Source organism: Fodinibius salsisoli (assembly GCF_026229185.1).
In the GTDB taxonomy this organism is placed as follows: Bacteria; Bacteroidota; Rhodothermia; order Balneolales; family Balneolaceae; genus Fodinibius; species Fodinibius salsisoli.
On the sequence record NZ_JAGGJA010000004.1, the window covers coordinates 307852 to 365522 of the forward strand.

The 57671-nt window shown below is 42.7% G+C and carries 49 protein-coding genes and 1 pseudogene (1 of these 50 running past the window's edge); 37 read left to right on the forward strand and 13 right to left on the reverse strand.

The window, feature by feature from the left end:
• The 11 genes and pseudogenes from J6I44_RS07845 to J6I44_RS07895 all read left to right on the forward strand — a co-directional run.
• Positions 1 to 481: pseudogene (locus J6I44_RS07845) on the forward strand (hypothetical protein); the annotation flags it as partial.
• A 344-nt stretch (positions 482 to 825) separates the two neighbouring features.
• A complete protein-coding gene (locus J6I44_RS07850; protein WP_265765501.1) occupies positions 826 to 1503 on the forward strand; it encodes a hypothetical protein in 678 nt (225 codons plus the stop codon).
• A gap of 301 nt (positions 1504 to 1804) precedes the next feature.
• Positions 1805 to 2539, forward strand: coding sequence for a hypothetical protein (locus J6I44_RS07855; RefSeq protein ID WP_265765502.1), 735 nt, complete (start codon positions 1805 to 1807; stop codon positions 2537 to 2539).
• 15 nt (positions 2540 to 2554) lie between these two features.
• On the forward strand, positions 2555 to 3238 hold the full coding sequence (locus tag J6I44_RS07860) for a sulfotransferase family 2 domain-containing protein (RefSeq protein ID WP_265765503.1): 684 nt from the start codon (positions 2555 to 2557) through the stop codon (positions 3236 to 3238).
• 38 nt (positions 3239 to 3276) lie between these two features.
• Positions 3277 to 4428, forward strand: a complete 1152-nt coding sequence (locus J6I44_RS07865; protein WP_265765504.1) for a glycosyltransferase — start codon at positions 3277 to 3279, stop codon at positions 4426 to 4428.
• Positions 4418 to 5641 carry a glycosyltransferase gene (locus tag J6I44_RS07870; RefSeq protein ID WP_265765505.1) on the forward strand — a complete coding sequence of 408 codons (1224 nt, stop codon included), beginning with the start codon at positions 4418 to 4420 and terminating at the stop codon, positions 5639 to 5641. Before J6I44_RS07865 ends, J6I44_RS07870 begins: the two co-directional genes overlap by 11 nt.
• 13 nt (positions 5642 to 5654) lie before the next feature.
• Positions 5655 to 6767 carry a glycosyltransferase family 4 protein gene (locus J6I44_RS07875; RefSeq protein ID WP_265765506.1) on the forward strand — a complete coding sequence of 371 codons (1113 nt, stop codon included), beginning with the start codon at positions 5655 to 5657 and terminating at the stop codon, positions 6765 to 6767.
• 142 nt (positions 6768 to 6909) lie between these two features.
• Positions 6910 to 8055: a hypothetical protein gene (locus tag J6I44_RS07880; protein WP_265765507.1), complete on the forward strand. Its 1146-nt coding sequence runs from the start codon at positions 6910 to 6912 to the stop codon at positions 8053 to 8055.
• Positions 8056 to 8316: 261 nt separating this feature from the next.
• A complete protein-coding gene (locus J6I44_RS07885) occupies positions 8317 to 9321 on the forward strand; it encodes a sugar-transfer associated ATP-grasp domain-containing protein (protein WP_265765508.1) in 1005 nt (334 codons plus the stop codon).
• Entirely contained in the window at positions 9311 to 9943 is a 633-nt protein-coding gene (locus J6I44_RS07890) for a sugar transferase (RefSeq protein ID WP_286670493.1), read from the forward strand. Before J6I44_RS07885 ends, J6I44_RS07890 begins: the two co-directional genes overlap by 11 nt.
• Positions 9944 to 10573 carry an acetyltransferase gene (locus tag J6I44_RS07895; RefSeq protein ID WP_265765509.1) on the forward strand — a complete coding sequence of 210 codons (630 nt, stop codon included), beginning with the start codon at positions 9944 to 9946 and terminating at the stop codon, positions 10571 to 10573.
• Here the strand turns inward: J6I44_RS07895 and J6I44_RS07900 are convergent.
• The gene (locus J6I44_RS07900) at positions 10563 to 11288 is read right to left on the reverse strand and encodes an outer membrane beta-barrel protein (RefSeq protein WP_265765510.1); all 726 of its coding nucleotides are present in this window, start codon (positions 11286 to 11288) and stop codon (positions 10563 to 10565) included. The two genes, J6I44_RS07895 and J6I44_RS07900, sit on opposite strands and share 11 nt — an antisense overlap.
• Before the next feature lie 555 nt (positions 11289 to 11843).
• Here J6I44_RS07900 and J6I44_RS07905 point away from each other — a divergent pair.
• The 6 genes from J6I44_RS07905 to J6I44_RS07930 all read left to right on the forward strand — a co-directional run bounded on the left by J6I44_RS07905 (position 11844) and on the right by J6I44_RS07930 (position 21721).
• Entirely contained in the window at positions 11844 to 13070 is a 1227-nt protein-coding gene (locus J6I44_RS07905) for a DegT/DnrJ/EryC1/StrS family aminotransferase (RefSeq protein WP_265765511.1), read from the forward strand.
• A 692-nt stretch (positions 13071 to 13762) separates the two neighbouring features.
• Positions 13763 to 15421, forward strand: a complete 1659-nt coding sequence (locus tag J6I44_RS07910) for a polysaccharide biosynthesis protein (RefSeq protein WP_434084229.1) — start codon at positions 13763 to 13765, stop codon at positions 15419 to 15421.
• A gap of 166 nt (positions 15422 to 15587) precedes the next feature.
• Positions 15588 to 17924 (forward strand): GumC family protein, encoded by a 2337-nt coding sequence (locus tag J6I44_RS07915; protein ID WP_265765512.1) that lies wholly within the window; start codon positions 15588 to 15590, stop codon positions 17922 to 17924.
• Between the two features lie 49 nt (positions 17925 to 17973).
• Positions 17974 to 18498, forward strand: coding sequence for a hypothetical protein (locus J6I44_RS07920; protein ID WP_265765513.1), 525 nt, complete (start codon positions 17974 to 17976; stop codon positions 18496 to 18498).
• Between the two features lie 46 nt (positions 18499 to 18544).
• Positions 18545 to 20341 (forward strand): ABC transporter ATP-binding protein, encoded by a 1797-nt coding sequence (locus tag J6I44_RS07925; protein ID WP_265765514.1) that lies wholly within the window; start codon positions 18545 to 18547, stop codon positions 20339 to 20341.
• Between the two features lie 297 nt (positions 20342 to 20638).
• Positions 20639 to 21721 carry an NAD-dependent epimerase gene (locus J6I44_RS07930; RefSeq protein WP_265765515.1) on the forward strand — a complete coding sequence of 361 codons (1083 nt, stop codon included), beginning with the start codon at positions 20639 to 20641 and terminating at the stop codon, positions 21719 to 21721.
• A 209-nt stretch (positions 21722 to 21930) separates the two neighbouring features.
• Here the strand turns inward: J6I44_RS07930 and J6I44_RS07935 are convergent, their stop codons facing one another.
• From J6I44_RS07935 to J6I44_RS07985, 11 genes are all read right to left on the reverse strand, one after another.
• Positions 21931 to 22836, reverse strand: coding sequence for an alpha/beta fold hydrolase (locus J6I44_RS07935; RefSeq protein WP_265765516.1), 906 nt, complete (start codon positions 22834 to 22836; stop codon positions 21931 to 21933).
• Positions 22837 to 23066: 230 nt separating this feature from the next.
• Positions 23067 to 24701 (reverse strand): LuxR C-terminal-related transcriptional regulator, encoded by a 1635-nt coding sequence (locus J6I44_RS20620; RefSeq protein WP_286670494.1) that lies wholly within the window; start codon positions 24699 to 24701, stop codon positions 23067 to 23069.
• A 212-nt stretch (positions 24702 to 24913) separates the two neighbouring features.
• Entirely contained in the window at positions 24914 to 25924 is a 1011-nt protein-coding gene (nuoH, locus tag J6I44_RS07945; protein ID WP_265765517.1) for an NADH-quinone oxidoreductase subunit NuoH, read from the reverse strand.
• Between the two features lie 13 nt (positions 25925 to 25937).
• Positions 25938 to 27674 (reverse strand): NADH-quinone oxidoreductase subunit G, encoded by a 1737-nt coding sequence (locus J6I44_RS07950; RefSeq protein WP_265765518.1) that lies wholly within the window; start codon positions 27672 to 27674, stop codon positions 25938 to 25940.
• An 80-nt stretch (positions 27675 to 27754) separates the two neighbouring features.
• Positions 27755 to 29047 carry an NADH-quinone oxidoreductase subunit NuoF gene (gene nuoF / locus J6I44_RS07955; RefSeq protein ID WP_265765520.1) on the reverse strand — a complete coding sequence of 431 codons (1293 nt, stop codon included), beginning with the start codon at positions 29045 to 29047 and terminating at the stop codon, positions 27755 to 27757.
• Positions 29047 to 29604: an NADH-quinone oxidoreductase subunit NuoE family protein gene (locus tag J6I44_RS07960; RefSeq protein ID WP_265765521.1), complete on the reverse strand. Its 558-nt coding sequence runs from the start codon at positions 29602 to 29604 to the stop codon at positions 29047 to 29049. The genes nuoF and J6I44_RS07960 overlap by 1 nt, the downstream gene beginning before the upstream one ends.
• A 7-nt stretch (positions 29605 to 29611) precedes the next feature.
• The gene (gene nuoD, locus J6I44_RS07965) at positions 29612 to 30904 is read right to left on the reverse strand and encodes an NADH dehydrogenase (quinone) subunit D (protein WP_265765522.1); all 1293 of its coding nucleotides are present in this window, start codon (positions 30902 to 30904) and stop codon (positions 29612 to 29614) included.
• 8 nt (positions 30905 to 30912) lie between these two features.
• Positions 30913 to 31425 carry an NADH-quinone oxidoreductase subunit C gene (locus J6I44_RS07970; RefSeq protein ID WP_265765523.1) on the reverse strand — a complete coding sequence of 171 codons (513 nt, stop codon included), beginning with the start codon at positions 31423 to 31425 and terminating at the stop codon, positions 30913 to 30915.
• A gap of 1 nt (position 31426) precedes the next feature.
• Positions 31427 to 31909, reverse strand: a complete 483-nt coding sequence (locus tag J6I44_RS07975) for an NADH-quinone oxidoreductase subunit B (protein ID WP_265765524.1) — start codon at positions 31907 to 31909, stop codon at positions 31427 to 31429.
• Between the two features lie 21 nt (positions 31910 to 31930).
• Positions 31931 to 32308 (reverse strand): NADH-quinone oxidoreductase subunit A, encoded by a 378-nt coding sequence (locus J6I44_RS07980; RefSeq protein WP_265765525.1) that lies wholly within the window; start codon positions 32306 to 32308, stop codon positions 31931 to 31933.
• A gap of 186 nt (positions 32309 to 32494) precedes the next feature.
• Positions 32495 to 32869: an Mth938-like domain-containing protein gene (locus J6I44_RS07985; protein ID WP_265765526.1), complete on the reverse strand. Its 375-nt coding sequence runs from the start codon at positions 32867 to 32869 to the stop codon at positions 32495 to 32497.
• Between the two features lie 153 nt (positions 32870 to 33022).
• Between J6I44_RS07985 and J6I44_RS07990 the strand changes: the two genes are divergently transcribed.
• The 4 genes from J6I44_RS07990 (at position 33023) to J6I44_RS08005 (ending at position 36504) form a co-directional block, all read left to right on the forward strand.
• Entirely contained in the window at positions 33023 to 33595 is a 573-nt protein-coding gene (locus J6I44_RS07990) for a bifunctional nuclease family protein (RefSeq protein ID WP_265765527.1), read from the forward strand.
• Positions 33596 to 33600: 5 nt separating this feature from the next.
• The gene (bshC, locus tag J6I44_RS07995) at positions 33601 to 35226 is read left to right on the forward strand and encodes a bacillithiol biosynthesis cysteine-adding enzyme BshC (protein ID WP_265765528.1); all 1626 of its coding nucleotides are present in this window, start codon (positions 33601 to 33603) and stop codon (positions 35224 to 35226) included.
• Positions 35226 to 35807 carry a 5-formyltetrahydrofolate cyclo-ligase gene (locus J6I44_RS08000; protein ID WP_265765529.1) on the forward strand — a complete coding sequence of 194 codons (582 nt, stop codon included), beginning with the start codon at positions 35226 to 35228 and terminating at the stop codon, positions 35805 to 35807. Before bshC ends, J6I44_RS08000 begins: the two co-directional genes overlap by 1 nt.
• A gap of 172 nt (positions 35808 to 35979) precedes the next feature.
• Positions 35980 to 36504 carry a hypothetical protein gene (locus tag J6I44_RS08005; protein WP_265765530.1) on the forward strand — a complete coding sequence of 175 codons (525 nt, stop codon included), beginning with the start codon at positions 35980 to 35982 and terminating at the stop codon, positions 36502 to 36504.
• 298 nt (positions 36505 to 36802) lie between these two features.
• Here the strand turns inward: J6I44_RS08005 and J6I44_RS08010 are convergent, their stop codons facing one another.
• Positions 36803 to 37702: a ThuA domain-containing protein gene (locus J6I44_RS08010; RefSeq protein WP_265765531.1), complete on the reverse strand. Its 900-nt coding sequence runs from the start codon at positions 37700 to 37702 to the stop codon at positions 36803 to 36805.
• A 242-nt stretch (positions 37703 to 37944) separates the two neighbouring features.
• Here J6I44_RS08010 and J6I44_RS08015 point away from each other — a divergent pair, with 242 nt between their 5' ends.
• The 16 genes from J6I44_RS08015 to purB form a co-directional block, all read left to right on the forward strand.
• A complete protein-coding gene (locus J6I44_RS08015) occupies positions 37945 to 38397 on the forward strand; it encodes a single-stranded DNA-binding protein (RefSeq protein ID WP_265765532.1) in 453 nt (150 codons plus the stop codon).
• Positions 38398 to 38577: 180 nt separating this feature from the next.
• On the forward strand, positions 38578 to 39918 hold the full coding sequence (locus J6I44_RS08020; RefSeq protein WP_265765533.1) for a hemolysin family protein: 1341 nt from the start codon (positions 38578 to 38580) through the stop codon (positions 39916 to 39918).
• Positions 39919 to 39932: 14 nt separating this feature from the next.
• Entirely contained in the window at positions 39933 to 40967 is a 1035-nt protein-coding gene (murB, locus tag J6I44_RS08025; RefSeq protein ID WP_265765534.1) for a UDP-N-acetylmuramate dehydrogenase, read from the forward strand.
• On the forward strand, positions 40960 to 42873 hold the full coding sequence (locus J6I44_RS08030; protein WP_265765535.1) for a DUF2779 domain-containing protein: 1914 nt from the start codon (positions 40960 to 40962) through the stop codon (positions 42871 to 42873). Before murB ends, J6I44_RS08030 begins: the two co-directional genes overlap by 8 nt.
• A gap of 57 nt (positions 42874 to 42930) precedes the next feature.
• Positions 42931 to 44421, forward strand: coding sequence for a M48 family metalloprotease (locus J6I44_RS08035; RefSeq protein ID WP_265765536.1), 1491 nt, complete (start codon positions 42931 to 42933; stop codon positions 44419 to 44421).
• Between the two features lie 966 nt (positions 44422 to 45387).
• Positions 45388 to 45813 carry a hypothetical protein gene (locus tag J6I44_RS08040; RefSeq protein WP_265765537.1) on the forward strand — a complete coding sequence of 142 codons (426 nt, stop codon included), beginning with the start codon at positions 45388 to 45390 and terminating at the stop codon, positions 45811 to 45813.
• Between the two features lie 153 nt (positions 45814 to 45966).
• Positions 45967 to 47304, forward strand: a complete 1338-nt coding sequence (locus J6I44_RS08045; protein WP_265765539.1) for a type II secretion system F family protein — start codon at positions 45967 to 45969, stop codon at positions 47302 to 47304.
• 36 nt (positions 47305 to 47340) lie between these two features.
• Positions 47341 to 49122: a GspE/PulE family protein gene (locus J6I44_RS08050; protein ID WP_265765540.1), complete on the forward strand. Its 1782-nt coding sequence runs from the start codon at positions 47341 to 47343 to the stop codon at positions 49120 to 49122.
• Positions 49123 to 49144: 22 nt separating this feature from the next.
• The gene (locus tag J6I44_RS08055) at positions 49145 to 49618 is read left to right on the forward strand and encodes a hypothetical protein (RefSeq protein WP_265765541.1); all 474 of its coding nucleotides are present in this window, start codon (positions 49145 to 49147) and stop codon (positions 49616 to 49618) included.
• A gap of 73 nt (positions 49619 to 49691) precedes the next feature.
• Positions 49692 to 50240: a hypothetical protein gene (locus J6I44_RS08060; RefSeq protein WP_265765542.1), complete on the forward strand. Its 549-nt coding sequence runs from the start codon at positions 49692 to 49694 to the stop codon at positions 50238 to 50240.
• A 30-nt stretch (positions 50241 to 50270) separates the two neighbouring features.
• Entirely contained in the window at positions 50271 to 51347 is a 1077-nt protein-coding gene (locus J6I44_RS08065) for a hypothetical protein (RefSeq protein ID WP_265765543.1), read from the forward strand.
• A 56-nt stretch (positions 51348 to 51403) separates the two neighbouring features.
• A complete protein-coding gene (locus J6I44_RS08070; RefSeq protein WP_265765544.1) occupies positions 51404 to 52684 on the forward strand; it encodes a type IV pilus twitching motility protein PilT in 1281 nt (426 codons plus the stop codon).
• Positions 52685 to 52688: 4 nt separating this feature from the next.
• Positions 52689 to 54338, forward strand: coding sequence for a PilN domain-containing protein (locus tag J6I44_RS08075; RefSeq protein ID WP_265765545.1), 1650 nt, complete (start codon positions 52689 to 52691; stop codon positions 54336 to 54338).
• A 17-nt stretch (positions 54339 to 54355) separates the two neighbouring features.
• Positions 54356 to 55201: a type 4a pilus biogenesis protein PilO gene (locus tag J6I44_RS08080; protein WP_265765546.1), complete on the forward strand. Its 846-nt coding sequence runs from the start codon at positions 54356 to 54358 to the stop codon at positions 55199 to 55201.
• A gap of 59 nt (positions 55202 to 55260) precedes the next feature.
• A complete protein-coding gene (locus tag J6I44_RS08085) occupies positions 55261 to 56580 on the forward strand; it encodes a type II secretion system protein GspD (protein ID WP_265765547.1) in 1320 nt (439 codons plus the stop codon).
• 310 nt (positions 56581 to 56890) lie between these two features.
• Positions 56891 to 57671, forward strand: partial view of an adenylosuccinate lyase gene (purB, locus tag J6I44_RS08090; protein WP_265765548.1) — the 5' portion only. The gene runs 518 nt beyond the window's last position; only the first 781 of its 1299 coding nucleotides appear in the window; it begins with the start codon at positions 56891 to 56893; its stop codon lies off the right edge, out of view.

The window sequence follows — 57671 nt, forward strand, 5'->3', positions numbered from 1 at the left end:
TACGCAACTGAGGCGTATTTCTCTGCGCGGGCATGGCCTTACCGGGGAGTTTCCACAATATGTTAACAATGGGAACTTCCGGGATCTGAATATCCTGATTCTGGCCGGGAACGAGCTGACCGGAACGTTGCCGGACTTCAATAACCTGCAAAGCCTCTACTCCTTAGATGTGGGGTATAATAACCTGACGGGAGATATTGGTACGATTCCCGATTTGCCGGATCATATTCGGATCATACGAATAAGTGGCAATAACTTTAGCGGGCCATTCCCCCAAAGCGGCTGGCCGGAGTATTCTCAACTTAAAACTATTCAGATGGAGAGCAACGCCCTTACAGGTAGCATACCCTGTAGCTTTTGGTCAAAGATAGATAACCCCACCCTTGACTACGCCTGGTTCCAGGACAATAAGATCAGTGACCCCTGTTCAAGCGGGGCCGAGGCGATGCAGGGTAATGGAAAGCTCAAATTAGCCTATTAGGTTAGGCATAACGACCATTACACACAGATGGAATTAAGGCATGTGAACTTCAAAAGTATGAGTAGTTTTTACCCATTGTATAAAATGATGGAGAGTGTTTAATGGTTTTATAAAAATTAGGGGCAATGTTTCTAAAAGGACATTTCTAAAAATGCAACCTGCAACTCTAACATATGGGAGAAGTATATACTACTCTATGCATTATTCTAAAGGTCGTTTTAGCTATATAGGATCAAGATCACGGAGCCTAAATTATTTACTAATAACTTTCTGGTAGTAAATTGGCACCAATTTTGTAGGTATTATAGTGAGGCTAAAATCATCTATAATACGTTGGAGGCATTATGAAAGGTATATCATCTCATACTATCTATATATTAGTAGCTATTTTATTGTTTAATTTTTCATGTACAGAGGATCCAGTTAGTAATACTTCAGATTTGGAGGATTCACTTGATCCAGTAGAAAAGGTAGTTGCTATTGAAGGCGGAGAGAGCGCTACCATTACAGTTGAAAAAGATTCTAAAGCTTTTTTCACCATTAAATTTAGTGAAATAAAGCCAAATAATATTATCCAGAATGGGATTAAGGAGGGCTGGTGTATTGATTGGCAAAAACCCATTAATTCTAATAATGGGACTTATAATGAGATTAAGCTTTATTCCACCTACTTGGTAGAAAAATGGATGCCCGTCAATTATTTGCTCAATATTCAAGAGAATTTACAGGCTAATGACCCAGAAATAACCTATCGTGAAATACAGCTGGCCATTTGGTCGCTTCGTGCAAATCCAGAATTTAATTTGGATGAGGTGGATCTTAATGATTTACCAAACAGGTTTATGAAGGATGGACAGGCTGCTTTTAATGCTAAAAAAGTCAACGAAGTTTTAAATATGGTAGAAACCGGGTATCGGGATTACGACTTTTCTCCGTCTGGAACTAAGTTTGCAGTAATTGCTGAAACACCTGTTGATGTACAAACGGTATTTGGTGTGGTGGAAGTAGAAGATGGGAATTGAAAAATTCTACTGCATAGAGATTAAAGAAGCAGAAAAGTATACTGCTACACCTTTGTCAGAAATGATTCTATCAAGAGTTTCAGGGTTGTAACTTACAACATGGGCACAAAAGAGAGCTATAATTTTATAATGGTTTAAATCATATATCTATATTTAAAAGATGAAAAAAGACGCTTCCTTACAGGTTATTTATATTGCTGGAAATGCCTTTTCGGGTTCTACGCTGTTGGATATAATTCTGGGATCGAATGAGGGGTGTTTTAGCGCTGGTGAATTAATGTTTATCACGCGGGAAACGATCATGAAAGAATATTGTTCCTGTGAAAAAAAGATTCCTGAGTGTGAGATCTGGTCGGAGGTATTAAAAATATGGGAAGCCGAGCGTGAGATAACTTATGAAAAATTTCAAGAGCTACATTGGCATTTTGAGAGGAAGAAAACGTTTTTCCGAACACTTTTTAATCATTATTGGCCATCAGCGGCTTTCAAGGATTACCTTCAGGCAACCTTGCAGTTATTTCAGGCCATAAAGAAAGTAACGGGCTGTTCTTTAATTATAGATTCTTCCAAATCTCCTCAGCGCATCGCCATTTTATCAAAGATTGTAAATTTAAAAGTAGTCCACCTTTGTCGTGATTTCACCGGTGTTTTAAATTCATTTAAGGGATCTCCCCAAAAGGATCTAAAAGCAGGCATAGAGGAAAGTCGGCCTCCAGGCAGGACCTGGAAAGTAATGCTGGATTGGGTTTTTACAAATATGGCAATTGAAATTTTTTGTCTGGGGACGGATTCCCAAAAAGTATTCTATCAAAAATATGTCTCCGACCCCGCAGTCTTACAAAAAATCCATCCGATTTTGAAGCGGATAGATGCAGAACGATCATTTTCGGCCTCCCATATGATGGCAGGAAATAAATTGCGCTTAAAAGACAATATAAAAATAAATCCAAAGGTAGGTTTTAGGTACGATAAATTAGACACCAGGCTATTCAAATTTGGAAAGTTATTGGATAACCTATTTCCCTATTGGAGTTAGAAACTATTTTTAGGTATGAAATCAACGAAACTAAAAATTATACTCTATAAATTGTTTGAAAATGTATTGGGTCATAATACTATTCGCAGTTTATATTTAAGCTTGTGCTTACAAAGATACTACAGGGCAAACTGTATTTTTATTCATATACCTAAAGCGGGCGGAACATCTATAGCAAGCGCTGTTATTGGTAAGCGGGCAGGTCATTTTACGGCATCAGAGATTGTAAATCGGATAGGTGAAGATAAATTCAATCAGTTTTTTTCTTTTTCAGTTACAAGAGACCCATACCGGCGCATACTTTCTTCATATAATTTTGTGAAAAATGGAGGCGGGACGGAAGGATCTGTTCGGCAGGAGGACTATTTTAAACGTAAGGAATTTGATTCATTCGAATCATTTATTCTGGACTGGTTACCCAATCAGGATTTAGCGTCTACGAATCTATTATTCAGGCCACAGTATAAATTTATTTGTGATGATAAGGACAATATTTTAGTCGACTATGTGGGGAGATTAGAGGAGCTGGATATCGTCCGGGGTATTTTAAAAAAAAGACTAAGTAAAAAAATTAGCATTGGTAAAAAAAATACGACGGATAAGGTAAAGTCTACTCAAGAATCATTAACACCCGAAATAAGGGAAACCATTTTTAGGTTGTATCAGAAAGATTTTGAGATGTTTGGTTATGAGAAGTAGAGAGAAGTTATTTATGGTTTATAATTATTGACTTAAATATGATTGAGAGAAGAGGATATAGATTGAATCATTCAGATGATCATATAAAAAAGAAGGAAAAAGTTTGTTTCCTGATCCCGGGGATGGATGCAGGAGGGATAGAAAATTATCTATTGCGTTTTTTACAATTTCATGATGATAGAAACTGGAGTTGTACCGTTATTGCCAGAAATGAGAAAACGGGGGATTTGACGAAAGAATATGAGAAGTTAAATGTAAAAATCAGGTATCAGGGGGTTGGATATGCGAATCCTATTAAATGGTATAAGCTGTATCAACATTTTAAATCTGAATCGTACGATACAATCTGTGACTTTAATGGCAACTTTGGCGGTATACCAATGGTTCTCGGTAAATTAGCTGGCATAACCAATAGGATTGTTTTCTACAGGCGTTCATCGCGAGCATATGAATTAACTGTATTAAGAGTTTTTTATGACAACTGTCTTAATAAGTTGGTCAGTACATTTTCCACTAAAATTTTATCTAATTCACAACATGCTCTAAATGTTTTTTTTGAGAATGGGGCAACCTATAATGGCCAATTTAAAATTATTCCCAATGGAATAAACCTGGAAAGCTTTAGAACTAAATATTCAAAGGAAGAGGCGCGGCAAAAAATGGATATCCAACTTAATGCCTATGTATTAGGTCATGTTGGTCGCTTTGATCCAGCCAAAAATCATAAAATGATATTTGCTGTAGCTGCTGAATTAACTAAGGTAATACCCAATATCCGGTTTATCTTTTGTGGAAAGGGGACAGATGGTGATGAGTTTATAGAAGCTACACAGACGTATGGAATTAAGGACCGATGTCACTTTTTAGGGTTACAGGATGATATCCCAATGGTCTTGAAAACAATGGATCTCTTTTATTTTCCGTCCGTCACAGAAGGTCAGCCAAATGCATTGATAGAAGCAATGATTATGGGGATACCGATTTTAGCTTCACAAATTCCGTCCATTTGTGAAATTATTCCAGAAAAATTTCATGATGACATTTTAATTGATCCTAATGACGTCTCCGCTTCTGTCAAGAAAATAATGGATATATATACTATGAGGTTTGAGCAAGTAAGCCTGGAAGAATTTATGAAGCGTAAATTCAATGCAAATAAAAACTTTAAACTATTTGAAAATGAACTCTGATCCTCAAAAAGTACTATTCGCATTTGATGGGACTTTATTCTCTGATGATAAAGGGAACTATTATGGCGTCCACGTTAACGATTCCATTTTTGATAGGTATCTGAATTTAGGAGAGAGTTTATCACTGTTGGTAAGAACAAAGAAAATCAATGAAAAAGATAAAAATCGGATACCTAAGATAACAAATCCCTATTGTAATATAGTCCCCGTTCCAAACTTTAAATCGATAACGGATTTTATCGGTAACGGGGCAAAAGCAAAAGCAATCATTCGTGAAGCGGTTGAACAGAGCAGTGTTATAATAGCAAGACTTCCCAGTGCCATAGGGTCATATGCGGTTCAATTTGCGAATGAATTTAACAAGCCGGTTTTGGGAGAAGTTGTGGCTTGCAATTGGGACTCTTTCTGGTACTACAATTATAAAGGAAAGTTGGTGGCACCATACTTTTATTGGAAGCAAAGAAAGATTATTAAAAACATAGACTATGCCATTTACGTGACGCAACATTTTTTGCAGGATCGTTATCCCAACAATGGCGAATCTATAGGATGTTCAGATGTATCTTTGAAAGAGATTGATAATACAATACTGGATAAAAGGTTAAAGAAAATAGAGGCCCAAAAGTCACCTCTGAAATTGGGTACTGTTGCGGCGCTGAATGTACCTTATAAAAGCCAGGACAATGTTATAAATGTAGTTTCTAAATTGAAAAGTAAAGGTATACATTTTGAATATTCCCTTGTGGGGCAGGGAGACGATAGCCGCCTGAGAAATTTGGTTAAAAAGCTTGGATTGGAGAATGAGGTAAACTTTGTTGGGACGTTAAAACATGCCGAAGTATTTAATTTTTTAGATGAAATTGATATCTACATTCATCCAAGTAAACAGGAAGGGCTGCCCAGAGCCATGGTGGAAGCATTAAGCAGGGCTTTACCAACATTGGGCGCAAGAACTGCGGGCATACCTGAACTTCTTAATGAGGAAGATATTTTTGACAAAGGTGACGAGCAAGCGATTGAACAGATGCTGGCAAATTTGGATAAGGAAAAAATGAAAGAACAAGCCAGCAGAAATTTTGAAAAGTCTAAGAACTACATTGGAGAGAAGCTGAATCAAGAAAGACTCAACTTTTATCATAAATTTTTGAACGACCACAATCTGGAAATCCCCAATAAGCTGGAGTCCAAGGTAAAGGAATTCAGTAATATTTAGGTGAATATCATTCATGAGGAAAGTACTTTATACCGCCAATCTTGCGACTCACATTCTTGCGTTCCATTTACCGTATTTAAAATGGTTTAAAGAGCAGGGATTTGAAGTACACGTTGCTTTTTATGGCGATGAGGGAATCCCTCATGCAGATAAAGTCTGGAATATCCCATTTGGTAGAAATCCATTTTCAAAGTCTAATATTGTAGCGTTGAGGAAATTATGGGGTCTATTCAAAGAACACCGTTTTGATGTGGTACACTGCCACACTCCCATTGCCGGGCTTATCACACGGTTGACAGCAGTTATGTACAGAAGCAAAGGAACCAACGTCTTGTATACTGCTCATGGGTTTCACTTTTACAAGGGAGCTCCTTTAAAAAACTGGCTTACCTACCTGCCTGCAGAATGGATTTTGAGTTTGGTAACAGATGGAGTTATCACGATAAATCGAGAAGATTTTGACTACCTGCATAGATATCATTTTGCCAGTGGTAAACACAAAATTAATGGTATTGGGTTAGACCCAGAGCGATTAAAAGTTAACGGTACAGATAATCGATCAAAATTAAGATCGGAGATAGGCTTTTCTGAAGATGAATTTTTGGTACTCTATATTGCTGAATTTATAGATCGGAAGAATCATCGGTTTGTTATTGAAAATATCCCGTATTTAATTCAGGAAAATCCTGAATTAACCTTTCTATTTGCAGGTAGAGGGGTTCTGCAAGATGAAATGGAGGCGCTGGTCCGGACGTTACAAGTTGAAGACCACGTTAAGTTCCTTGGGTTTCGTGAGGATATCGGGAGATTTTTAGAAATAGCGGATATGGGTATATCGTCAAGCAAACATGAAGGTTTAGGGCTGGGGGTGGCAGAGATGATGTTTAATCAGTTACCCGTTGTTGTCTCTAATGACCGAGGCCACCGAGAGTTAGTTGATCATGGCAGCAATGGATTTATTTTTGAACAAGATAATTCCGAACAGTTCAGATATTACATTTCAAAACTCTATAGAGATAAATCGTTAAGAGAAAAGGTTGGTAAAGCGGCCAAAGAAAGTATGGATAAGTTTATGGTAGATAAGTCGCTCGAGCAAATGACGAGGATTTATAATCAGTACTTATAGTCATTTGCATCAGGATAGATAACTGTTGGTAAATGGGAACAGAAACATCGGTTAAACAGGGAAGTATTGATACAGGCTATTTTTAATACCCTTTGCCGATAACCAATTTAGGTTAAAGCTATAAAACGCAGGTAAAAGTATAATGATTGGTTCAGCTTGGAAAAAAAGCATAAAATTAAATGCCAAGAACCTAATAGGATGGCGCACTAAGCGGAAGATAGTTGTATTTTCCGTTGATGATTACGGCAATGTTCGCCTTGACTCGAAAGAGGCAAGAGATAATCTGGATGCCAATAATATAGCAGTTAAAAGTCCTTTTCCCGGATTCGATTTGTATGATGCCTTGGAAACAGGGGAAGATCTTGAAATGCTTTTTGAGGTTTTAAGATCCGTACAAGACAAAAATGGAAAAAAAGCCGTTTTTAGTCCTTTTGCTGTTCCTTGTAATCCTAATTTTGAAAAAATGAGCGAGGGTGGGTATAAGGAATACATTTATGAATTACTCCCTCAAACGTACAGCAAACTTTCAGCATATTACCCAACAGCTTATGAGGGAGCTTGGGACTTGTGGAAGGAAGGGATTAATCAGGGTTTATTAATCCCACAATTTCATGGTAGAGAACATTTTAACTTAAAAGTCTTTGAGGAAAAGCTAGAAAAAAAAGAAGGTGAGTTGTTAACAATTTTAAAAAATCGGTCTTTTAGCCGAGTACCTGCCGGTACTTATGAGACCATATCCATATCATCTGCTTTTGGTTTTTGGGATTTTGAAGAACATACCCGGTTAAAAAGGATCATAAAGGACGGCTTAAATGTTTTTGAAAAGGTTTTTGGATATCGGGCAAATCACTTTATGTCTCCAGGGGGATGGGAACATCCGCAACTCCATAAGACGTTGAAAGAATGTGGTATAGCGTATATTGATACGCCTATGATAAAACGAGAACATCAAGGGATGGGAAAGTATAAAAGAACGTTTAACTATACGGGAAAGCAAAATGAACTGGGGCAAACGTTTATGGTTCGCAACGTGGTATTTGAACCCATTCATAACAGCGGCGTAGATTGGGTTTCTTATACTATACAGCAGATTGAAGCGGCTTTCCGGTGGAACCGTCCGGCGATTATTAGTTCACACAGAGTGAATTTTTGTGGACACATTGATGAGGGAAACCGTGACAAAGGATTAGAGGCGCTGCAACAACTGCTGAATGAAATTGTCTCTCGTTGGCCAGAAGTAGAATTTATGGCCGCTAATGAATTAGGAGACTTGATCAGTTCGGAATAAAAAAGTGGGGATAATGCTTTGACCGCCAATTCATAATGTGCCGAGTAATTTTTACTCGGACATATAAAAATAACACGAGCTCTGTGCCTTTCTACTTGTACCTATTTCATTTCTGAAATACTGTATCCTTCATAGAATGCTTCTTTAGTATAGAAAATCAGTCCTGTTCTAATCTTATTTACTATTAAACAGAATTATTGCGGATTGGCATAACTGTTGTAATAAACTAAGTGACAGGGATCTAAACCAAATTCTATAATAATGAAGGCAAAGAGAGCCCTTTACCTGGGATACTATCTAAAACAACTTGATAAAAAGAAATTCAGTCTTTTTTTAAATTATACCAGCAAGTTGACCGGACAATCTAAAGCAACTATTCTGTCTGACCTACTGAAATGTGTGTTTAACTATAACATTTCGATTTTGGAATATTTTCAGTTTAGATTTTATGACCTATCTAAACAAGAGAGGAGAAGCTGGGCAGGAACAGGATATATGTACGAGTATCAACTTAAAATGAATCCACCTGATAAGCGTCATATTCTGGAAGATAAAACGCTCTTCTACAAACACTACCGTGATTTTTTTGTACACACAGCAGCGGATATTGAGGCTCTTGAGAGCCAGCCAGCGATTGCAGAGACCATTCTGTCTAATCCGTCGGGCAAGTTGGTACTCAAATCAGCTGATGGGAATTGCGGTAAAGAGGTAGAAATTAAAAGATGTGATGACTTTAGCCCTGGAAGCCTTATTTCTTTTATGAAAGATTCCGGCTACCAGGTAGTTGAGGAATTTGTTGAGCAGCATGCCGAGTTAAATCGATTATCACCTTCTGCTGTTAACACTATCCGGATTTTTACAGAGCTCAACGCTAAAAATGAAGTGAATATATTAGGTTGCCGGCTTCGAATTTCCGTCAATTCATCTGTGGATAATATGGCTGCTGGTAATTTGGCGGCTCCTATTGATGAGAAAAGCGGTCAACTGAGCGGACCGGCGGTATACAGTGATATAACAAAAGAGGAACAAATATATCATCCCATCACGAAGGTTAAAATAACCGGATTTCAGATTCCATTTTGGGAAGAAACAATTAAGATGGTCAAAAAAGCGGCAAAACTACATCCTCAGAATAGGTCCATCGGATGGGATGTAGTCATAACCCCCAAAGGGCCTGGCTTGATTGAAGGGAACCATGATTGGTGTAAGTTATTGTGGCAGCTCCCGGTTAAAAAGGGGATGAAATCTCTGCTTAATGAGTTTTAAACAATGGATTAAGATGATGTATCGAAGCTATGGCAAAAGAATTTTTGATGTTATTATTTCAGTACTTCTTTTAACAGCTTTTTCTCCGCTTTTGGTGGTGATTAGCATTCTGTTGTTTATTCAAAATAAGGGGGACATTTTTTTCTATCAACGACGGCCAGGGTTTAAGGAGCAGCCATTTGAAATCATTAAATTCAAGACCATGACTGATAGAAGGGACGAACAGGGTAATTTGCTACCAGATATGCAGCGAATTACAAAGGTTGGAAGCTGGATTCGCAAGTTGTCGCTGGATGAGCTTCCACAGCTTATCAATGTGTTGAATGGGGATATGAGTCTTATTGGTCCACGGCCGTTACTATTTGAATATATTCCTTATTATAATGAACAGCAGCGGAAAAGACACGAAGTTAAACCCGGGATCACCGGCTGGGCCCAGGTAAATGGGCGGAACTCTATTGATTGGAAGAAAAAATTTGAGCTGGATTGTTTCTATATTGAGCATCTTTCTTTTTCTTTAGACATGAAAATAATAGTTTTAACCGTTGTTAAAATATTGAAAAGGGAAGGTATCAATCAGTCCGAGAATCAACCTATGCAGCCGTTTAGAGGGAGTAACTGAATGAAGAAAGAGCTATATATCATTGGTGCGGGGAGTGTTGGTGGGCATATAGCCTTAAATATTGATGAATATTCCGACAAGTTTAACATTGTTGGTTTTTTAGATGACGATCCTGAGAAAATTGGGACAGAGCAATTCGGGTTTAAGGTAATAGATAAGGTTGATAAAGCACTGGATTTAAAGACTGCAGCTGTAGTGGTTGGCATTGCCTTCCCAAAAATCAAACGGCTATTACTTAAAAAATTAGCCTCCAATTCATCACTGTCATATCCTACGTTGATTCATGAGAAAGCGTGGGTTTCGAAAAGTGTTAAAATAGGAGGGGGCTGTATTATCTATCCAGGGACAACAATTAATTTTAGATCTGAATTGCAGGATTTCGTTGTTATCAATGCGAACTGTTCTCTGGGCCATCATACAAAGGTGGGCAGATATTCAAGCTTTGCCCCGGGCGTATGTACCGGAGGGCATACTACAATCGAAGAGGCCGTTGATATGGGTATTGGGGTATCTACGCTTCAAGATATAAGGATCGGCAGAGAAAGTACCATTGGTGGACAAAGCATGGTTATACATCCTGTTGAAGCTAAATCTGCAGTTGCCGGGGTACCCGCTAAAACTATAGAATAAGATAAACCGAAAAGGTAACGGCCATATTGTGTGGTTCAAAAGATAGTGTCGGATCGTTACCAGAATCAAAAACCGAATATTGGGCACGGGCTTCTATCCCGATTTTTCTACTCGTCCCATGTTCAAGGCCTATTCCTGCTATTACCCCACCATCGTATTCATAATATTGGGCTGATACATCATTGGAGAAATTACCCTCAAAAGCAACACCAACCGGGGCTCCGCTGTTGGTTCCTTTAAAACGAGCATCTAAAAGGTATCCTCCAAAAAAACCGCCACTAAGGTGATAAGTAGTTTTTGCCATTTCCCGACCATAAACTACTCTTTCAGGGGGAACCGTCGTGAGTTGAAACAAAAGTGGCAGCTGGAGATAGAGTAATTTTGTTCGGCTGTTTGTTTGAAATTCTGATCCCCGCAGCGTAAAAGGTTCGTCATACCTTGCACCAAGAAGAATGGCAGAAGGCTCCAGCTGTATGCGAAACGCCTTGGTGATATTGTGCCGGAGTATGAGCCCGCCCTGATAACCAGATACTATATTGGGGTTTAAATTCAACTGAATGTCAGCTCTTTCAAATTTGAACGAATTGAGATGAGAGCTAATATTTAGTCCACCGGATATTCCAACCTTTGTTTGAGCCTTGGCGTTCTCAGTGAACCCTAAAAGAATGACGAATGATAAAACCGAAAGAATAGACAATAGCCGGATGTAAGTCATTTTTATTCTGTATTTAAAAAATCGGTTAACGTTTTCTTATTGCTCCGAATAGCCCGGAGGTATTCAAATGGAAGTATGGAGATACTACCTGGTCCATTATATGAGCATTATTGTTGCATGCTCTTATTTATTAAGCAAGAATAGGTCCAAAATATTCGGATATAATGCAATACCATTGATAAGACCGGCGGCAGATTCTCAAATAAAGCAGTACAGCTGATTTAGGCTCAAGGGGGGCGTTAGGAAAGTAATTATCGCACAGAGGTATAAGCAGGAGGACGGCTCTTGATGCAGGAAATCAAGTAAAATTTACTCATCCATTTGAATAAATGTAACACATCCTACGTAGATATTTGCTTTTTATGGAATGAGAGTTAAACCTAAAAAAACATCTCTCTTTATCCTTAAACGGCTAACAACATACCATCAGATTAACTTGGCATAACTATTGTAACTGAGAATAATATAAGCGGGTTTTTAACTGTGGATATATGAGCGGTTAAAAAACTGGAACTAAGGTCAACGATTTCTATGAATTGATTTGATTAATGTATTATGGATTACTCAGCTCAACGTATTTATCTTTCAACGCCCCATATGGGAGGAGAAGAATTGGATTATGTTCATGATGCATTTCAAAAAAATTGGATTGCTCCATTGGGGGAGAACGTCGATGGGTTTGAGGAAGATTTGCAAAACTATACGCGCAGAGAACATGTAACAGCGGTAACTTCGGGTACGGCTGCAATGCACTTGGCATTGATTATATGTGACGTGCAGCCGGGTGATGAAGTGATCTGCCAGTCACTGACTTTTGCAGCAACAGCAAATCCCATCAAATATCAGGGGGCAACCCCAATTTTTGTAGACTCTGAGGCAGAGACGTGGAATATGGATCCTCAGCTTTTGGAACAGACTATTTTAGATCGGATACAGCAAAAAGGGGAAAAGCCTAAGGCTATTATCGTAGTACATCTCTATGGCATGCCGGCCAAAATTGATTCTATTCTTAAAATCGGTCAAAAATATGACATTCCTGTGATAGAAGATGCCGCGGAAGCGTTAGGAGCCTCTGTCAATGGGAGGAAATGTGGCAACTTTGGAAAATTGTCCATTCTCTCTTTCAATGGAAACAAGATAATTACCACTTCGGGAGGCGGTGCTTTATTGGGAAATGAGGAAGGTTTAATATCTAAAGCCCGATTCCTTTCAACACAGGCCAGAGACCCGGCTCCGCACTATCAGCATTCAGAGCTTGGCTACAATTATCGGATGAGCAATATTGTTGCAGGTATTGGAAGGGGACAGATAAAGGTTTTGGATAAGCATGTAGAGAAGAGGCGGTCCAATCACAATTATTATTTTGAAGAATTAAATGGAAACTGGCTCGAAACCGGGTATAACGATTCTTCATCTGAGGTAGGTTTTAGTAGAAATAATGAAACAAACGGAATTTATTTTTTACAAGAACCGGACGGGTACTTTAGCAACCGCTGGCTAACGACAATCCTTGTCAATCCAGAAGAGTCTGGCGGGATAACCAGAGAGCATATCCGGCTATCATTAGCAGAGCAGAATATAGAATGCCGTCCGTTGTGGAAACCTATGCACCAGCAACCGCTCTATAAAGACTCCATATATTATGGGAATGGGCTGTCTGATACATTATTTAAATATGGGCTTTGTCTTCCCTCGGGAAGTAATCTGACTGAGCAGGAGTTATCGCGTATTGTAGATAGTATCAAAGTTTGTCTAAGAGAGTATCGGTCTCAGGTTATATAAATACACAGCTGTAAACCTCAAATCTTTGTTAATGCATCCTTTGATGCCACTGCCTTCAATAGGATAGTGACTTTTTAACCAGCCTACCATTACCCAAAGGTTAAAAATGAATTTGTCGAGTAATTTTTACTCGATACGTTGAACAATAATAACACATCTAATTGCAGAGGGTACGTTTCTGTTTTTTACGAGAGCCTTCCTTTTATAAAACTTGATAAGACTAAAGGGGCATCATAGACATATAGTACCGTTTATCACACAATGCCAAAGCTTGTTTGAGTATACATATTGAATTGGCATAACTCTTGTATTATAAAAATAGTCGGATCAGTATGTGAACTAAGGTTCGAAAGTAATTGGCTGAGAGGGAATAATAGTAGAATACAGTCATTAGATTTCAAAAAATGCTATAAAGACAGGAGAAAATGATTGAGGCTCAAATGGAAATAGAATCTTATAAGGATAAATATAAGTATAGAAATAAGTATACAAGAGGATTATGTTTTTTGGTTGGGGATGCGTTCTTACTACTCTTTTCAGCATTTTTTGCCTATAAGCTTCTTTCTACATCTGTAACCACTTTTGAATTATTCCCCATTATACAGACCGTAATTATAATGGGATCAGTATTGGTGGCTCTTGCTGCTTTCAGGATGTATTTGGTAAACTGGAGATACACAAGTTTGAGAGAGATGATTAGAATTATTCTGGCAGTAGTTGTGGGAGGAGGGGTATCGCTTGTTTTAGCCGGACTTTTGCCAGATCTGATCAACTATGAAAATGCATTTGCTGCTCTTATGCTGACCAGTGCTACCTTACTAATAGGTGGATTTAGGATTAGTAAAAGATTGTATTGTGAGTTTGTAAATCCCTCCCATAAGGAGAAAAAGCATACGATTATTTATGGGGGAGAAAGCATGGGCGAACAGATACTACGCGATATTCTTAGAAATGATGAGTGGAATCTATCGGTTTACGGCATTTTTGATGATCGAATTCTGCCAGGTTTGCTTATGCATGGGGTATACACATTGGGAGGTCAGGAAGAGATGATTAATCATATACGCCAATATCCGGTAAAACTCTTAATTATTGCCTTTCCTGAAATACCAAAGGGAGATTTGAAAAGACTCATTGATGAAGTTAAAGAAATACGTCCGGATATGGATATCAAAGTCCTTCCGTCTTTTCATTCCATAACAGATGATCCGGTTGGAGTCAGACATATACGAGATGTTAGTTATGAAGATATTTTGGGTAGAGATCCTGTAGAAATTGATATAGACTCAATAAAAGCCAGCATTGAAGGAAAGAACGTTTTAGTTACGGGGGCCGGGGGATCAATAGGTAGCGAGCTGGTTCGGCAGTGTGCAGGGCAAAGCCCTAATAAATTGATTGCCTTAGACATTGATGAGACCGAGTTATTTTATCTGAAAAATGAATTTAAAGGAACGGGGACAGAAGTTATTTCCTATGTAGGAAACATTACAGATGAGGCCAAGATGGACCGCGTTATGAACCAGGTTCAGCCTGATATCATCTTTCATGCTGCAGCTTATAAACATGTTCCAATGATGGAAAGTTTTCCAGATGAAGCCATCAAAGTAAATATGGGAGGGACCTCTACATTGGCAACACTCGCTTGTAAATATAAGGTTGATAAGTTTGTGATGATATCGACTGATAAAGCTGTGAATCCTACCAATGTAATGGGGGCCACAAAACGAGTAGCTGAAGAAATTTGCATGGCCAAGAATGGGACATGCCAGACAAAATTTATTTCAGTTCGGTTTGGCAATGTCTTAGGCTCAAGAGGATCGGTGGTACCCATATTTATTGATCAGATTAAGAACGGTGGCCCGGTAACGGTAACCGACCCCCGAATGAAACGCTACTTCATGACGATCCCGGAAGCCGTGTTGTTAGTAATGCAGGCAGGGTCTATGGGCAATGGAGGAGAAGTTTTTGTTCTGGATATGGGAGAGCCAGTTAAGATACTGGATATGGCCAAAGATCTTATCCGTCTGCATAATCTGGAGCCTGGGAAAGATATCCATATTCAGATTACTGGCCTTCGGCCGGGTGAAAAGTTATTTGAAGAACTTTTAAATGCTGAAGAGGGCGTAACGGAAACCAAGCATAAAGAGATTTTCAAAGCCGTTTGTAGCAGAAAGATGAATGCTGAAGAACTTGAGGAAAGGGTTTACCATTTATTGAACCATCTTGAAAATGGTAGTACTGAGTATGTTAGAGAGCATTTGAGGGCTATTGTACCAACCTATTCATATAAAGAAATAAATAAAGTTAATGGAAAAATAAGAGTATCGGATAGATCACTGCTTGCCGGATGATTGGTAAGCCATAAAGAATAAAATATAGTACCAATGTCGTTTACAGTTACTTTTATAATAATTATCCAAAGTCATCTACTTAGTTTTACCAACGGTTATACCCTGGGATTGGATGATAGAGATGAGAATTAAAAGAAATGCAATTTAATATAAATAAGGTCTTAAAATGTCCAATTTACTTCATAAAAATAACAATCCGCATGGGGAATTAGATAAGTTCCAGTATGTCCCCAGGTCAAATGCGTCTAATAGCCAAACCAGCGTTCTGGATCCGCATAAAATTATATCTATTCTGCTTAAATATAAATGGATTGTAGCTCTGTTCTTAGTGATGGGCGCGACGGCCGCTTGGTTCTACGCTGATACCGTAACTCCTACTTATCTGAGTAACGGGAAGATAATAATAAGCTCTACTGATCAGTCGCCTACTGATGAGCTTTCCAAGATAATTTCCCAAACTACAGGGCAGGGTACCAGCTCAACCCTTGAAAATGAACTACAAGTGTTACAGTCTCGGAAGTTTGCGCTACAAGTAGCTGAAGACCTAATATCTAAAGAACCGGGAAGCCGAAAAGAGTTTCCCATTTTGTGGCAAGCAGATGAAAATGGAGATGTTTATAAATCATCACAAGATAAAGTAGCCGATAAAATAGAAAAAGGGACCAAGTTTCAGAAAGTCCAGGAAGAGTCGGATGTTATTGAGGTCAGCTTTATAAGTCCCTCGCCAGAGGAAGCGGCTGAAGTGGTAAATGCAGTGATGGAAACTTATATCACAATTTCAAAGCAACAAAGCAGGAAAGCTGCTCAGGCAACCACAGAGTTTCTGGAACAGGAAAAGCAAAAGCTGCAGGGTAAATTACAGGAGTCTGAACAGGAGCTTCGAAGATATATGGATTCTACGGGTCTTGTCGATGTTGAAGAACAGAGTACAGGCATGGTAGCGCAAAAGTCAGATACTGAGGCTGAATTGCGGCGCATTAATTTAGAGTTGGAAGCTATTACAGAAAATATAGGTAATTATGAGAATCAACTTGAAAGAGTAAAGCCCGGACTTTCCGAGCAATTTTCAGAGGCCATTGGACCTCGGATTCGAAACTCACAAGAAATGCTGGCTCGTATGGAACAGGAAAAGTCTTTAATTATTGCTAAGAACCCGGGGGTTTTACAACGGGATCCTCTGCCATCGCGATTACAGTATCTTAATAAAGAAATTACCCGCCTGAAAAGTGAAATAGACAGCATGTCCCAAAAGCTTTTCACAAGTGATAATGAGTTTTTGGGTATCAATGGTGAAGACAGGGCAGAGATGGTTTCCAGGATTCAAACTCGGTTGGTTGAGTTACGGATGCAGAAAAATCAGTTGGAGTCTCGACGCAGCACACTTTCCACCCACAAAAATGAGATGGATGCCAACTTTAATTCTTTACCCGAGGGAATGGTCAAGTTGGCTAAATTGCAGAGAGAGGTTAGAATCAATGAGGAGCTTTATCTGAATGTACTACGGCAGTATGCAGACATGTCTGTGCTAAGGCAGTCCCAATTTGGATTTGGTCGCGTTGTGGATCCGGGTTATGTACCTGATATACCGGTCGGGCCAAATAAGAAGATCTTTTTAGTACTGGGCTTAATGTTGGGAGGGATTTTAGCAGCTGGCTATATCTTTATAAAAGAGTTCAGAGATAATAGTATTAACAATGTGGGGCAGCTCAGAACCATTTACTTGCCCCCGATTACTGTTATCCCTTCATTCGAGAAGCTATCAAATGGAGACATAAAGTCGTTTGAAAAGGGTAAGGGAAAGGTACCTAAAGAGTTAGTCTTATTACAAAACAATTCAAGTATTGCCTCAGAAGCGGTTAGGCGTCTGAAAAACAATATTATCTACCAGCAGGGCGAAAAACCACCCCAGACTATTGTTATTACCAGCGCTGAAAAGGGAGACGGAAAATCAACAGTGGCATCCAATTTAGGCATTGCTCTGGCTGAAGAGGGCTATTGGACCTTGATCATCGGAACTGATTTTCGTCGACCTAAACTTCATAAATATTTTGGCTTAGACGGTGAAAATGGGTTGGTGAATTATTTGCAGGGCGAGCTCACATTCGACGAGCTAATCCAGGATACCGATGTAGATACCCTCAAGATAATTTCAGCAGGGAGTGGTGCTGATATTCCTGATGTCATTAGTAACAGTACCAAGTTCCAGAAACTGATGGAGAAAATGAAGGAAGTGTTTGATGTTATCATTCTGGATACTCCACCATATGGTATCATCAGTGATTCTACTGCAATGCTTAAACAGGCAGATGCAACAGTGGTAGTAGCTAAATATAGAAAGACTAATAAGGGAATGATGTTTAGAACGATGGAAGAACTTGAACAGATTAATGCCAATGTAATAAGTATTGTTCTCAATGATTTTGATTATCGCAAAGAGACCAACAGTTATTATGGCAGTGGTTATTACCAATCGCTCTACAGTAATTACGAAGATTATCTATAGAAAGACCAACGTAAAAAGCAGGCTATTTAAAATTTAAATAAATAAAGTTATGCAAAGGAAAATAATATATATCATCATTGCTGTCACATCATTTGTTCTGTACGGAGTTTCCCCATTATATGCGCAGATACCTGCAGATGGAGGGCTCAGTAACCGATATATCCGAGTTGCTGAAATAGGACAATTGACGGATTCAGTAAGCGTTTGGGGAGACGTAGCCAGTGCTGGTCGTTATATTATACCAGAGGGAACGAATCTTCCAGAATTGATATCTTATAGTTTTGGATATACCCAACTTCGAGGTAGGGAATCAGACATAAACTGGGCAAAAACCCAAATTGAAGTCAAAGTATCTCGTTATCAAGAGCACAGAAGTCAGGTGGATGTCGCTTTATTCAGATACAGATACCAAGATCCTGAACCTGTGGAGATGTTTGAGTTTGATCTTCAAAATAATGATATCGTGACGCTCCAGGTAAGGAGGAAACCGTCATTTGGCGACTATGTAGGGGTCGTTGCTCCAGTATTGAGTGTTCTTGCAACCTCAATACTGCTATTAGAAAACCTCAGATAAAGCTGTCGGTAGTTATGGCTATAATTTAAATTTTGGAGATTCAATTTTGCCTAAAACATTAAAAAAAATATTCTACGTCCTTCCTGAAGGCGACCCGCTTAAATTATTTATACTTCTGTTGCTCATGCTTTTTGCGGCTGTCATGGAAGTGGTTGGTATCGGGATGATTCCAGCTTTTGTGGCCATTGTAGCTGATCCGGAGAGGGTTATGCAAATACAGTGGTTACAGCCTATGTTTTCGATCCTGCAGATAGAATCCTCCCGCGATCTTTTAATCTGGGGATCTGTTGCATTGTTAGGTATTTTCATCATCAAGAGCGCTTATATCATTACATTCAATTATTATGAAGCCCGGTTTTTGTATACCAGGAGATATACCATCAGTCACCGGATGATGAAATCATATATGCATGCTCCTTATACTTTTCATCTAAATAGGAATACGGCTGAATTATTACGGAATATAGCGCATGAGGTTAATGTATTTATAAATAATGTGGTCTCAAATATGCTAAAGATGACCAGAGAGGGAGTGATGGCATTTTCCATTCTGACTTTTCTTTTCGTTATGGAACCGCTGATAACATTGCTTGTGATAAGTTTGTCAGGGGTAGGGGCCGGTACTTTTATTTTGTTTAATAAAAGGAAAATGAAGGAATATGGAGAGGAGGAACAGAAACGAAGAACAGGGATGATTAAGGCATTGAATCAAGGATTAGGGGGAATAAAAGATGCGCGTGTTTTAAATAGAGAAGAAGAGTTTATAGATAAATTTAGTATAGAAACACTCATAAGCACGCGACTAAAGATCTATATTAGGTTTATCCAGCAAATACCACGACCAGTTGTAGAAACTACAGCAGTACTGGGAATGCTTTTAGTCGCAGTGCTGCTGGTATGGCAGGAGCGATCAATGGGAGCCATAATCCCAATATTAACGCTGTTTGCTATGGCTACCGTACGTTTGATGCCTTCAATACAGCAGCTGGTATCGAACTATACCAATTTAAGGTATAATATGGTTTCCCTTGAACCCTTGTATAATGACCTGAAGGAACTGGAAGAATATAATACCAAATTTTTAGAAGATCGCAGGAGTAACAAGCTCCTTGACTTTAACAAGAAAATTGAAATCAGAAATGTTAACTATCGTTATCCGCAAGGAGACGTTGAGGCCTTACACCAGATTTCTATTACTATTCCCAAGGGAAAGGCCGTAGCTTTTGTGGGAGCCTCAGGAGCGGGTAAAACTACAATGGTAGACCTTATATTGGGACTGTTAGAACCGAACGAAGGCGATATTCTTGTAGATGGTACCAACATTAATGGCTGTATTTCAGCTTGGCAAAGGAATATAGGGTATATTCCGCAATCAATTTATCTGGCTGATGAAACCTTGCGTTCGAATATTGCATTTGGGCTTCCAGAGGCCGAGATTGATGACTCAAAAGTAAAGGAGGCCATTAGGTTAGCACAATTAGAAACAATGGTAAGCCATCTTCCTCATGGCTTAGATACCATCGTAGGGGAAAATGGTACCCGGCTTTCCGGGGGACAACGTCAGCGTGTGGGTATTGCTCGAGCTCTTTATCATAACCCAAAGGTTTTGATAATGGATGAGGCTACCTCTGCGTTGGACAATATCACAGAGAAACAAATTACCAGTGCCATAGAATCATTGAAAGGGGAGCGTACACTAATTATGATCGCTCACAGACTTACAACCGTAAAAAATTGTGATAAGCTCTATTTTATGGAAGAGGGAGAAATAATCCAAGAGGGAAGCTATCATGATCTGGTCGATTCAAATATAAAGTTTCGAGAAATGGCCTTGGAAAGCTGAAGTTTAAGAGGAAAGAAATGGTCCAAACCTTCTCGTGGTTTCTCTTTTATTAAGACTAAAATAACATCCGTAAATATTTACTCGCCGGAGTAAATATTACTCACTTGAAATTACCACAGGTAAAATTAAAAGCCATTTTAAAGGGCTGAATAAACGTTTTGTTGGATTTATAAGAGGGAGGATGAATAAAAAATAGGTAGCAAGATGTATGGCACGTTTTTTGAAATATATGTGATACATCCATGTAAACTTACAGAATAGTATTTTGAATGCTTCAAAAAATAGAGAGAAAACTTTATGAAGATATTAGTAACAGGAATTGCGGGTTTTATCGGATTTCATCTTACCAAACGATTGGTTAGGGAAGGGCACAAAGTTGTTGGCCTGGATAATATTAATGATTACTATTCTACCGATTTGAAATATGATCGGTTGGCTGAATTGGGAATTTTAAGAGAAAGTATTGTTGAAGAAAATATAGTAAAGAGCTGTACCAACAAAAATTTACAGTTCACAAAGGCAGATCTGGAAAATAAACCTCTTATTGACCACCTTTTTGATACAGAAGACTTTGATGTTGTAATTAATCTTGCGGCACAGGCAGGTGTCAGGTACAGTTTAAAAGATCCTTATCGTTATATAGACAGTAATATTTTTGGATTTTTAAATCTATTGGAAGGTGCAAGACACCATTCCATAAAACATTTCATATACGCCTCATCCAGCTCGGTATATGGGGGTAATACAAATATGCCTTTTTCTACTAAAGATAATGTAGATCACCCGATGAGTTTATATGCCGCCAGTAAGAAATCGAATGAACTGATGGCGCATACCTATTCGAACCTTTTCAATATACCAACCACAGGGCTACGTTTCTTTACCGTGTATGGCCCTTGGGGACGGCCGGATATGGCATTATTTTTATTTGCGGAAGCAATGCTGAAGGGAGATCCCATTAAGGTATTTAACTACGGTAAGATGGAGCGTGATTTTACATATATCGATGATATTGTAGAGGGCATTACTCGATTAATTCCCCGGCCACCGTCTTCAAATACAGATTGGTCTGGTAATAATCCGGATCCGTCTACAAGTTTTGCCCCTTACCACATCTTCAATATTGGCAACAGCAATCCTGTTAAGCTAATGGATTTTATCGGTGAAATTGAGAAGCAGCTGGGTATTGAGGCTAAGAAAAATATGTTACCGATGCAGCCAGGAGATGTACCCAAAACGTGGGCAAAAGTAGATGATTTCTTTGACTATACTGATTTTAAACCCGAAGTGGGTGTTGAGGAAGGAATTGAAGCATTCATGAGCTGGTATAAAAGCTACTATGTAGAAAGTAAACAGTATAATATCGCTTTACCTTCTTAGGAGTCTATTTGTGGATACACTGCTACAATGTATTCAAAAAAATATTGGTAGCCATGGGCGGCGACATCGAATACTACTTTGGTAGGTGAACTTTAGCCTTGAATTCGGGTTAGGTGCACGAGATTTACCAACGGATGGAATAATAATTGGGTACACCACAAGCCTAAAAGTGGTTATCCCCGATAAAGAGTAAGTTTATATTCATAAATTTAGGGCTTGGTGCCTTGTAGGATGGTGCTGAGTGTATCCATAAATGGTCCAGGCCGTTCCAGCTTGGGATCATCACGTGTTTTTTCAATGATGTGTAGTGGCCATCCGTAACGTTGGCTCACCTTGTGGGCTATTTTTAGCTTATTTGCTTTGTCATGTCGCCCCCAAATCAGGGCAGTAGGTACGTCTATTTTTTGGAGGTCATCGTCAGGGATTTTTGGGATGCCAAGCGTTTTCATAAGTAATTGCAGGGCATCACTGCGTTCTTTATCGCGGGCACATTCGAGATTGTATTCCACAAAGGGTTTCCATTTTTCTCCCATCTGATTTTGTAGTTCATCCACGTCGTACATGCAGTGTGGAAAAAACTTGTCGAAGTTCTTCTCGGTTGGCCAGATCATGAACCGAAATAATCCGAAAGCAAATCCCGGTGTTGGTCTGAATTTGTCCAGTCCAAGTGAATCAACGAGCACCAATTGTTTAATTTGCTCACCGTGATTAACGGCAAAACGAGCGGAGATAGCACCGCCCAGGATATGACCTACTAAGATAGGAGAAGTTGAGCAGGTTTTGGTAATCAGTTCGCTGAGCCACTGGAATACGAGATCTGTATCCAATGCATCATGGCTAACTTTTGACGCTCCGTGTCCCGGTAAGTCTGGGACAATCAGTCGATGGTTTTTCACCAGTCCTGGAATAACACGCATCCACCAGAGGGATGTTTCGCCGGGCCCATGTAGTAAGATTATAGGTTCTCCTTCACCGCTAACAAGAACGGCCGTGGATATTCCAGCAAGGTCCATCCGATGTTCAGTGGCTGGGATGTCTGCCAAGAGTTCGCCCCGATATTTACTATTAGATGTGCTACTTTGCTTTGTTGAATGGTCAGATAACAGTGTATACATTTTACTCCTCTCATTCACTTTATATTTATTTGTTAATCCCCCTATGGCATAAAGTTTTTCTTGAGGGGAAGATCTTATTTCAAATATAAGTGGTGGGAGATCGCAGTGAATCGGAGAAAGTACCCAAATTTTAGAAAGGTAAAATTTGGGTAATATTACCCACAGATTAGTTTTAGAGTTATTCGTTATTAGCTATTGGATGTCTATAACGAATAACAATTAACTAATAACTAAATCATATCATGTTCATAGGCGTACGCGGTGGCTGCCGCCCGTGAATCCACACCAAATTTGCCCAGAATGTTGCTGACGTGCCGGTCTACTGTTCGTTCACTGATAAAAAGCTCGTTGGCAATTTCTTTGTTCGTTTTGCCGGTAGCCAAAATTTGCAGTACCTCCAGCTCTCTGGGGGTAAGCCCATGTGTTTTATCTGATTCATGTTTCGGAATGAGTGAATCAACTTTATGAATATCTGTTGTAGCACCAAGCTGCTGAAAGACCGCTCGGGCGGCACTGATCTCTATTTTTGCCGTATCATGATCATTAAGTTTGAGATAAGCCAATCCCATTAGTCTCTGGGTTCGTGCGGACTCATATCTTGCTTCAACTTTATTAAAAAGCTGCCAACAGTGACGCAGTTTTTTAATCGCTTCCCTTGGCTTTGACTTTCTAAGCAGAACATTTCCAGTTGATTGCTCAGCGATAGCTATTAAAAATGGGCTATCGAGTTCAGCGGCGATTCCAGCGAGCTCATCTGCACTGTCTTCTGCGCTCTGTAATTCTGCCGCCTCCAACATGATTTCTATGAAAGCCGGCAGTATATTGGCGCGAGCCATCCGGTTTGCAGTCTCTTTTGCTATATGTTGGATGGCTGTTTTAGCGGCCTGAACTTCTCCCTGGGCTAACCTAAGAAGTGCGAAACCCGGCTGTGGATTACGTCCCCATTTACTGGCTTGATGGTAGGCGTTCTCAGCGTGTGAAAATTGTCCCTGTAGGCGATAGAGCTCAGCTTGTCGGTAAAAAGCTTCTCCTGTTGCTGATGGGTGGGATGGCCGGGGAAGGTTACAGGCCTGTTGGGCTTCTTGCAATGCAACCGGCCATTTACCTTGTAGTTGCATGATTTCAGCGCGACGGACCAGACATTGTCCGCGATAAGGAATAAGGTCGGGCTGAGAGTCGCACCAGCGGCTTAAGGCGTCGGTCCATTCCCGGGCACGTTGCAGATCATAAATCTTTTGGCATGTTTCAATAACAGCACAGTATACAATACCGGCCACAATAGGAGAGGTTTCATCCGACACTACCGCTACCATCGCCTCATCAAGCAGAGTGGTACCATTAGTAATTTTGCCCTGATGGATTAAAGCCTGACCAGATCCAAGCCGTGAAAATGTAAGTAGGTCTGGATTATTAAATTGATTCCCGATCTCTCCAGCTTTACTAAATAGTTCAAATGCGTTCTCGGGATCATCCTGACGGAGGCATTGTAAGGCCTCAGGTATCAGTAAAAAACCTTGCTGTACACATTGTTGTCCATACTCATCGATGAGTCGTCCAGCACGGGCAAACCAACCACTACCTTGGGCGTGTTCTCCCTGGTTAAATAGTATCATCCCCAACCAAAACGCACAATTTATGGCTTTTGGGGTATCATCTTTGTTTAAAAATTGATGATGTGCACGACTAAGGAGATCAATATATTCGGATTCCCTTCCAATCAGGTAAGCGGCTTTAGCTAATTGTTCAAGATCATGGGTTCCAAGTGGGTTTTTATTATCTGCAGCTGACAGAAATTTATAAGCGTCGCTCCAAGATTGTTGCTGAAATGCTTGACGCCCCTGTTTAAGTCGTTTATTCGCATTCATAGTCAGCTTTCTCCCCAATCCATTGTTACATTTATGGTTCAGAACCCAAGGTACTTTTACGGTAAAAGGCACCCTATTATTTTAAGTTAACAGTATTGCTATAAACTTCAAGGAATGAACAATAGAGAGGAGAGGTTTCTAAAGGGCCAAAATAAAAAAAGGGAAGAAATTGATTTCCAATTTCTTCCCTTAATTTTTTTAAAAATTATAGACTATCCTAACCAATGGTGGTAGCCATAGATCAGAACTGCCAGAATAAGAAAGTTAAAAATGCTAATGGGGAGCATTCGTTTCCAGCCCAACTTCATAACCTGGTTGTACTTGAACCGTGGAATAGTCCATCGAACCCAGATGAAAGTGAATGCCCAGAAAAGGGTTTTAATTGTAAAAACGGAAACATCCAGAATCATTTTCATGGTTGAACCCATCTCCGGCAACCAATACCCCGCAAAGGGCAGATGGTAACCACCGAAAAAGAAAGTAGTGATGAGCATACTTCCGATGACGACATGCATATACTCAGCAAGAAAGAACATTCCGAATTTCATAGAACTGTATTCGGTATGGAACCCACCAACAAGCTCTTGTTCAGCTTCTACCAAGTCAAATGGAGTTCTGTTTGCTTCTGCAAAGGCCGCTACAATAAAAATGACTGCTGCAATGGGATTTCGGAAAATGTTCCACCATATTTCCTGTGAATTAACCACGTCAATCATGCTTAAGGAGCCAGAAAATAAAATACAGGAAGCAACGGCCATCCCCATAGGAAGCTCGTAACTGATCATCTGCGCTGCGGCACGAAGTCCTCCAAGAAGAGAGTATTTACTGTTAGAGGCCCAACCGCCAAGTGTAACGCCATAGACTCCTAAGGAGTTAACAGCCAGCAGGTAGAGCACAGCCGCGTTGATGTCGGTTACATATAAACCATCTCCAAAAGGGATGACGGCAACCGTCATCAGTGCGGTAACCACCGGAATGACTGGCGCAATAGCATGTATTGTTTTAAAACCTTTGGCCGGGGTAACATCCTCTTTGAGCAGCAGCTTAACAACATCCGCCAAAGGCTGGAACAGCCCAAGTGGACCCACTCGGTTTGGACCAAGCCGATTTTGAATAAAAGCTGATACCCGTCGTTCGGCATAAACGGCAATAGCTGCAGAATTGAGCAGCATGAATAGGGCAATTCCTAAAACAATATATGAGGTTGTTGTTACAGGCTCCATGTAATAGTGTTATTTACGCTTGAGTTACTTCTTGTTGTTCGATAGGAAGTTGAACACCCTGCTCTTCATCCATCCGTTCATAGGTAATCTCTTCAAGAGCAGGAAATTGATTACTTAACTCAGCAAAAATGGTTCGTGAATGATCTTGCTGGTAAGCCAGGCCAAGGCGGTCTCCTAAGTGATTGAGGAACTCCCAAACCGGCAAGCAATCGACTTTATTTTCTTCGCTTACCCAGTTATCGAAATTGGTACCGTATCGATCCAACCGTCCTTCAGACATTTCGAGATTCAGCCGACGATTGGTGTATTTTGTTTCTTTCGCAGGATAGGATCGTTGAATGCGTCCATCAACATTAATATAGCTTGCAGCATGTTCAGCGATACAAGTAATAGGAATGACAAGGTCAGATGCTTCTACCGTTGGTGTTTGATTGGTAGCAAGTGAAATAATGTATTTGTCATCAAGATCCTCAGCAGAAAATACATCACGGCCTATCAAATCGTCCGATAGGATGATGACTACTTCGGCATTCTGTATAGCAGCTTTGATGCCATCAGCTTCTGATTCATCAAGGTTGATCAGTCGGCAGCCGTTAGCGTTGGGAGCCTGATCGTCTGTAATCAAAAAGTCATCGCCATAACCGGGGATAACGTGAGGAGTGAATTTAGCATTCGCGGCCCCTAAGAGGTTAAAAAACTTGTTGAAAGCATAATTTTCTTCAACCGAAGCGTGGGGACTACCAATGACAGCCAGATTATCAGCCTCGTGAGCCTCCAGTACTTCAGCAAAAGTCTCTATGGCATTATTCCAGGATGTGTTGGATTGATTGTCCCCATCCAGCTTAATTGAGGGACGCGAAACCCGGTTTTCATTAAATTGTTGATAAGCATCACGTCCTTCGTCCGGCATCCAGTAGTCATTTACATCTTCATTCTGCCGGGGAGTGATGCGAAGCACGAGGTTGTCGCGGGTCCAGAGATCGACGTTGCAGCCCTTGCCATTGGTAATGTCGATACTTGGAGTTTGATTCATTTCCCACACTCGCGCTTTGAACCGGAAATCGGTGGATGTAAGAGCACCAACCGGACAAATGTCCACGGTATTCATAGAATAGGGATCATCAAACTCTTCACCGGGAGCGGTCATCGGGTAGTTTTTATCTCCTCGGGAAACAATGGTTAGCTGGTTGGTCTCGCTAATTTCTTCCGTAAATCGTACGCACCGAGTGCAGTTAATACATCGTTCGGCATCCAGCGTTACACGTTCTCCCAGCTGAACACGTTTAGGCTTATGAACTTTCTTAACCTCGAAACGACTACCTTCAGGACCATATTTATAAGTCTGAATTTGAAGCGGACATTCACCGGCCTGATCACAAATAGGGCAATCCAACGGATGGTTGATAAGAATAAACTCAAGGGTGTCCTTTTGTGCCCGTGCTACTTCTTCAGAAGATTCTTGGGTATGCACCACCATACCGTCAGAAACGGTCGTTGAACATGACGTCTGAAACTTTGGGAACCAACGAATTTTTCGTTCTCCATTTTCATCCAACTCATACTCCCCGGTATCTTTATCGGCTATGGGAGTACCAACTTTAACCATACACTGGCGGCAGTTGGCGGGAATAGACATAGAGGGGTGGTAACAGAAGAAGGGGACCTCTAAGCCTTGGTCCAGGATAAACTGGAGAAGCTTGGGTTTACCTTCAAATTCGTAACGTTTACCGTCTATAAATACTTCAGGCATCGGTTTCTCAATTTATTTTTTGAGATACTGTTGAAAGCATCTGCAAGATCTAACTTTAAATTCCATTAATAACTGCAAAATCAAGCGACAGCGTGAACTGATTTTTTACAACGTGCTTCAAATTCGTCTCGGAAGCGGTTGATCGTATGGCGAACCGGCCATGCAGCGGCATCAGCGAGGGCGCAAATAGTACGTCCTTCCATCTGAGTGGTAAGATCCAGTAACATATCCAGATCTTTAATTTCACCGTCACCATTTTTAATCTTAAGTAATACTTTTTCAAGCCAGCCTGTTCCTTCACGGCATGGGGTACATTGTCCACAGGACTCGTGGTGGAAGAAGTGGCTAATACGCCATAGTAAATCTACCATGTCGGTATCTTCATCCATGACTACCATACCGGCCGTTCCCATCATGGAGCCCGCTTCGCGCAGGGAGTTTGAATCCATCGAAACCCCCTCAAGCTGATCGGCGCGCAACACGGGGGTAGAAGTCCCCCCTGGAATTAAAGCTTTTAAATCTTTACCGCCACGAATACCACCAGCTACCTCATTAATAAGGTCCATTACCGGCATACCTGCGGGGTATTCATAAACACCCGGCTTGTTCACATGACCAGAGATACCATAAAGTACAGGACCATTATGTCCTTCTGCCCCAATAGACTGATACCATTCAGCTCCATTATTTATAACGAGCGGAACATTGGCCAGGGTTTCAATATTGTTAATAGTCGTGGGATTTCCCCAGAGACCTTTTTGTGCAGGGAAGGGAGGCTTGATTCGAGGATATCCCCGCTTGCCTTCAAGGGATTCGAGCATACCGGTTTCTTCTCCACAAATATAAGCGCCGGCACCATAGGTGGTATGAAGATCAATATCGATGCCACTCCCTAAAATGTCGTTGCCCAAATATCCTTTTTCATAAGCCTCTTCAACGGCTTCTTCAAAAATGTTAACCCAATCGATGTATTCACCCCGAATATAAACGTAAATAGTGTCGATCGTCATGGCGTAAGCCGCAATGAGTGCACCCTCAATAAAAAGGTGGGGGTTAAACTCAAAGATGTTACGATCTTTGAAGGTGCCGGGTTCAGACTCATCACCGTTACAAGCCAGGTATCGCGGACGATCGTCGGGATCGGGCATGAAACTCCATTTTAGCCCGGCATTAAAACCAGCACCACCACGCCCCCTAATATTAGCTGCCTTTACTTCATTTGTAACATTATTGCGTGTCCATTTACCTTCCCGGTTATCCAGAATATTGCGGAGAGCCTGGTAGCCTCCGTTTTCTTCATAAACATCAATTTCATGAAGGTTGGGAATATCGGGAATAAGAAGTGGTTCGTATGATCTCCAGTCTTCAGCCATTATTCTGATACCGCTTTCTTACGTTTTTCATTTTGACGCATCACCATCGATTCAAACTCGGGCATATTGCCATTGCGAAGGTTCTCAATAAGCTTGTCAACCTTTTCTTTGGTCAGGTTGTTGGCATACACTCCATTGGTTACTTGTAGCATGGGGGCATATCCACAGGCACCGAGGCACTCAACACTCTGAATGCTAAACATGCCATCCTCAGTCGTTTCTCCTGCTTTAATACCTAACTCGTCTTCGAGATGATGCAAAATTTCATATCCTCCACAGAGCTGACAGCTTAAGCAGGTGCAGACATCCAATACAAATTTGCCCATTTCCTCTTTGTAGTATTGGGTGTAGAATGTAGCTACCCCATGGACATGAGCCGGTGAAATATCGAGTGTCTCAGCAACAAGCTGTTGAACTTCAGGTTCCACATGCCCGTATTTTTCCTGGGCTACCCAAAGGACACGCAATGTTGCGGCCTTATCTGTAGGAAATTTGGCTTTAAGCCGTTCTATTTCGTCAAGTTCTTCCTGTGTAAAACTATAATCTTGTTCTGCCATAAAATCTTTATTTGTCTGCTTCTCCCATTACAGGGTCAACTCCTCCAATAATTACTACGGTGTCAGCGACCATTTCTCCATCCAGCATATCTTCAAGTGCCTGAAGGTTTTTGAAAGAGGGAGAATTAATTGACAGTCGCCAGGGATGCCCGGTTCCATCACTTTTAATATAGTATCCGAGTTCTCCTTTAGGGCCTTCAACCGCGTGGTAGCTTTCTTCGCCTTCCGGCGGACAGATACCGGTATCTGTCATCATAAAGTCATGAATCATACCCTCCATCGAATAATAAACCTCGTCTTTGGATGGATATGCCTGCTTGGCATTGTCCGTTCGAACAGGACCTTTTGGAAGTTTATCGAGGCACTGCTCAATGATACGGATGCTTTGCTGCATCTCTTCCATACGAACATAGTACCGGGCCAAGTTATCTCCTTCAAGGCGGGTAGGTATTTCAAAATCTACCTCATCATAACGGGCATAAGGTTCAAAGTCCCGAATATCATAAGCATAGCCCGAGCCGCGCAGGGTAGGGCCGGTAGCTCCAATTTCGAGAGCTCTTTCCGGCGTTAATACTCCCACCTCTCGGTTTCGGTCAAAGAAGATACGGTTACGGTCGAGTAAGCCGTGAAAATCGTTGAGCTCTTTTGGAAATTCATTAACAAACTCCTTAATCATCGCCAAGGCGTCATCTGTGAGGTCATTCGCTACCCCACCGATACGGGCGTGGGAAATCGTAAAACGATGTCCACCAATGTTGTCAAAAATATCATATAATTTTTCACGCTCACGGAAAGTCCAGATAAAAAATGAGACGGCCCCGGCATCCATAACCATGGTACCGAGCCAAAGGAGGTGTGAAGAAATCCGTGCCAGCTCACATCCTATCATCCGGATGTAGTGCGCCCGTTCGGGTACTTCAACGTCGGCAATTTTCTCTACGGCCGTACAGAGCGCCACGTTATTACTGTAGGGAGAAAGGTAATCCATGCGATCAGTGTAGGGCATGAATTCCTGGTAGGTCTTATTCTCAGCAATTTTCTCGACCCCGCGATGCAAATAGCCTATATCGAGCTTCGCTTTTTCAATAAGTTCGCCGTTCAATTGGAGAATGAGTCGTAAAACCCCGTGCGTAGCCGGGTGCTGGGGACCCATATTCAAGATCATCTTGGTATTAAGAGGATCTTCTTCATCCATTAACTCAATTGTGGTATGCTTATCCTCGAGCGCCTGGTACAGCGATTCCTGATGCTCCTTGAAAAACTGAGGATCAACTGCGTTTTTAATATTTTTAGTATCCATAAAGTAGGTTATTCAGTGTCAGGAGTTGTGCTCGGTAATTCAATAGAGCCCGGAATTCCCAACAGGGGAAATTCTTTACGCATAGGATGGTAATTGTAATCTTCGGGCATAAAAATACGGCGAAAGTCGGGATGGTTGCGAAACTTTATGCCAAACATATCATATACTTCCCGCTCGAGCCAACTGGCTGATTTCCAAACATCCGTGACAGAATCAAGCTCTGGATTTTCTTCCGGTAAGCACGCTTTGAGAAACAAGCGTTCCCGATCGCGCAACGAAATAAGGTTATAGTAAACCTCAAATCGATCTTCGGAGGTAAAGTTGTCACTTCCAAAGAGGTCGCTGAGGTAGATAAAGCGATGTTCATCAAATAAATACTGACAGATATCAGCTACGGCTTCCGCCTCGATCTGCACGAAAGTGTCACCTGTCGATTGATAGACATTGACTAAGGAATCCGTGAAGTTCTCAGATAAGTCGTCAATAACGTTTTGAAGCGAGTCAGATAATTCTAAATCCATATTAGGTATCGAGCATTACGGAGTGTTCGGTACGAATTTTATCCTGAATTTTCATCAGAGCATGAAGCAGCGCATCGGGTCGGGGAGGGCAGCCGGAAACATAAGCATCGACCGGTAAAAAGTTATCACAGCCCTGAACAACACCATAGCAGCGATGCATCCCACCAGTGGAGGCACAAGCTCCCATGGCAATACACCATTTGGGGTCGGGCATCTGGTCCCAAATCCGCCGGATGGCGTGAGACATCTTATAGTTAACCCATCCCGCAACAATCATGACATCACTTTGTCGCGGTGAAAAACGCATAACTTCAGAACCGAATCGGGCTGCATCATACTTTGGGCCGGCAAAAGCCATCATTTCAATAGCGCAACAAGCCAATCCCATAGGCATTGGCCAGGCTGCATTAGATCGAGCCCAATTTGTCAAAGAATCAATTTGAGTGGTGAAATAACCATCACCAAGCGAACTTTCTATACCCATAAAATTACAGGCTTAAATTAATTAGTTAAACATTCCTTTTTTCATGTCCCAATCCAGACTTCCTTTTTTGATCAGGTAAATAAGTCCAACGAACAATTCTAAAATAAAGATAATCATGGAGACAAGCGTTCCGACTTCAAAGTCGAGAAATCGAACGGCCCAGGGATAGACAAAAACAACTTCAAGGTCAAAAACGATAAATGAGATTGCAATCAGGTAGAAGCTAATTGAATATCGATCAGCCGCTTCTCCAACGGGATCCATACCACTTTCGTAAGGCTTTAGTTTGGTTTTGTTAGGTCGGTAAGGGCCTAAAAGCCGCGAAAGGGCCATGAGCAGAAAGGCCAAAACAATAGCTATACCGCCCAGGATGAGGATTGGTAAATAGTTAGATAGCATGTGTCAATTTCAATTAAGATTGCAAGTCAGAAATTAGGACCAAACGCTTATAATGTCAATAAAATCAGTCAAAGAATATAGGACTTCTGATCTTCAAAACACACCCAATTTTCAGAGGTTTTTGTTATTTAAAACCATTTTAAACAGTGAGCAGATCATCCCCTTAGGTCCTGTATCGGGCGTCGGTTAACAGGTAGAATGTATGAGGGCGCCCACCTTATGATCTTTTCGAAGTTCATTGTATTTATCTACGGCGCTTTCAGTCTGTAAAATATGGTAAGGAATATCTTTGCGAGTTAAAAACTGTTCGGTTTTTCTACTGGTTTGCAGTCGTTCATGGAAACCCCTGGAAAGGATAACAATTTCTGCACCATGGTCCAACAGTTCCTCTACATCAGCCGGTTGAATACCAGGGGTATGGTGGGTGCCTGTTTCATTCCAGTCCCATGCGCGCGAGCCTCCGGGATATAGTTTAGCATCCTTATATTGTTGACCCTCATCAGTTTTAATGCTTCCCCATTTTATGGAATTAATTTTTGGAGACAAGTTGTTAGTAGGCATAGCTAAAGAATCTTTTATTTGTTGTTATCGTTTTAAACAAAAAACAGTTAAAATACGTTTAAGATTAGTTGGCAAACAGTTTACGGGCACCAGAAAAATCAGTAAATTTGTATTCTTGAATTTAAATAACTTTAAAAAGTAACTGATATAGCTTTGGATAAAATCAAGATGGATATTTTAGGGCTCTCGACCAGTCCCAGCAGTGGTGGAGCTTATGCATTAATTCTCAATGAGGTGCATGGCAATCGTCGCCTCCCCATTATTATAGGTACATTTGAAGCACAAGCTATTGCGCTTGAGTTAGAACACATAAAGCCGCCTCGGCCTATGACGCATGATTTGTTAAAGAATATGGTGCAAGCTTTTGGGGCCAGTGTCAACCAAGTATTTATTAATGACTTGAGTGAGGGCACGTTCTTTGCCAAAATCATTTATGATGACAACGGCGAGGAAAGGCAGCAGGATGCACGTCCCAGCGATGCCATCGCACTGGCCGTACGTTTTGATGCTTCCATCTATGTAGATAGTGAAATATTGGATGAGGCTGGTATTGTATCAGAATCAGAGCAAGAGGGTGAGTTGAGTGTTTCGCCCCAAGCCAGAGAGCAGAGCAAAGAGATGAGCAAACTTGAAAAGCTTGAAAGCGAGCTGCAGACTGCCATTGATACCGAGAATTATGAGAAAGCTGCCCGTCTGCGGGACGAAATTCAGAAGCTTAAAAGTTAAATCCATTGCACAGAAAAAATACTTCGTTCCAAAACTTACCCTTTTCAAAACTTTTTAAAACATATACATCTGACTTCTCGAAGGTTGATCCCTTCTACAGCACAAACCCCTTTGATAAGGAAGCAGTCCTAGAAAAAGCTAATCAGCTTCACTTATCAGGAGATCGATCTCGCACAGTAGAGATCCTAAAAGAATTTAATGAACCGTTTGATGTGCATGAGCAGGCCCTGCAAAATATGGATCGCTTGCAGGAAGAAGAGACATTGGCCATTGTAACGGGTCAGCAGCTAGGCCTGTATGGCGGCCCGTTGTTCACCGTACTTAAGACGATTAGTGCCATTCACCTGTCCCGGCAGATGGAAGAACTGTTGGAGCGTCCGGTGGTTCCTATTTTTTGGCTGGCAGATGAAGATCATGATTACGATGAAGTGCGTAGCATTCATTTATTGAATCGACAGGATGAACTTCAGGATTTTGAGCTACCCAAGCGAACCTCGCCATTACCGCCAGTAGCAGATTTGTCATTACCCCCGGAGCTAAAGTTGCTCCGGAAAGAAGTACGGAATGTGCTGTACGAAACGGACTTTTCTGCGGATCTCTGGGAGCTGTTGGATCAACATTTTAGTCCCGGAAACACATTTTTGGAAGCATTTGGTGGCTTTATTAACCATCTTTTTTCGAAGCATGGGCTTATTTTAGCGGGTAGCAACCATCCGGATGTCAAAGCTCATACCAAAGAAATTCTTAAGTATTCAGTGAATGAAGCCGAAGCTATAAAAGAAGCTCTTGAGGAGCAGTCTGAGAAAATAAGCGAACAGTTCCATCAGCAAGTGACCCTATACGATTCCAACCTGTTTTTCCTTTCCGAGGAAGGCAATCGGTTGAAGATTAATGTTCAGGAGGATCATTGGACGACCGAGGAAGGTCATAAATGGACGACCGAGGAACTCCTGCAAAAGATAGATGAGATGCCGGAGCAGTTTTCACCCAACGTTTTTTTGCGGCCGCTGTTACAGGATGAGTTTTTGCCTACGCTGGGATATGTGGCCGGACCGGGAGAACTGGCGTACTATGGACAGATGAAAGAACTCTATGCTTGCTTTGACCACGAGATGCCCGTCATTTTTCCTCGACTGAGTGCCGCTATCATTGAGCCGTCCATTGAGCGAATTATTGACAAACTTCCCTTTGGGTACGAAGCGTATTCACAACGAATCGAAGATCTTGAATCGGCTTATGTGGAACAATCTGACCAAGTAGATATTGAAGCGATCTTTGATGGTTGGAAACAGAAAGTAGAACAAGCGATAGCCCCGGAGAAAGAGAAAGTAGCAGCAGTCGACCCAACTCTGGATGGAGCGGCCGGCAAGGCAACAGCCGTTTATTTCGGTGAGCTGGACAAGCTGAAAGGAAAGGTGTATAGGGCGGCCAAACAGCAGGATCAGACCCAGCTCAATCGTATCCGGAAAATAAAAAAGAATATTTTCCCGGATGGTTCGCTCCAGGAGCGTTCGATATCAGTCATCTATTTTATGAATAAATTTGGAGTTGAAATCTGGGACGAGCTCTTAGCCTCTCTGGAAGAAGGGGAAATATTCGATCAGCATAAGCTATTTTATTTACAGTCGTGATGGAGGGTAAGTCTAAGGAAGAGATACGAAAGCAGCTGCGGGCGAAGCGCAACCAAATCCCGGAAACTGACTTTATTCGGAAATCGCAGCTCATAATTAAGTTACTCCAACAGCAGGAGGAGTATCTCGCTGCTGAGAAAATCCACTGCTATGTATCGATGAATGGCCGGCGAGAGGTCAATACCCATCCACTTATTAAAGAAATGATAGCCAACAATAAGCAGGTAGTGGTTCCCGTCACAAATTTCCAGGAACAATCATTGGAACATTGTAAACTGGAGTCATTTGATGATTTGGAACTGAATAAGTGGGGGGTATTGGAACCTCGTGAAGGCGAGCAATATAACCTGGCAGCGCTTGATCTTATTATCGTGCCTATGGTCGGGGGGGATGAGCACGCCCAGCGCATTGGCTATGGTGGTGGCTTTTATGATCGGTTCCTCCAGGATTTGAAGTGCCCTACCATAGGTTTGTGCTTTGAGCAGAATATGGTCTCAGAACTTCCCACCGAGTCTTTCGACATTCCATTAGATAAAATCATCACAGAGAGTCGCATCATTATTTCGCAGCAAAAGAAGTAGTTCAGACAGGCGGCGCTATAGCTAATAAGAATTGCTTGGCAAAGTGATTCTTTGCATTTCTTATCAATTATTACTCTCTTAATGATCCCAAAAGTGCGTTGCAGGACAGGCACATACATAAGATTTCTAAGACATTAAGAGCAGAACATATATAGATAATAAAGGTACTACCATGAAGAGAATATATTGTGCTGTTTTATTAGTAATTACGATAACTACGCTGGGGAAAGCCCAGCAAACCCATTCTTCGGGCCAGCAAACTATTTTTGACAGGCTTCAATCTAACTTGCGAGTTGAGCTAAGTGGTAGTGTTATAACTGCTACGCATGGCATGCAGCTTACTTTTCCGGCATTTTGGATAGGACATCAAGTAAAGGTGGAACCACTCATTGGCTTCTTTTGGGACGACTTCTCCGCGCCAGCTCCTGAAACTGGAATACGGATGATCTATTATTTTAAAAGCCAGCCTTTAAATGGAGGCGTAGAGAACTCTCTTTACGCAGGACTAAGCGGTATGTCTACCAAATTTACACATTTCGGTAGAGAAGTTACGGATGTTGCGGTGGGTGGACTTGTATTAGGACATTCATTTGGATTGAGCTCCAGCATAGAACTTAGTCCGGAGATTCTTTTGGGATTTGATGAATCAAGTGAGTTTGAGCCCGAGGCAGGAGTGAGTTTGGTTATTCATTTCTAACATTAATCCGTTGAGTGGTTGAAACTAAGGATAAAGGCCTATAAACAGGCTTCAATCTCCCTAAATTCTTCTTACCGCCGGCAGGCGGTCATGGCTCCAAAGCCTGTCCCGAACACTTTCGGGGAGGGAATCTGCATTGCCCGCCCGGTAAGCAATCCGCAGCACTCATATGGAACAATGAGTTCCTCCTTGCGTGTCCCGAGTCCCGATTTTTCGGGAGGGGAGAAGGAGGTCAGGAGGATTGATTTGTTAAGTCTCACCCTATATTGGACGATTTTTAACCGCTAAACGCATAACATTATTTAAAAACTGGTGGATCAGTAGAAGGTTGATGCTCACTTGGGAAGTTGGAAGGCACAGGAAGGGTTACATTGCCTGTGGCAGTCCATTCGATACCCCGGGCTAACAAGGTGATAAATCCAACGGAAGAAACGCCGGGCTTATGATGGCCGGGCGTGAGACAGAAAATACGTCCCTGCTCGTGTCGGCGTACCCATGCTTGCGGGTTAAATGTACCATCCGGGCCTTTCGCTACAGCGAGGGTATGCAGGTTTGTATTGGGGCCGCGGAGGTGGTAGTACAGCTCATCGCGCGATTGCATCCATTTCTGGGGGAGCCCCTGCATGATCGGGTGATTCGGGTCTTGCGTATGTATTTGGAAGGTATCAATAGGGGCATGGCCCGATCCACCACCTTCGCCGGGCGGTCGGATGATTCGATTCTTTTCGTTGTCAAAGACCAGGCTGTGACCATAGTGGGCATCTCGTTCGCGATAAGCAATGCCGGTCCAATCATCAAAGATATCCTGGTTCCAGAATCCTGCGAGGGCTGAATGGGCCACAACCAAAGCTCCACCGTTGCGAACATAGCGATCCAGCTTCTTGAGTTTTGCTTCCGGAGCCTGCGACCAATAGTAGATAATAAGGATGGCATCATAATCGCTGAATTGTCCCTCCCATTTCCGCCAGTCTTCGAGCCCTTTGGCAATAAGATATTCGGTATCTATTTTGCCAAAAGCCTTAAGGCGAGACTCCATGATCTCGATATTACTTTCCCAGGGATGGTAGCCGTATGGAGCTGCCCCGGTAATGACCAGGGTCCGAATGGAGTCTTTTTCCGGGGTAGATACTGCCCACAACGGATCACCACCCAAGATTAACATAAGTATCATTCCTATAAGCCATCGACCATTTTTCATCGCAGATAATTTTTGGTTGAAGGGTAATGGGGGGATCAAAAGTCTTTATCGAACGTTAGGGTGAACTGAAACTGAATATTGATCATGAAAATTTAAAAAAATGACGGGATATTCCATTTTTTTGGCAAATTTGAATCATTTTAAGGTTCATGTTCAATTTTTTTTGAATTTTTATGTAAGGATTTCCTCCAAAATATATCTTACCTTTAAGCAGAACAATAAAAAAGAAGAGGTAAATTACTATGAGCTCATTAAATAAAGCAATGATCATTGGCCGGTTAGGTCAAGATCCAGACGTTCGCTATACGCAATCAAATACTGCTGTTGCTAACTTGTCTATCGCTACATCAGAGCGGTATAAAGACAAGCAGGGGGAGTGGAAAGAAAACACCGAATGGCATCGTGTGGTGGCATGGGGACGAACCGCAGAAATATGCCAGGAATACTTGAAAAAAGGTTCCCAGGTTTATGTTGAAGGTCCCATACAGACCCGCCAGTGGGAAGATAAAGACGGGCAGACCCGTTATACCACTGAGGTTAAAGCGCTGACGTTGACGATGCTCGACAGCAAAGGATCTGGATCTGGGGGCGGAGCAGAAAAAGCACCCAGCAAACCTGATAACGCACAACAGGTTTCCAGCAGTGTAGATCTAAACGATAATTTTGATGATATTGATGATGATCTGCCATTTTAAATCTAATGCCAACTATCTGAAAAAGCGGCAGGACTGAGTAAGTGTTGCCGCTTTTTTCATTCTTGCACCCAAAGTGCTAAGTGCATAGCTTTAAAGAAAAAATGAGGCCTGATTAGCTCGTTGAACGAACCGAACACTCTGTTATTTATTTTAACATCTTTATGGCAGCCGCAGAATGTGGTGGAGTTATCTACCGCACTCGACCCTGTGGCCTTAGGCATTCAACTGCTGTTGATCATCATTGGCCTCCTTTTTTCAGCGCTGTTTTCAGGTTCGGAAGTCGCCTTCTTTTCGCTCTCCAACCAGCAGGAGTTACTTTCAGAGAGTGAAAACGAACGATCTTCGGATCGGTTGATTGTCCGAATGCTGGACCATCCCCGTAAGCTTTTGGCTACCATACTGATTGGTAATACCTTTGCTAACGTAATTACATCGGTATTAGCCGCCGTTGTAACAGGCAATATAGTTGCCCAATTTGGGTTTTCTCAGTTCTGGGTGTACCTGTTTGAGGTTGTTGTACTCACATTTACCATCCTTATACTCAGCGAAATTACGCCTAAAATTATTGCTATCAACGAGCCGCTTAAGAACGCTCGTCGCATCAGCCGGTTTATTTATGTGATGTACGTGCTGCTTAAGCCGCTGTCGAGTATTATTGCCAACAGTACACTGAACTTGGAGGAGCGTTTGCCAAAGCCGAACAGTAAGATGACCTCCGAAGATATTATGACGATGGCGGAAGTCAGCGAAGAGGAGGGATCGTTGAAGCGAGACGAACGCGAGATCATCGAAAATGTGATTGAGTTTGGTAATATCAGTGTTCGAGAAATAATGACCTCGCGGGTTAATATCGTAGCTATTTCGGCGAACGACTCGCTGGACGAAGTGCTTACCCTTATCCGGGAAAAAGGGCTCTCGAGGATGCCCATTTATGATGCCGACCTGGACTCTATTATTGGAGTGATCCATTCAAAAGATGTGTTGCCCTATATTAATTCCGATATTGAACGAACGACCATCAATTGGCGCACCATCGCCCGCAAGGCTCTATTTATTCCCGCTACGAAGAAACTGGATGACCTGCTCAGAGATTTTCAGCAGGAGAAAACACATATCGCTATTGTTGTGGATGAATATGGAGGTACGGAGGGACTCATTACCCTGGATGATATCCTGGAAGAAATTGTCGGTGATATTTCGGATGAATACGACGAGACCGAAGAACAGCTTTTTACGCGGTTTCGCAGTGGCGTTTATGTCTTCGATGCTAAAATAGATCTGGATGATATGGAAGAAATCCTGGAATGCGAGCTCACCTCCGAGGACGATGATTTCGAGACATTGGGCGGACTGATGTATCATCTGACCGAACGTATTCCCAATGTGGGCGAGCGGGTGTATTATCGGAATATCGAATTTACGATCCATTCTGTACTCAAAAACCGGGTACGCAAAGTACGCGTGAAAGTACAGGGTAATCCTGCTAAAGCTTCACAAGAATCTTCAAAATCTAAAGATTAATTCCCCTTTTGTACATGTCTAAATCGATCGATGAAACCGTGCAGCATGATGTTGAACTACGTCCTTACAATACGTTGAATATTTCAGCCCGGGCACAATCGTTCGTTTCGATCCATTCTATTGAACAGTTGCAGGATATCCTGAAGAAAAAGGACCGGCATGAGGATATTTTTGTACTTGGAGGGGGCAGTAATATCCTATTTGCCAACGACTACAACGGCTTGGTTCTGAAGGTAGCTATTGAGGGAAAGAAAGTTATCCGGGAGACGGACCAACACCTTTGGCTGGAGGTAGGAGCCGGAGAAAATTGGCATCAGACCGTACAATATGCCGTGGAAAGGGGATGGGGTGGTATCGAGAACTTATCACTTATTCCGGGAACCGTCGGAGCTGCCCCCATCCAGAATATTGGAGCGTATGGGGTTGAACTCAAGGATGTTTTTGAAAAGTTGCAGGCTGTTGAAATTGCTACGGGAGAAGTGCATACCTTTAACAACGAGCAATGCCAGTTTGGCTATAGAGACAGTATTTTTAAAGGCAAGCTGAAAGAGCAGTATGTGATTACCCGAGTGGTACTTAAACTGAATAAGAAGCCTGTCCTAAACACCTCGTATGGAGCCATTCAGGCCGAAATAGAGGAGCGGAAAATTGAAAGGCCGACCATCCGGGATATTAGTGATATCGTGATTGACATCAGAAATAGTAAGCTTCCCCATCCTGATACCCTGGGCAATGCCGGGAGTTTTTTTAAGAACCCGGTTATTGATGTTGACCAGTATGAAAGGCTTAAGGAATCGTTTGCAGAAGTTCCCGGGTACCGGGTCAACGAACACCGGATAAAAGTACCGGCTGGCTGGCTGATCGAAGAAACTGGCTGGAAGGGAAAAGTGGTGGGGGATGCGGGAACGTACAAACAGCAGGCTTTGGTTATTGTCAATCATGGCGAGGCCTCTGCGGCCGATATTTTAAGTCTTGCAGAAGCTATCCAAGATGCGGTGAAAGAGCAATTTGGCATTAAGCTTGTTCCTGAGGTGAATATCATTGGGTAATACGAAGAAAGGCAACCGTGGCGATACGTACTTTACGAAACATCTTTTTAGAGCAGGATTGCAGTGTGCAACGAAGCTCTTTTACAAAGCCCACAATTATCCACAAAATCGTGAAGCGTTGCCGTTTATCCGGCATGCAAGGTACAATAAGAAGCTGCTAAAATCGCTGGTGCGATCTATCTATCCAGAGGGTAAGTTTATCGATGAAGGTTCGATAGCTGCATCAGTTGCAGAGACAAAAAGGCAACTGGAGAAAGATAATGTCATTCTTTTTGATGCCGTTTTTACTCATCAACAGATGATGGCAAAGCTGCCTGTTATTGTAAAAAGTGGGGACCGGATCACTGCAATCCACATCCGCACCAAGGCATTTAGTGCTCGTAAGCATCAACTATTAAATAATCGCGGGACGATTAACAGCAGGTGGCGAAAATACATGATCGATTTCGCCTTCCAGCTGCATGTCTTTAAACAGCAATATCCCGACTGCAGAATACTACCACTATTGGTGTTGCCCGACAAACTGGGCTATGCCCAAACGGATGCTCTGCCGATACAGTTACAGCCGTTGGCCCGGCATAAGGTGGCTTCCGATGTTTCTTCATCAAATCAACAGTTGTTGGTTAAGTTGGATGTCAGTGATCCGCTTGCTAAGGTTTGGGAAGATCCGGCTTTTGCAGAGGAACATTTCCCCAGGGCTACATTTGCAAAAAGTTTGGACTACTTGAAAGAGCTTTACCTGGATAAGGAGAAAACAAAACCGGAACTTGGCTATAAGTGCAAGTCATGTGAATTTAGAATTGAATCCAAGCGCAAAGCATCCGGGGTAAAAAGTGGATTTGCTCGTTGTTGGAAGCCAACGGAGCGCCCCGATCAGCATGAGGCTACCCATGTATTTGATTTAATTGGTCCGGGTACCAAGCCCTGGATACAGCAAGGAACTTTCTATGCACAAGATGTTGATGCTGGTGAAATACCATCAGTGGATTCGGTGGTACATGGCAAGGGACGTATCTCAGAAAAGCTGCGCCAAGCGCTGCAAATTCATAAAGCCAAAGGGGAGAAAGTTCCGGATGAAATCATTCGTCCCCCCCTCATTAAGGAACTTCGCCGTTGGAAATATCCGCTTCATTTTCTTGATTTTGAGGCTGGAAATTATGCCGTACCCATCCGCAAAGGACGTCCGCCATATCACTTGGTGGTCTTCCAGTTTTCGTGCCACACCTTACAGAAAGATGGTAGCTGGCAGCATCATCAGTGGATTGATGACTTAAGTAGTGGCTATCCCAACTATGAGCTTATCCGCCAGCTGATGAAGGTTCCGAACATTAAGGAAGGGACCATTGTGCAATATTCAAATTTTGAGCGGAATGCGCTTAAGGTTATAAGGAGAGAGCTTCGGGAAGAGGCGGAGGTAATTCCCGATAGTCAGTGGTTAATGCAGTGGATCGATCATATTGTAAATCGTAAGGATTCCAAACATCCACAACCACCTTATGTAGCTGATCTGAGCCGCCAGGTAAAACATTTTTATTATAACAGCCAGATGGAGAACTCGTTGAGTATTAAGGATGTTCTGCAATCGGCTATGTCACAGAGTGCTTTTTTAAAAGAAAAATATAGCAAGCCGTATCGCAGCCATAACTATGATGATATTGTTTGGTGGCAACCCAACGGGGATGGAGGAGCTCAGAATCCATATACTATTTTGAAAGAAAGCAGTAAAGGGGCTGTAAAACGGGGGACCGAAGCAATGGTACTTTATGGGAAACTTATTGCCGGAGGTATGAGTAAGAAAGAGAAGCAGGCCAGCAGGCAGTCATTGTTACGATACTGCGAGCTGGATACTTTGGCTATGGTTATGATCTATGAACATTGGAAGCAAAAGATGAATCAATTATATTAATTTTCTTTAACTGTGATTGTTTGTCGGTACTAATTATAAACTATTGGTGAGGTTTTTATGAGATTAAGTTGGATGCGTAATATAGTCTTTATGGTGCTAGTCGGACTTTTAGTGAGCTCTTGTGTGGTTCAACGGAGTCCGGTCACCGGGCAAAAGCGAGCCTATGGGTACAGCTGGGAAGAGGAGGTAAAGCTTGGCGCCCAGTCTGATAAACAGATACAGCAGCAGTATGGCCTGTATAACGATGAGGCTTTACAGAATTATGTGGACGAGGTAGCACAGGATGTGTTGGCAACCAGCCACATGCGGGGAGAAGGGACCGAAGAAAAATACAAAAATACAGAATTCTATTTCCGAGTGCTTGATAGCCCGGTCATCAATGCTTTTGCGTTGCCGGGGGGCTATGTGTACGTAACCCGGGGACTTTTGGGGCATTTGCGAAATGAAGCCCAGCTGGCCGTCGTCCTTGGCCATGAAATTGGTCACGTTGCCGCGCGGCACGCTTCTCAACGGGCTTTTGAGCAACAAGTGGGGCAACTGGCTCTGATTGGCGGGGCTGTAGGAGGGGAATTAATGGGACTCCCGGGCGGTGATATCCTGCAGATGGGTAGCCAGGCTGCACAGTTAATGTTTTTGAAGTACGGTCGTGATGATGAGCGGGAATCCGATCAGCTGGGGGTAGAGTATGCGGCAAAACAGCATTATATGGCCTCCGAGGGTGCAGACTTCTTTACTACACTTCGACGGATGTCAGAGCAATCCGGGCAGAGTATCCCTACCTGGCAGTCTACCCACCCGGATCCCTCCGCCCGGGCGAATACCATTCCACAATTAGCGGAAGAATGGCGTCAAAAAGGATACGAGCAGAATGTGACCGATCGCGATCAGTTTATGAGGGCCATTGATGATATCGTTTTTGGGATGAATCCACGTCAAGGGTTTACAGAAAACGGAATATTTTATCATCCTGATCTTGCTTTTCAGTTTCCTCATCCCGAGGGCTGGCAGGTTGTAAACCAGGCCAGCGCCGTACAGATGGTCAATGAAGAGCAAAACGCGATTATTGTGTTCCAAATTGATAGCAAAAATGATTCTCCCCAGGCCTCCGTTAAGGAGTTTCTCAACCAGGAGGGGATCACTTCTACCGGGGGAAGTGGAACTTCAAGCAATGGATTAAATGCCTACAGGGCCACCGCAAATGCAGAATCTCAGGATGGTTCCAAAGTACAATTCTACCTTTATTCTGCAGAGTATAATGGAAATATCTATCGCTTTGTCTGCTATACGCTTGCTGACCAGTTTGATAGTTATCAGAACCAGTTTGCCGAGACCACCGGTAAGTTTCGAGAACTGAATGACTCTGACATTCTGAATATCCGGCCGGCGAAGTTGCGAGTTTATCAGGCCGATCGGTCTGGAACGCTTCAATCCTTCTTGCCGGATAACCTGCCGCTGGATATTACGGCCGAAGATGTAGCTATTGCCAACCAAATGGAGCTCAGTGATAGAGTGGAAGCGGGCACCTGGATTAAGATTCCCCGCCAATAAAGAGATCGCCCCATAGTTTAATCAAAGAATTCCCCGAGGCTTGCCTCGGGGTAAAACAATGAAAGTTTGAAAACCTAAGGTTTTCATTAAGATAAGAAGTGAACATATTCCTGTTTTAATACCTCGGGACTCTGCCCCGAGGATTGTTTATTGTGAGTAAAAATTTCACACCCTCTTTCCCAGGGAGAAGTTTTTACTCTCTATGGGCTATTTATCGTTTGTCATGGGAAAGGTAGGGGGCGTCCCACTTTTTTGACCCTTTTAGGAAGGCGGGACTTATACCTCAAACTCATAAATTTGTTCCCCGGAAAATTCACTGTACTCTTTTAATAACTTCGATTTTAAAAAGTCGGCTGTATGTTGAATTCTATAAAAAAACCGTTTTTAGCTTCTTAATGGGGTTTTTAGGAAAGAGCGCCATTCTATTTACAGAGAAAAATGCGAAGAGAGAACAGGCCTACCGTCAAGTAGTCATGGGTAAATGACTAAATGTCCTTCTCCAGATGTAGGGTACTGACATACGCTATAAAGAAAAGAATTAGGAAAAGCTAATAAAGAAGGATTTAACGACTATTTCGGCACTTGATTTACTCTTCATAAGCTATGAAAAAATAGCGACTTAGGTTCTGGAAGAATTGATGTAAAAATTCGTTTTAGCAGACAGTAATAGTGTTATAGCATGTAAATATTGGCACGGGGATTGATACATAGAGGGGCAAAGAGGTACAGATCACTACAGTATGTTCTCATAATAAAGTACGGGAATCGGCACACAAATAAATGCCCTACACCGGCTAAATACAGAGAGAAAAAGTTGTCAGAAGTTTCATAGACAATTTTTCTGAAAAAGCTTTCGAGCTTTGAAAGAAAGATTACCGTGGAAGAACTGAACCTCACCTAAACATGTCGCTGGAAAAACCGGCGGCTAACAAAACACACATATAATAAAACAAATAGGTAATAATCATGGGACAGCAACAACTATTACTCGTAATTCTTGTTACTATCATCGTAGGAGTCGCAACCGTCGTAGCCATCAACATTTTCGGCCAAAGTGCCGCAAATGCTAATATTGATGCTACGCGTCAGGATGTGTTAACCTTGGCTGCACAAATGCAAGGTTATGCACTTAAGCCCGAACTGATGGGCGGCGGTGGCGGTGACTTCGTCGATTTAACTGTTGATAAGTTGGGTTTTGGCTATGACTCAGACAACAGTACAAGTGGTGTTGATTTTGTAAATGCTAATGCGCATTTCGTAATTGATCCTGCTACTGGCGGTATCACAGCTACGCCGGTCAGAATAGATGGATCCACTGATTGGACTACAGAAGATTTTGTAGCCACAGTAACTATGGACGATATCACATTTGACACTGTACCAGCCAAATAAAAGTAACCAATCCAAAGGTTTAGCAAAAAGCTTTGCATATACTGAAGATTGGTAAGAAATAAAATTCGAGTAAGGAGGGGCTGGTATCAGTAGCCCTTCCTGATCGAATCCAAGGGTACAAATAGGGTAATAAAAAATAAATCATCTACTATTATGGCTCGCTTCAGATTCAAGGGACGGACGAATAATAATAAATTAGTTCAGGCGGAATTCGATTCACCGAGCAAACGTGAGGCCAAACAGAAAGTAAATAAATTGGCCCGGGCTAAAAGTATTAATGTTTCTACCGTCGAAAAGAAATCACTTTATAAATTCAAGGTACAGCGAAACGGCTCTGCAGTTATACAGGGAGAACAGGAGGCGTTCAACAAGGAAGAGCTAAGCAAAGCACTCAGCAAGCTGGGGTATAAGGTTCTTAGCGTAAAAAAGAAATTATTTCAATTTAAAGGGCTTGTTTCATCTTCGGAGGTGGTTACCTTTATACGGCTGTCGGCGGATTTGCTGCGCCAGGAGCTTCCCTACAGCGAGATTTTGACGCTGCTCTATGAAGATACGACCAACAAGCGCCTTAAAGAGGTGATTCGGCAGATTCAGAAGGACCTGCAGGATGGCAAAGAGGGATACGAAGTCTACGGTAAGCATGAAGACATCTTTGGCAAGTTTGGCGCCCATATGCTGGGGATTGCTTCTACCAGCGGTAATATGGCCGAAGTGTTCGAAAGTACGGCTAAATTTATGGAGAGAGACAGTGCCTTTAAGAAAAGTTTGCGGCGCGCCTTGATGATGCCCTCCATCGCATTAGTGGCCGTCATGGGGGTCATTCTGTTTTATGTGGGATATATTTTCCCGCTGATGGCTGAGATGTTTTTAAAGTATGATATCGTCTTGCCGCCGATGACTGCTGCCACGCTTGAAATGAGTTACTTCATGCAGGATCACTGGTTAGCCATCACCCTGATATTTACCGTGCCTATAGTAGCTTTTCTCTATTACATACAGACGAACAAAGGCCGGTATATGCTGGATAAATACATCATACGCATACCGGTCATTGGGGATCTGCTGCACAAAATGAGTATAGAAATCTTTGCCCGGGTTTTTTACACACTCTACAGCGATTCCGGGCAAAATGTGGAGGTTATCAAAACGGCATCGGAGGCCTGTCGTAACGTCTATATGGAGCGACAGATAAAAGACATCGCGATCAAGAAGATGCTTATGGACGGTACCGGACTGGTGGATGCGCTGACCGCATCCGGGGTCTTTACCCGTCCGGCCCTGAGTCGATTTAAGCTGGGGGCGGAATCGGGATCGGTAAGGGAAAATGCCGAGCAACTGGCGGATTATTACGAGGTGCAAACCGAGTACAAGCTTGCGGCAACGGTAGAAATGATTACGGTATTTGTCAACATCATTATTGCTATTGCCTTGACAGCTATCACGATCGTTTCATCCGAGGCGGCTCTTATTCAGCCTAATATTGAAGTATAGCAGCAAATAAATTTAACATCTAAAAGTGAGATTAAGATGGGGAAAGTACAGACACACCGGCATATCGGAGAAATGATGCAAGAGAATGGCATTATTACCCAGGAGCAGCTGGACAAAGCACGCCAGATCCAGGCTTCAGGGGTGGATATGTCGACCCGAAAATTTGCACAAATACTGCAGGACCAGCTGGATGTGGATCGCCATCTTGTACTGAAATCGATTGCCGATATTTTTGGGATCAAAGAATTTCGGATGCTGGAAGGAGAAGCCGGGGAGCAGCAGCTCCAGGAAATCAAGGATCTGCTTGAGGAATTGACGGAGGAGGTGACCAATGATTTTATCGATCAAAGCGCCTTGCCGATATCCCGACAAAATCAGAAGCTTGTTATTCTTACGGCTGATCCCACGAATCCACGTATTACTGACTTGGCTGGTGAGTTGTCGGCCAACCATTTTGAGCTGGTCTATTGCGAGCGAGGCACGCTTCGAACGTTGATAGAACAGGTGCTTTATAAGCAGAATAACATCCTTGAGCAGCTTAATGATGTAGAAATCGAAGAGCCTGAGATTAATGAGAAGGCCGACGAAATAAAAGAAGAAGAGCTGGATGCTGAAATTAACCAGAGCATGCTCAACAAGCTGGTTGAAGGGATGCTGGTAGAAGCAGTCCGGCGTGGTGCCAGTGATGTGCATGTGATCCCGACGGGCAACAGGTCGACGGATATACGGTTCCGTATTGACGGGAAGCTTCAGCTTTGGCACCAGCAGGAGAAAGTGAAGCCGGAAGCTATAGTGGCGGTCGTAAAAGATAAGACGAAAAATGTGGATCGTTTTGAACGGGACAGTTCCCAGGACGGCTTCATTCAGCGAAAAATTGATAACGTCAATATCCGGTTTCGGGTTTCCATCATGCCGATCGTCGGCACTGAATTCAACCGTAAGTTTGAATCGGTAGTAATCAGGATCCTGGACGACCGAAAAGTAATTACCGACTTAAATAAGTTGGGCTTGCAGAGTAATGCGCTGCATCTTTTCAGGAAAGCGATCAATAAACCGTCGGGTATCGTGATTATAACGGGTCCCACAGGTAGCGGGAAGTCCACGAGCCTGATTGCCGCGCTGCACCATGTCATGGATCCTTCCAAAAATGTATTGACGGTTGAAGATCCGACGGAGTACATCATCAAGGGAGCGCGACAGCTGAAGATCAACAGCCACATGACGTTCGATATGTCGATGCGAGGAATTCTGCGGCACGATCCGGACATTGTGCTGGTGGGAGAAATTCGTGACCTGAACACAGCAGAAATTGCGATCAAGTTGGCCAATACCGGGCACTTGACCTTTTCAACGTTGCATACCAACGATGCTCCAAGTGCCGTATCGAGGCTGTATAAAATGGGGGTCGAACCGTTTCTGATTGCAAATGCGGTAAACCTGATTATGGCCCAGCGGCTGGTGCGTAAGCTGTGCGACCATTGTAAGATCGAGGACACTGATCTCCATCCAGAACTGGCTCGGGGCATCGGCTTCACGGATGAAGAAATTGCGGAGTCAACGTTTTATAAAGCCCGGGAGCTGGGGTGTGACCATTGTATCAATGGTTATAAGGGACGGGCCGCTATTATTGAAGCGCTCTATTTCACCAAGGAGATTCGCAACCTCATTCTGGATGCAGGGGCCAATATTGATGAAGAAGAAATTCGCAGTTATGCCATCAAAAACGGCATGATGAGTTTGAGAGCATCGGGCAGAGAGCGTGTCAAAGAAGGGCTTACTTCCATTGAGGAAATCCTGGCCATGACGGTCGAAGACTAACAAAATTAAATGGAGATCAATCATGGTTGATACATCTGACTTTATACTGCTGATAGCCGCATTATTTATCTTTGCGATGCTGCAACTGGGCTTGAACAGCGTGTTGTTGAACAACAGCAAAGTGATGGTACGGACCGAGCTGGATTATACCGCGGTGGCACTGGCACAAAACATGGCTGATGAGTCGAGAAGAAAAGCCTTTGATGAAAATGAGGGAATTTCATTGAGCGTGCCGGGCGATTTTTCATCAACACTGGGGCCGGAAGTTGGCGAAAGCTACCCGGATTTTAACGATTTTGACGACTACCATAACTATTCACGGACGGATACCACGGAGCACGGAGTTTATGAAATACAGTGTACCGTTGACTATGTGAGCACCAGTAATTTAAAAGAGCCTTCAGCCGTAAAGACACCATATAAACGACTGCTGGTGGAAGTAGTTTCTGAAACAAAGGATACGGTAGCGGTTACCTATATCAAACCATATTACTAAGAATCATTTTAAGTGCCTCTTGAAGGGGGTAATTAAAGTTGGCGGCAATTAATAATAAAAAAGAGAGGTCATTATGAATTTATCACTTATATCCGGTTTTGTGATTGGCAGCATACTTCTGCTGTCATTGGTGAAGGTTAATCTAAACCTGGTGGAGACCTCCGTGGATTCCATGAATGACCATGTGGCGAAGATTAATGTTGATAATATCGTACCTCTTGTCAGTCATGACTTTAGGAAGATAGGGTATGGTAGGGCCGGTACCAGTGTATCGGAGATAACCGCAACTAAAATCACCTTCCAATGGGATTTGGACCGAGATGGCACTTCAGAGGTCGTATCCTGGGAGTGGGATCAAACCCAGCCGGTGACAGAGACGCCCAACAACAACCAGGACTATGTACTGAAAAGAACCATAAATGGAGTGACTACTGAAATTAAGCAGGGGGTCATAAAATTTGAACTATCCTATTATAATGAGCAAAACGTACCTACGACTGTTCTGGATGAGGTGCGAAAGGTAAAGGTAACGCTGGTCTGTGAGAGTGCGGAACCTATGGCCGGTAAATATATGAGGGCTGCCTGGAATAAAACATTTATGCCATTGAGCATAGTAAATTAATAGTCATTAAAGAAAAAAGAGAGGATTAAAATGGGAAGGCCACTGATTATAGTATGTGCAATAACAATAGTAGTACTAGGAGTTATACAGATCAATCTTAACGACCGGCAAGTAGCCCTTGCAGAGCGCACCTCCTCGTATGCTAATGAAGCTGAAATGATAAACATGGCGCATGCCGGAGCAGAATTTACGCTTAACAGGCTGCGCAGCGATACGGACTGGAGAAATGGATACGCTGAGTATGAGGTTCCACTGGATTACGGTACCGCTTATGTGTTGATCGAGGATAAAAGTATAGACGCTTCCCTGGCAGATGACCAGTTACGCCTCAAATCACGGGTCCCGTTGCAGGGAGAAGAAGTCAAGGTTGATTATCTGGTGGAAGTACAAACCGCTCAAATTCCCAACATTCCGGGCGCCCTGGCGCTGACGGATCCAAATTTTACAACCATGCTGGGCGGGTCTTTTTACATAAATGGGATAGATGAGAGCGGAGTAGATACTGAAGGTTTGCCCGGTATTACGGTCATCGACCAGGCAAGCAAGGATCAAATTATTGATGAGAATAAATATCAACATCTTGATCAGATTGATGGAAACACCAGCACAGGCGAAGATCCCAGTATTGTCGTGGATCCAACCATGGATTTTGCCCCATTGTCAGAACTGATTGAAGCGCTTGCGCCAAGTGCTACCCGGTTAAGTGGTGGGCCTTACAGCACAGATGATCTTGGCACTGAATCAAACCCCGGCGTCTTCATGATTGAGGATTATGCCACAATCAAGGGGAATACCACGGGCTATGGAATCATGATTGTCAGGGAAAATGCAGACCTCGATGTAGAAACGACCCTGGACGTAGCAGGAACATTCGATTTTCACGGCTTGGTATTATTTGAAAATTCTTGGGCCTTAGACGGCCAGGGAAATGTGACTTTTCACGGCACGACGGTGGTGGGCTCAACGGTAGAAAATCCGCCCACAACAACCATTGATTTAACGGGAAACATAACTATTCAGTATAACAGTCAATCGCTGGATTTTGCGCGAAGTGCTGCGCAGAAGGCTATCGCGGCTAATTTTAACATACTGGACATCTACGAATAATAAAAAGAGAAGAGTATCTACAGGCAAACAATAAAATAAAAGAGATAAAAAATATCATGGAAATTTACATTGACGATCAACCCAGTTTAGCAGAAGTATCTGCCATGATTCGACCACTGACTGAGCGGCTGTCACCCATGCTTAGCGGAACGGCACACCATGAGGAAATGATCGGTCTCATCGAAGAGCAAACCGAAGAGTGGCAGTTGAAAATGAAGCAGTTCATAGAGTATTACCTCCATCAAATGAAAGAGATGGAGGCCTCCGATATTGATATGGGGGGACCCGGCTGCGTCGGTCAAATTTGGTTTCGTATCCACGGCTACAAAAAGCCGATCGCGGGCGATGCCAAACTGACCCCCGTGGAAACCGATATCCTATTGCTCAACCTGTTGCTGCCCCGCCAAAGGAAGATATTATTTGAAGAGCGGAATTTTGACTTTTCCTATACCATGGATACGGATGAAGGTCTAGACCAGCGATTTCGGGCAGATATTTATTACGATATGGATCACCTGGCGTTAAATATGCGGCGTATCGATAATGAAATTCGTCCGTTCAAAGGATTAGAATTGCATCCCGAAGTGTCCAGGGCGGTCAGCCTCAAATACTACCAGTACGGATTGACCCTGGTAACCGGTATTACCGGTTCCGGTAAGTCGAGTACGCTGGATACCATTATCGATGCCAATAACCGAAGCATGGAAGCGCATGTGGTGATTATTGCTTCCCCGGTAGAATTGGTGCACAAACCGATTCGCTCCATCATCCGCCACCGAGAAGTAGGTCGTGATGTTGCATCCTTTAAAGAGGGTGCGGTTCAGGCGCTTCGACAAGACCCTGATATCATCGTCATTGGAGAACTTCGTGATCCGGAAACCATTCAAACGGCGCTTGAAATTACGGACTCCGGTCACAAAACCTTTGGTACGCTGCATACGTCTTCGGCTATGGAGAGTATCGATCGTATTATCGGGGAAATTCCGGTTGATGAGCAAAACCGGGTACGGATGAGGCTGGCCGATGTATTGACTTGTGTGATCAGCCAGAAGCTGATCCCCAGCCTGGATGGTAAACGAGTACTGGCCAAAGAAGTGCTGCTGGTAACGCCTTCAGTCAAAGCAGCAATCCGCAATAACAATATAGGAGAGATTTACCAGATGCTTATGGAAGGCGGAAAGATGGGAATGCATACGATGGAACAGGATTTAAAGAGGCTCTGCGATCAAGGTAAAATATCCAAAGAGATGGCCTTGAACAATTCAAACAATAAAAAACGAATGGAGAAACTGCTTAATCCTTCTGCAGTGGATAAATTAAACACAATGGTGGGGTAACATTATGGGTACAAAAGAATACATTGGACTGTCACTGGACGGGGATCTGCTTAAGATTGCCCGAATACGTAAAAAGAAAAAGAGATGGACGCTAACACATTTGGACCGGGTGGAACTTAAGGTTTCCGTCGATAAGGAACGGCACGACAACCGGTCTAAGGAAATGGCGAAAGAGTATGATGAGGATTTTCATTTTGGGATTGATCATCACTATGATGAAGAATCTCAGTCAGCTGAAGATTTAAGTCGCCTGTTGAATGCAGATAAGGAAACCAATGGATCGAATAACGATTCCTTTCATGGCAATGTATTGCTGCTGAAAGAGGCACTGGAAGATATTAGTACTAAGAAGGTCAATATTGGTACCGTAATACGACCGGGAGATACCAACATCCAGGTGCTGAAGGATAAAAATTACGGGGAATTAAAGAGTAAGGATCTGCAGGCCCAAATTGAAAGTCACCTAAAGAAGGTATACGGATACCTTCCGGACAGTGACCGGTACACCTACAGCATACGCAAGGACGGCTCCCTGTTATTGTTTTCCAATATAGAAGAATCATATTTGTTGAAAGTGTTGGAAGATACAAGGCAGGTATATTCGGGCAAAATCAAGCATCTGCAGATGCTGCCCGATGAGACGATCCTTGCAACCCTGGTTAACAAAACCTATGACCTTGATGCCGAGGAGATAACCTGTGTCATTCACCAGGCATATAACCGCAGCCGGGTGTTTTTTATGAAGGGCAATCAAATACTGCAGGTTATTCCCCCCGTTGAAGAGGGGCGGAATTCATCAAACGTGCTGCCGGTTATCTTTAGCAAGATGCTTTTTCAGCTCGAGACGGGGGAAATTTCCGGGCTCGACCGTATTATTCTCACGAATAATGACTTTCATGAAGCTTCGGTGAACTATTTCAAACGACAGTTTTCGGATGTAAAAGTGGAAGAATTTACTTTTGCCCCGGCACATATAGAAATACCGGAGCATCTCAAAAGCGTATCCGGATTTTTCACCTCGGCCATCGGTATGGCATGGGCTACGGCAGAGCCTAAAGACGCTGAATTTTCGGATTATTCGTTACTACCAGCTGACATACGGGAGCGACAGAATACCTTAAAGCTTCGTTGGCACGGGTACCTGATGATCTTCCTGCTCTTAATAACGCCGTTGGTATGGAACTACCTGTACCAGGGGAAACAGCAGCAGATAACCGACCTGAATAATGAGCTTTTTCATACTGACATCAAGATTATGAATCTTGAACCAGTGGTTGCAGAGGCCAATGAAATTCAGCGTTTATACAATGCAGAGCAGACCAAACTGGAGCTACTCAGCGATTTGTCCACGGGGACCGACTACTGGAGTCAAAACCTGAAAACGTTGAATGACGGACTTGCCAACATACGCAGGGTTTGGATCAACAGCTACAAATACGTTGACGATGGCTACCTGATGCAGGGATACAGCATGAGCCGTGAGCGTATACCAATGGTCACGAACTTATTTAAACGGGCTGATTTGCAGGCGGTAACTGTAGTCGAAATGAGAGACCTACGGCTCTATAAATTTTCGATCAAGGTTTACTACAACTTTACAGACGACTTGGGCGGAAAGGAAGATAATCCACCCAAAAATAATACAGACAACTAAAAAAAGAGGGTACAAAAGTGACTTACGCAATAAGAAATACACTCATCATACTCGGAGTTTGGCTGGTGATTGCAGGCGCGGGGTGGGCGCGATTCTACCTTGTTGAAGATGCGGAGATAAACCGTTTGGAAGAGCAGTTAGCTCCCAAGAAAGTTACTCTGCAGGAGCATCAAACAATTGCCAATAACTACGAGCAGCTTAGGAAGAAATACGAGGAACTAAAGGCCGAGGTAGACGATAATGCCAAGGTACTGGTAAGAGCAAGAGATGCCGACGAGGTGTACAGCAATTTGATAGCACTAAGCGCAGACAGTGCGTTTACCTATTTCAATTTCATTGCTACCGATTCGACACACTACGATAATTTCGGCTTGCTGAAATTTGATGTCAGCGGCGAAGGCTACTACCGAAATTTTAACAAGTTTATAAACCGGCTGGAGTACGGAAGGTCTTTGTTTAAGGTCAGAGATTTGACTATAGAGCCGATCACGAACCTGGAACACCTGGGTAAGGTGCACTTCAGCTTTAAGCTGCAAAGCCTGTTTGATCGGGATTCTCTATACCAAGAGTACCCTACACAGCCGAAGGCTAAGATGCCGGTTTATACCTACAACTCATTTTATCCCCTGATACATGATGTGGAGGAAAATGAAGAGGGCTTGCCGGATGTGGAAAACAGTGAGCTGGTAAGTGTAGCAGAAGACTTTGTCTCATTAAGAGATCAAAACGACAACATAAAATACATCTACAAAGGAGACCGGGTTTACCTGGGTAAACTGATTTCAGTTGATACAGTGAATAAGTCGGCGACCTTCAGATTAAATAAAGGCGGAATAATAAAATACATTACACGGGGGCTATAATAATGAATAGGTTAGATATCACAACTACAGCGTACAGATGGTTAATAGCAGGGCTTGTCATGCCAGTGTTGATCTTGGCAGGAACGGCCGGGGCACAGGTGAATAACGAGCTGGAACGGGAATACATAAGCCCGAAGGAGTTGGTCAGTTTAAGCAAAAATATGATGTTCGATGAAGCCGTCGACTTGCTTAATGAGTATGCACAGCAATACTCGGGCCGATTTATCGTGGACCGGACCAATACGACCGAGGAAATCGGCATTCCGATTAACAATCGGTATTGGAAAGAAGTACTGCAGTATATGGCCGATGTAAAAGGCTTGCAGGTGGTTGAGACCCCCCGCTTTTTAGAGATCATTGAGGGAGAGCAAACAGGGGCCACTGAGGGAAAGAGGACAGGCAAACAAGAAATCTTAAAAGAAATAGACTTTAGCAGCCGCGAGGTACGTATTAAAGCTATTTTCTTTGAGGGAAATAAGCGTGCACTCCGTGAAATCGGGGTGGACTGGAGCACGATTCATAATTTGACGTCGCGTCCGGAAGGGTTAAGTGAGGTTCTTAACCCCAGCTCAGGCGGATCCGGCGGCGGTGGCGGAGGCCGTGGTGGTGGCAACCAAACACTGCCTGATCTGGATTTCGGTAACGAATACGTCGAAATTAATACCGGGGCTGCACAACAGGTTACGGAGAACCTGTTCAATGGTGTTCTTAATTTAGGAGAGATCGCCGGCAGTGGTATCGAAGTGCGTGCCTTATTTAAAGCTTTCGAAGCCAATGACCTGGGTAAGATTTTGGCGACACCCGAAATTAAAGTGCTTGACGGCGAGGAGGGCCGGATTCAGGTCGGCCAGGATTTCTCGATCAAACAGCGGGACTTTGCCGGCAACGTGATTGATAAGTTCTTTAGTGTGGGTACCATCCTTACCGTAACCCCTCATATAATTCACCACGGAGACTCCACCTTCATCGATATGGTGATTAATGCGGAACGCTCGACGGCAGCTCCCAGCGTAGTAAGTACGGTTATCAACAAGCAGCAGGCAGATTCTGAGATCCTGTTGCTGGATGGAGAGTCCAGCGTTATTGCCGGGCTATACCGAACGGAGAATACCGAGATTCGCAAGGGCGTTCCATTGCTGAAAGATTTGCCAAAATGGTTCTTCGGCCTGCGTTACCTCTTCGGCTATAATTCAACCGAACGGATCGAACAGGAACTGGTCATTCTTATTAAGGCCAGCATTGAGCCTACGCTTGCAGAACGACGCAACGGACGTTTGAAAAGCACCCAGGAACTTTTGAAGGAAAAACGATCAAGCTTCCAGGAAGATCGCGAAACCTACAAAGAAATGACCAAAAAAGGGGACGAACAGGAACAATAAATATACCCATACATACCTCTGTACCCGTGCGTATTTAATACGCATCTTAAGAGGATTACCAACCTGGGCCGGTGGAAGCTGGTCCAGGTTTTTTATTAGTTTTGGGTAGTGGTGTCAGATTCATTGTTTATGATATCCTCAAAAGGACTGGATAGATAGCATATCCTCAAGTCAATTTTATCTCAAATCTGTTTGCAAAATCCCTCTAGAATTTGGAATTCAGATAAAATCAGGTTTTTTAAGATATAGATTTTTAAAACCTATATCTTTGGGCTGAGTTTGAATCCACAATAAAATATTAGACAATCTCATGATTGAGCGATATTCCCGTAAAGAGATGGCCGATATATGGTCGCTGGAAAATCAATTTCAAGCCTGGTTAGACGTTGAACTGGCCGCCTGTAATGCCTGGAGTAAGTTGGGCAAAATTCCTAAAGAAGATGTCCAAAAGCTTTATGATAAGGCTTCCTTCGACGTTGACCGGATCAAAGAGATCGAAAAGAAGACCCGTCACGATGTGGTAGCTTTTACCCGATCGGTGTCAGAATCGCTCGGTGATGAAAAGAAGTGGGTGCACTATGGGTTGACCTCCACGGATGTTGTGGATACCGCTAACGGCTACCGCCTGAAGCAGGCCAATGAAATTCTCCGAAAGGATATCCAGCATATTATTGATGTGTTGGCAGAGAAAGCCAAGAAGCATAAGTTTTCGGTTATGATGGGCCGCACACATGGCGTGCACGCCGAACCGACAACCTTTGGACTTAAGTGCGCGCTCTGGTATGCCGAGATGAAGCGTAACCAAGAGCGGTTTGAACGAGCAGCCAAGGCCGTAGAGTTTGGAAAAATGAGTGGCTCAGTTGGCACCTTTGCGAACATTCCACCGGAAGTGGAAGAATCTGTTTGCGAAGAGCTCGGACTCTCACCAGCTCCCATTTCTACCCAGACTTTACAGCGCGATCGTCATGCAGATTATGTTTCCACATTGGCGCTTATTGGCTCAACCATGGAAAAAATGGCGGTTGAAATCCGCCATTTGCAGCGCAGTGAAGTTCGGGAAGCCGAAGAATTTTTCCGAAAAGGCCAGAAAG

Bases quoted from the DNA above. Each gene is read 5' to 3' on its own strand.
- J6I44_RS07850 (WP_265765501.1), top strand. From the start codon at position 826: ATGAAAGGTATATCATCTCATACTATCTATATATTAGTAGCTATTTTA.
- J6I44_RS07855 (WP_265765502.1), top strand. From the start codon at position 1,805: ATGAAAGAATATTGTTCCTGTGAAAAAAAGATTCCTGAGTGTGAGATC.
- J6I44_RS07860 (WP_265765503.1), top strand. From the start codon at position 2,555: ATGAAATCAACGAAACTAAAAATTATACTCTATAAATTGTTTGAAAAT.
- J6I44_RS07865 (WP_265765504.1), top strand. From the start codon at position 3,277: ATGATTGAGAGAAGAGGATATAGATTGAATCATTCAGATGATCATATA.
- J6I44_RS07870 (WP_265765505.1), top strand. From the start codon at position 4,418: ATGAACTCTGATCCTCAAAAAGTACTATTCGCATTTGATGGGACTTTA.
- J6I44_RS07875 (WP_265765506.1), top strand. From the start codon at position 5,655: ATGAGGAAAGTACTTTATACCGCCAATCTTGCGACTCACATTCTTGCG.
- J6I44_RS07880 (WP_265765507.1), top strand. From the start codon at position 6,910: ATGATTGGTTCAGCTTGGAAAAAAAGCATAAAATTAAATGCCAAGAAC.
- J6I44_RS07885 (WP_265765508.1), top strand. From the start codon at position 8,317: ATGAAGGCAAAGAGAGCCCTTTACCTGGGATACTATCTAAAACAACTT.
- J6I44_RS07890 (WP_286670493.1), top strand. From the start codon at position 9,311: ATGAGTTTTAAACAATGGATTAAGATGATGTATCGAAGCTATGGCAAA.
- J6I44_RS07895 (WP_265765509.1), top strand. From the start codon at position 9,944: ATGAAGAAAGAGCTATATATCATTGGTGCGGGGAGTGTTGGTGGGCAT.
- J6I44_RS07900 (WP_265765510.1), bottom strand. From the start codon at position 11,288: ATGACTTACATCCGGCTATTGTCTATTCTTTCGGTTTTATCATTCGTC.
- J6I44_RS07905 (WP_265765511.1), top strand. From the start codon at position 11,844: ATGGATTACTCAGCTCAACGTATTTATCTTTCAACGCCCCATATGGGA.
- J6I44_RS07910 (WP_434084229.1), top strand. From the start codon at position 13,763: ATGATTAGAATTATTCTGGCAGTAGTTGTGGGAGGAGGGGTATCGCTT.
- J6I44_RS07915 (WP_265765512.1), top strand. From the start codon at position 15,588: ATGTCCAATTTACTTCATAAAAATAACAATCCGCATGGGGAATTAGAT.
- J6I44_RS07920 (WP_265765513.1), top strand. From the start codon at position 17,974: ATGCAAAGGAAAATAATATATATCATCATTGCTGTCACATCATTTGTT.
- J6I44_RS07930 (WP_265765515.1), top strand. From the start codon at position 20,639: ATGAAGATATTAGTAACAGGAATTGCGGGTTTTATCGGATTTCATCTT.
- J6I44_RS07935 (WP_265765516.1), bottom strand. From the start codon at position 22,836: ATGTATACACTGTTATCTGACCATTCAACAAAGCAAAGTAGCACATCT.
- J6I44_RS20620 (WP_286670494.1), bottom strand. From the start codon at position 24,701: ATGAATGCGAATAAACGACTTAAACAGGGGCGTCAAGCATTTCAGCAA.
- nuoH (WP_265765517.1), bottom strand. From the start codon at position 25,924: ATGGAGCCTGTAACAACAACCTCATATATTGTTTTAGGAATTGCCCTA.
- J6I44_RS07950 (WP_265765518.1), bottom strand. From the start codon at position 27,674: ATGCCTGAAGTATTTATAGACGGTAAACGTTACGAATTTGAAGGTAAA.
- nuoF (WP_265765520.1), bottom strand. From the start codon at position 29,047: ATGGCTGAAGACTGGAGATCATACGAACCACTTCTTATTCCCGATATT.
- J6I44_RS07960 (WP_265765521.1), bottom strand. From the start codon at position 29,604: ATGGCAGAACAAGATTATAGTTTTACACAGGAAGAACTTGACGAAATA.
- nuoD (WP_265765522.1), bottom strand. From the start codon at position 30,904: ATGGATACTAAAAATATTAAAAACGCAGTTGATCCTCAGTTTTTCAAG.
- J6I44_RS07970 (WP_265765523.1), bottom strand. From the start codon at position 31,425: ATGGATTTAGAATTATCTGACTCGCTTCAAAACGTTATTGACGACTTA.
- J6I44_RS07975 (WP_265765524.1), bottom strand. From the start codon at position 31,909: ATGGGTATAGAAAGTTCGCTTGGTGATGGTTATTTCACCACTCAAATT.
- J6I44_RS07980 (WP_265765525.1), bottom strand. From the start codon at position 32,308: ATGCTATCTAACTATTTACCAATCCTCATCCTGGGCGGTATAGCTATT.
- J6I44_RS07985 (WP_265765526.1), bottom strand. From the start codon at position 32,869: ATGCCTACTAACAACTTGTCTCCAAAAATTAATTCCATAAAATGGGGA.
- J6I44_RS08000 (WP_265765529.1), top strand. From the start codon at position 35,226: ATGGAGGGTAAGTCTAAGGAAGAGATACGAAAGCAGCTGCGGGCGAAG.
- J6I44_RS08005 (WP_265765530.1), top strand. From the start codon at position 35,980: ATGAAGAGAATATATTGTGCTGTTTTATTAGTAATTACGATAACTACG.
- J6I44_RS08010 (WP_265765531.1), bottom strand. From the start codon at position 37,702: ATGAAAAATGGTCGATGGCTTATAGGAATGATACTTATGTTAATCTTG.
- J6I44_RS08015 (WP_265765532.1), top strand. From the start codon at position 37,945: ATGAGCTCATTAAATAAAGCAATGATCATTGGCCGGTTAGGTCAAGAT.
- murB (WP_265765534.1), top strand. From the start codon at position 39,933: ATGTCTAAATCGATCGATGAAACCGTGCAGCATGATGTTGAACTACGT.
- J6I44_RS08035 (WP_265765536.1), top strand. From the start codon at position 42,931: ATGAGATTAAGTTGGATGCGTAATATAGTCTTTATGGTGCTAGTCGGA.
- J6I44_RS08040 (WP_265765537.1), top strand. From the start codon at position 45,388: ATGGGACAGCAACAACTATTACTCGTAATTCTTGTTACTATCATCGTA.
- J6I44_RS08045 (WP_265765539.1), top strand. From the start codon at position 45,967: ATGGCTCGCTTCAGATTCAAGGGACGGACGAATAATAATAAATTAGTT.
- J6I44_RS08050 (WP_265765540.1), top strand. From the start codon at position 47,341: ATGGGGAAAGTACAGACACACCGGCATATCGGAGAAATGATGCAAGAG.
- J6I44_RS08055 (WP_265765541.1), top strand. From the start codon at position 49,145: ATGGTTGATACATCTGACTTTATACTGCTGATAGCCGCATTATTTATC.
- J6I44_RS08060 (WP_265765542.1), top strand. From the start codon at position 49,692: ATGAATTTATCACTTATATCCGGTTTTGTGATTGGCAGCATACTTCTG.
- J6I44_RS08065 (WP_265765543.1), top strand. From the start codon at position 50,271: ATGGGAAGGCCACTGATTATAGTATGTGCAATAACAATAGTAGTACTA.
- J6I44_RS08070 (WP_265765544.1), top strand. From the start codon at position 51,404: ATGGAAATTTACATTGACGATCAACCCAGTTTAGCAGAAGTATCTGCC.
- J6I44_RS08075 (WP_265765545.1), top strand. From the start codon at position 52,689: ATGGGTACAAAAGAATACATTGGACTGTCACTGGACGGGGATCTGCTT.
- J6I44_RS08085 (WP_265765547.1), top strand. From the start codon at position 55,261: ATGCCAGTGTTGATCTTGGCAGGAACGGCCGGGGCACAGGTGAATAAC.